This window comes from Glycomyces lechevalierae (assembly GCF_027622945.1).
GTDB classification, from domain to species: Bacteria; Actinomycetota; Actinomycetes; order Mycobacteriales; family Micromonosporaceae; genus Glycomyces; species Glycomyces rutgersensis.
Genome location: NZ_JAPZVQ010000016.1, coordinates 1 through 56715, shown reverse-complemented (window position 1 = coordinate 56715; position 56715 = coordinate 1). Strand labels below are relative to the sequence as shown.

At 69.7% G+C, this 56715-nt stretch carries 50 protein-coding genes and 2 tRNA genes; 27 read left to right on the top strand and 25 right to left on the bottom strand.

Annotation, left to right across the window (positions count from 1 at the left end; genetic code table 11):
* Positions 1 to 24: 24 nt before the first annotated feature.
* Positions 25 to 522 carry a CarD family transcriptional regulator gene (locus tag O2L01_RS20835; RefSeq protein ID WP_205325932.1) on the bottom strand — a complete coding sequence of 166 codons (498 nt, stop codon included), beginning with the start codon at positions 520 to 522 and terminating at the stop codon, positions 25 to 27.
* Between the two features lie 406 nt (positions 523 to 928).
* Here O2L01_RS20835 and O2L01_RS20830 point away from each other — a divergent pair, with 406 nt between their 5' ends.
* A complete protein-coding gene (locus tag O2L01_RS20830; protein ID WP_270123962.1) occupies positions 929 to 1642 on the top strand; it encodes a hypothetical protein in 714 nt (237 codons plus the stop codon).
* Positions 1643 to 1707: 65 nt separating this feature from the next.
* Here the strand turns inward: O2L01_RS20830 and O2L01_RS20825 are convergent, their stop codons facing one another.
* The gene (locus tag O2L01_RS20825; protein WP_270123961.1) at positions 1708 to 2400 is read right to left on the bottom strand and encodes an exonuclease domain-containing protein; all 693 of its coding nucleotides are present in this window, start codon (positions 2398 to 2400) and stop codon (positions 1708 to 1710) included.
* 106 nt (positions 2401 to 2506) lie between these two features.
* Here O2L01_RS20825 and O2L01_RS20820 point away from each other — a divergent pair, with 106 nt between their 5' ends.
* Both O2L01_RS20820 and recD2 read left to right on the top strand, forming a co-directional pair.
* On the top strand, positions 2507 to 4057 hold the full coding sequence (locus O2L01_RS20820; protein WP_270123960.1) for an alanine/glycine:cation symporter family protein: 1551 nt from the start codon (positions 2507 to 2509) through the stop codon (positions 4055 to 4057).
* 25 nt (positions 4058 to 4082) lie between these two features.
* The gene (recD2, locus tag O2L01_RS20815) at positions 4083 to 6299 is read left to right on the top strand and encodes an SF1B family DNA helicase RecD2 (protein ID WP_270123959.1); all 2217 of its coding nucleotides are present in this window, start codon (positions 4083 to 4085) and stop codon (positions 6297 to 6299) included.
* Between the two features lie 1327 nt (positions 6300 to 7626).
* Here the strand turns inward: recD2 and O2L01_RS20810 are convergent.
* The gene (locus O2L01_RS20810) at positions 7627 to 7812 is read right to left on the bottom strand and encodes a hypothetical protein (protein WP_270123958.1); all 186 of its coding nucleotides are present in this window, start codon (positions 7810 to 7812) and stop codon (positions 7627 to 7629) included.
* A 4-nt stretch (positions 7813 to 7816) separates the two neighbouring features.
* Positions 7817 to 8308 (bottom strand): YajQ family cyclic di-GMP-binding protein, encoded by a 492-nt coding sequence (locus O2L01_RS20805; RefSeq protein ID WP_270123957.1) that lies wholly within the window; start codon positions 8306 to 8308, stop codon positions 7817 to 7819.
* Between the two features lie 197 nt (positions 8309 to 8505).
* On the opposite strand from O2L01_RS20805, the gene O2L01_RS20800 reads away from it, so the two are divergent.
* A tRNA-Tyr gene (locus O2L01_RS20800) sits at positions 8506 to 8590 on the top strand.
* A gap of 35 nt (positions 8591 to 8625) precedes the next feature.
* Here the strand turns inward: O2L01_RS20800 and O2L01_RS20795 are convergent.
* Positions 8626 to 9825, bottom strand: coding sequence for a sensor histidine kinase (locus O2L01_RS20795; protein ID WP_270123956.1), 1200 nt, complete (start codon positions 9823 to 9825; stop codon positions 8626 to 8628).
* Between the two features lie 223 nt (positions 9826 to 10048).
* Between O2L01_RS20795 and O2L01_RS20790 the strand changes: the two genes are divergently transcribed.
* From O2L01_RS20790 to O2L01_RS20780, 3 genes are all read left to right on the top strand, one after another.
* On the top strand, positions 10049 to 11086 hold the full coding sequence (locus O2L01_RS20790) for an ABC transporter ATP-binding protein (RefSeq protein WP_270123955.1): 1038 nt from the start codon (positions 10049 to 10051) through the stop codon (positions 11084 to 11086).
* Positions 11083 to 13050 (top strand): FtsX-like permease family protein, encoded by a 1968-nt coding sequence (locus O2L01_RS20785; RefSeq protein WP_270123954.1) that lies wholly within the window; start codon positions 11083 to 11085, stop codon positions 13048 to 13050. The genes O2L01_RS20790 and O2L01_RS20785 overlap by 4 nt, the downstream gene beginning before the upstream one ends.
* A 175-nt stretch (positions 13051 to 13225) precedes the next feature.
* A complete protein-coding gene (locus O2L01_RS20780) occupies positions 13226 to 14086 on the top strand; it encodes a siderophore-interacting protein (RefSeq protein ID WP_270123953.1) in 861 nt (286 codons plus the stop codon).
* Between the two features lie 54 nt (positions 14087 to 14140).
* On the opposite strand, the gene O2L01_RS20775 is transcribed toward O2L01_RS20780, so the two are convergent.
* The 4 genes from O2L01_RS20775 to O2L01_RS20760 all read right to left on the bottom strand — a co-directional run bounded on the left by O2L01_RS20775 (position 14141) and on the right by O2L01_RS20760 (position 18881).
* Entirely contained in the window at positions 14141 to 15256 is a 1116-nt protein-coding gene (locus tag O2L01_RS20775) for an LCP family protein (protein ID WP_270123952.1), read from the bottom strand.
* A gap of 141 nt (positions 15257 to 15397) precedes the next feature.
* Positions 15398 to 16516 (bottom strand): LCP family protein, encoded by a 1119-nt coding sequence (locus O2L01_RS20770; protein WP_270123951.1) that lies wholly within the window; start codon positions 16514 to 16516, stop codon positions 15398 to 15400.
* Between the two features lie 92 nt (positions 16517 to 16608).
* Positions 16609 to 17760, bottom strand: a complete 1152-nt coding sequence (locus O2L01_RS20765) for an LCP family protein (RefSeq protein WP_270123950.1) — start codon at positions 17758 to 17760, stop codon at positions 16609 to 16611.
* 17 nt (positions 17761 to 17777) lie between these two features.
* Positions 17778 to 18881: a hypothetical protein gene (locus O2L01_RS20760; RefSeq protein WP_270123949.1), complete on the bottom strand. Its 1104-nt coding sequence runs from the start codon at positions 18879 to 18881 to the stop codon at positions 17778 to 17780.
* 232 nt (positions 18882 to 19113) lie between these two features.
* Here O2L01_RS20760 and O2L01_RS20755 point away from each other — a divergent pair, with 232 nt between their 5' ends.
* Positions 19114 to 20613, top strand: a complete 1500-nt coding sequence (locus tag O2L01_RS20755; RefSeq protein WP_270123948.1) for a GGDEF domain-containing protein — start codon at positions 19114 to 19116, stop codon at positions 20611 to 20613.
* A 16-nt stretch (positions 20614 to 20629) separates the two neighbouring features.
* On the opposite strand, the gene O2L01_RS20750 is transcribed toward O2L01_RS20755, so the two are convergent.
* Both O2L01_RS20750 and O2L01_RS20745 read right to left on the bottom strand, forming a co-directional pair.
* On the bottom strand, positions 20630 to 21544 hold the full coding sequence (locus O2L01_RS20750) for an endo alpha-1,4 polygalactosaminidase (RefSeq protein ID WP_270123947.1): 915 nt from the start codon (positions 21542 to 21544) through the stop codon (positions 20630 to 20632).
* Positions 21545 to 21817: 273 nt separating this feature from the next.
* Complete coding sequence (locus O2L01_RS20745) at positions 21818 to 22642, bottom strand: P1 family peptidase (RefSeq protein ID WP_270123946.1); 825 nt, start codon at positions 22640 to 22642, stop codon at positions 21818 to 21820.
* A gap of 324 nt (positions 22643 to 22966) precedes the next feature.
* Between O2L01_RS20745 and O2L01_RS20740 the strand changes: the two genes are divergently transcribed.
* Positions 22967 to 23185 (top strand): hypothetical protein, encoded by a 219-nt coding sequence (locus O2L01_RS20740; RefSeq protein ID WP_270123945.1) that lies wholly within the window; start codon positions 22967 to 22969, stop codon positions 23183 to 23185.
* A gap of 229 nt (positions 23186 to 23414) precedes the next feature.
* On the opposite strand, the gene O2L01_RS20735 is transcribed toward O2L01_RS20740, so the two are convergent.
* Both O2L01_RS20735 and O2L01_RS20730 read right to left on the bottom strand, forming a co-directional pair.
* A complete protein-coding gene (locus O2L01_RS20735) occupies positions 23415 to 24998 on the bottom strand; it encodes an LPXTG cell wall anchor domain-containing protein (RefSeq protein ID WP_270123944.1) in 1584 nt (527 codons plus the stop codon).
* A gap of 204 nt (positions 24999 to 25202) precedes the next feature.
* Entirely contained in the window at positions 25203 to 26477 is a 1275-nt protein-coding gene (locus tag O2L01_RS20730; RefSeq protein WP_270123943.1) for a serine hydroxymethyltransferase, read from the bottom strand.
* 277 nt (positions 26478 to 26754) lie between these two features.
* Between O2L01_RS20730 and O2L01_RS20725 the strand changes: the two genes are divergently transcribed.
* On the top strand, positions 26755 to 27966 hold the full coding sequence (locus O2L01_RS20725) for a hypothetical protein (protein WP_270123942.1): 1212 nt from the start codon (positions 26755 to 26757) through the stop codon (positions 27964 to 27966).
* A gap of 47 nt (positions 27967 to 28013) precedes the next feature.
* Here O2L01_RS20725 and O2L01_RS20720 read toward each other — a convergent pair whose 3' ends face one another.
* Positions 28014 to 29510 carry a glutamate--cysteine ligase gene (locus O2L01_RS20720; protein WP_270123941.1) on the bottom strand — a complete coding sequence of 499 codons (1497 nt, stop codon included), beginning with the start codon at positions 29508 to 29510 and terminating at the stop codon, positions 28014 to 28016.
* Positions 29511 to 29771: 261 nt separating this feature from the next.
* On the opposite strand from O2L01_RS20720, the gene O2L01_RS20715 reads away from it, so the two are divergent.
* Complete coding sequence (locus O2L01_RS20715) at positions 29772 to 30473, top strand: CDP-alcohol phosphatidyltransferase family protein (protein WP_270123940.1); 702 nt, start codon at positions 29772 to 29774, stop codon at positions 30471 to 30473.
* Here the strand turns inward: O2L01_RS20715 and O2L01_RS20710 are convergent.
* Complete coding sequence (locus O2L01_RS20710; RefSeq protein ID WP_270123939.1) at positions 30470 to 31654, bottom strand: glycosyltransferase family 4 protein; 1185 nt, start codon at positions 31652 to 31654, stop codon at positions 30470 to 30472. The two genes, O2L01_RS20715 and O2L01_RS20710, sit on opposite strands and share 4 nt — an antisense overlap.
* Positions 31655 to 31977: 323 nt before the next feature.
* Here O2L01_RS20710 and O2L01_RS20705 point away from each other — a divergent pair, with 323 nt between their 5' ends.
* The 4 genes from O2L01_RS20705 (at position 31978) to O2L01_RS20690 (ending at position 36778) form a co-directional block, all read left to right on the top strand.
* Entirely contained in the window at positions 31978 to 33471 is a 1494-nt protein-coding gene (locus tag O2L01_RS20705; protein ID WP_270123938.1) for a sugar transferase, read from the top strand.
* Positions 33472 to 33554: 83 nt separating this feature from the next.
* Positions 33555 to 34496: a UDP-glucuronic acid decarboxylase family protein gene (locus tag O2L01_RS20700; RefSeq protein WP_270123937.1), complete on the top strand. Its 942-nt coding sequence runs from the start codon at positions 33555 to 33557 to the stop codon at positions 34494 to 34496.
* Between the two features lie 96 nt (positions 34497 to 34592).
* On the top strand, positions 34593 to 35732 hold the full coding sequence (locus O2L01_RS20695) for an LCP family protein (protein WP_270123936.1): 1140 nt from the start codon (positions 34593 to 34595) through the stop codon (positions 35730 to 35732).
* Between the two features lie 224 nt (positions 35733 to 35956).
* Positions 35957 to 36778, top strand: a complete 822-nt coding sequence (locus O2L01_RS20690; protein ID WP_270123935.1) for an SAM-dependent methyltransferase — start codon at positions 35957 to 35959, stop codon at positions 36776 to 36778.
* A gap of 134 nt (positions 36779 to 36912) precedes the next feature.
* On the opposite strand, the gene O2L01_RS20685 is transcribed toward O2L01_RS20690, so the two are convergent.
* Positions 36913 to 37797, bottom strand: coding sequence for a helix-turn-helix domain-containing protein (locus tag O2L01_RS20685; protein ID WP_270123934.1), 885 nt, complete (start codon positions 37795 to 37797; stop codon positions 36913 to 36915).
* 116 nt (positions 37798 to 37913) lie between these two features.
* On the bottom strand, positions 37914 to 38159 hold the full coding sequence (locus O2L01_RS20680; protein ID WP_270123933.1) for a DUF397 domain-containing protein: 246 nt from the start codon (positions 38157 to 38159) through the stop codon (positions 37914 to 37916).
* A gap of 483 nt (positions 38160 to 38642) precedes the next feature.
* Between O2L01_RS20680 and O2L01_RS20675 the strand changes: the two genes are divergently transcribed.
* On the top strand, positions 38643 to 38954 hold the full coding sequence (locus O2L01_RS20675) for a hypothetical protein (protein WP_205325899.1): 312 nt from the start codon (positions 38643 to 38645) through the stop codon (positions 38952 to 38954).
* A gap of 184 nt (positions 38955 to 39138) precedes the next feature.
* Here O2L01_RS20675 and O2L01_RS20670 read toward each other — a convergent pair whose 3' ends face one another.
* From O2L01_RS20670 to O2L01_RS20660, 3 genes are all read right to left on the bottom strand, one after another.
* Positions 39139 to 39537: a hypothetical protein gene (locus O2L01_RS20670; protein WP_270123932.1), complete on the bottom strand. Its 399-nt coding sequence runs from the start codon at positions 39535 to 39537 to the stop codon at positions 39139 to 39141.
* A 134-nt stretch (positions 39538 to 39671) separates the two neighbouring features.
* Positions 39672 to 40370: a glycoside hydrolase family 11 protein gene (locus tag O2L01_RS20665; RefSeq protein WP_270123931.1), complete on the bottom strand. Its 699-nt coding sequence runs from the start codon at positions 40368 to 40370 to the stop codon at positions 39672 to 39674.
* 313 nt (positions 40371 to 40683) lie between these two features.
* Complete coding sequence (locus O2L01_RS20660) at positions 40684 to 41955, bottom strand: ROK family transcriptional regulator (protein ID WP_270123930.1); 1272 nt, start codon at positions 41953 to 41955, stop codon at positions 40684 to 40686.
* A gap of 165 nt (positions 41956 to 42120) precedes the next feature.
* Here O2L01_RS20660 and O2L01_RS20655 point away from each other — a divergent pair, with 165 nt between their 5' ends.
* Positions 42121 to 43626 carry a cellulase family glycosylhydrolase gene (locus tag O2L01_RS20655; RefSeq protein WP_270123929.1) on the top strand — a complete coding sequence of 502 codons (1506 nt, stop codon included), beginning with the start codon at positions 42121 to 42123 and terminating at the stop codon, positions 43624 to 43626.
* A 102-nt stretch (positions 43627 to 43728) separates the two neighbouring features.
* Here the strand turns inward: O2L01_RS20655 and O2L01_RS20650 are convergent.
* Positions 43729 to 43801 (bottom strand) — tRNA-Arg (locus tag O2L01_RS20650).
* Positions 43802 to 43874: 73 nt separating this feature from the next.
* Between O2L01_RS20650 and O2L01_RS20645 the strand changes: the two genes are divergently transcribed.
* The 7 genes from O2L01_RS20645 to O2L01_RS20615 all read left to right on the top strand — a co-directional run bounded on the left by O2L01_RS20645 (position 43875) and on the right by O2L01_RS20615 (position 50952).
* Complete coding sequence (locus O2L01_RS20645) at positions 43875 to 44504, top strand: hypothetical protein (protein WP_270123928.1); 630 nt, start codon at positions 43875 to 43877, stop codon at positions 44502 to 44504.
* Between the two features lie 52 nt (positions 44505 to 44556).
* Complete coding sequence (folB, locus tag O2L01_RS20640) at positions 44557 to 44922, top strand: dihydroneopterin aldolase (RefSeq protein WP_270123927.1); 366 nt, start codon at positions 44557 to 44559, stop codon at positions 44920 to 44922.
* The gene (folK, locus tag O2L01_RS20635) at positions 44919 to 45449 is read left to right on the top strand and encodes a 2-amino-4-hydroxy-6-hydroxymethyldihydropteridine diphosphokinase (RefSeq protein ID WP_270123926.1); all 531 of its coding nucleotides are present in this window, start codon (positions 44919 to 44921) and stop codon (positions 45447 to 45449) included. Before folB ends, folK begins: the two co-directional genes overlap by 4 nt.
* Positions 45450 to 45468: 19 nt before the next feature.
* Positions 45469 to 46026: a DUF3180 domain-containing protein gene (locus tag O2L01_RS20630; protein ID WP_270123925.1), complete on the top strand. Its 558-nt coding sequence runs from the start codon at positions 45469 to 45471 to the stop codon at positions 46024 to 46026.
* Positions 46027 to 46148: 122 nt separating this feature from the next.
* Positions 46149 to 47417, top strand: coding sequence for an ABC transporter permease (locus O2L01_RS20625; RefSeq protein WP_270123924.1), 1269 nt, complete (start codon positions 46149 to 46151; stop codon positions 47415 to 47417).
* Positions 47418 to 47438: 21 nt separating this feature from the next.
* On the top strand, positions 47439 to 48725 hold the full coding sequence (locus tag O2L01_RS20620; RefSeq protein ID WP_270123923.1) for a hypothetical protein: 1287 nt from the start codon (positions 47439 to 47441) through the stop codon (positions 48723 to 48725).
* A 361-nt stretch (positions 48726 to 49086) separates the two neighbouring features.
* Positions 49087 to 50952 carry an HNH endonuclease signature motif containing protein gene (locus O2L01_RS20615; protein WP_270123922.1) on the top strand — a complete coding sequence of 622 codons (1866 nt, stop codon included), beginning with the start codon at positions 49087 to 49089 and terminating at the stop codon, positions 50950 to 50952.
* Between the two features lie 139 nt (positions 50953 to 51091).
* On the opposite strand, the gene O2L01_RS20610 is transcribed toward O2L01_RS20615, so the two are convergent.
* The gene (locus O2L01_RS20610) at positions 51092 to 51667 is read right to left on the bottom strand and encodes a hypothetical protein (RefSeq protein WP_270123921.1); all 576 of its coding nucleotides are present in this window, start codon (positions 51665 to 51667) and stop codon (positions 51092 to 51094) included.
* A 327-nt stretch (positions 51668 to 51994) separates the two neighbouring features.
* Positions 51995 to 52645: a LysE family translocator gene (locus O2L01_RS20605; RefSeq protein ID WP_270123920.1), complete on the bottom strand. Its 651-nt coding sequence runs from the start codon at positions 52643 to 52645 to the stop codon at positions 51995 to 51997.
* A gap of 204 nt (positions 52646 to 52849) precedes the next feature.
* On the opposite strand from O2L01_RS20605, the gene O2L01_RS20600 reads away from it, so the two are divergent.
* A complete protein-coding gene (locus O2L01_RS20600; protein ID WP_270123919.1) occupies positions 52850 to 53248 on the top strand; it encodes a hypothetical protein in 399 nt (132 codons plus the stop codon).
* A 68-nt stretch (positions 53249 to 53316) separates the two neighbouring features.
* On the top strand, positions 53317 to 53646 hold the full coding sequence (locus tag O2L01_RS20595; protein WP_270123918.1) for a nucleoside triphosphate pyrophosphohydrolase family protein: 330 nt from the start codon (positions 53317 to 53319) through the stop codon (positions 53644 to 53646).
* On the opposite strand, the gene O2L01_RS20590 is transcribed toward O2L01_RS20595, so the two are convergent.
* Both O2L01_RS20590 and O2L01_RS20585 read right to left on the bottom strand, forming a co-directional pair.
* On the bottom strand, positions 53643 to 54533 hold the full coding sequence (locus tag O2L01_RS20590) for a phosphotransferase family protein (protein WP_270123917.1): 891 nt from the start codon (positions 54531 to 54533) through the stop codon (positions 53643 to 53645). The genes O2L01_RS20595 and O2L01_RS20590 overlap by 4 nt on opposite strands.
* A 49-nt stretch (positions 54534 to 54582) precedes the next feature.
* Complete coding sequence (locus O2L01_RS20585; RefSeq protein ID WP_270123916.1) at positions 54583 to 55368, bottom strand: DeoR/GlpR family DNA-binding transcription regulator; 786 nt, start codon at positions 55366 to 55368, stop codon at positions 54583 to 54585.
* 167 nt (positions 55369 to 55535) lie between these two features.
* Between O2L01_RS20585 and nagA the strand changes: the two genes are divergently transcribed.
* On the top strand, positions 55536 to 56715 hold a 1180-nt coding region (gene nagA, locus O2L01_RS20580), incomplete at its 3' end, for an N-acetylglucosamine-6-phosphate deacetylase (protein WP_270123915.1).

Below are 56715 nucleotides of genomic sequence, written 5' to 3'. Positions count from 1 at the left end.
ACGCGGTTCTGGACGGGGGACCGGCTACTTGACCGGGGCCTCCGAGAGCAGGACCTTGTCGAGGATGTTGTCCGCCTCGTCCTTCACGCAGTCCTCGGCGAGGGCGATCTCGCCGGTGAGGATCTCGCGGGCCTTGGAGAGCATGCGCTTCTCCCCGGCGGAGAGGCCGCGTTCGCGGTCGCGCCGCCACAGGTCGCGGACGACCTCTGCTATTTTCAGCGGGGAACCGGAGGCGAGCTTCTCGACATTGGCCTTGTAACGCCGCGACCAGTTGGTGGGCTCCTCGGTGTGGGGAGCGCGCAGGACTTCGAAGACCTCCTCGAGGCCTTCGGCGCCGACGACTTCCCGGACGCCGACGAGCTCGACGTTCTTGGCTGGAACCTTGACCGTGAGGTCACCCTGTTCGACGCGCAGCACGAGGTATTCCTGTTCGATACCGCCGATGGTGCGAGTCTCTACAGCTTCAACGAGTGCGGCCCCGTGGTGGGGGTAGACAACGGTCTCGCCGACACTAAAACCCATAGGATCGAAACCCCTTTCGCTGTGTCCAGCTTAACACGGGATCGGGGGTTTCCCCGACAGCGGATCGCCGCGAATTCCCTGGTCAATTGGTATGTGACTGATTACTCTACGGCACCTTGGGCTTCCGGGCGGCGAGCAGAGGAGACAAATGAGGCCTGCGTCCCTCTTTCGTGTCCGGCCCCTCCTGAGTGGTGCCCGCCCGCGCGACGGTGGTCGCACGGGTGCCGCCGCTACCTGCCTCGATGCTCACTAGTAGGGCCTTTTCTGTTGAGCCGCAACGAGTTCGCCCGTTGTTCGCCCTGGGGTGAGATCCAGGGCTCGCCTCGCGCCCGGCCCAGAGAAACGAGGAGTGCTCGTCGTCTACGCTGTCGTCAGCATTCCTGTCGGAACTCAGGGAGGACCAGCAGTGGTCAGGGGAATCAGCACGGCGATCACGGTGCGTCGCGCGGCCGCTATCGCGATCGCGGGGGCCGCTGCGACCGCTCTGTCCGCGTGCGGCGCCAGCCTCGGTTCGCAGACCGAGGTCAAGCAGAGCGCCATCGCCGGAGTGAACATCGACGAGGGTGACATCTCGCTGCGCGACCTCCAGGTCGAATTCCAGTCCGCCGACGGCTACGCCGCCGGTGACGACGCCGCCCTGCGGCTCTGGATCGGCAACGAGGGCAGCGAGGAGATCAGCCTCGAGAGCATCGAGACCGACGCCGGGACGATCACGTTCGTCGACCCCGTCGCCGAGGCCGAAGAGGCCATGGAGGACGCCCGCGAGACCGCGGACGAGACCCCCGCGGGCGACGCGACCACCGGCGAGTCCACCGAGGAGCCCAGCGCCGACGACGCCACCGGCGAGCCGGCCGAGGCCGACGAGCTCACCGGCGAGGAGGAGTACGCGCCCATCGTCATCGCGTCGGCCGAGTACGCCCGCCTCGACCAGGGCGTCACCTCCGGCACCTACTTCCTGATCGAGAACCTCCAGGAAGAGCTGGTCTCCGGCGACACGATCGACGTGGTCTTCCACTTCTCGGACGGCACCGAGATCCCGGCGAGCCTCCCGGTCGGCCAGGCCCTCGAGCCCGACGAGCGCGAGTACTACGAGCCCGAGGAAGCGGCCGAAGGCCACTAGCCCTCAGCACGGACGTTCGAGCGAGGCCCCGATCCGAATGGATCGGGGCCTCGCTTCGTCTTCGGCTACCGCTGGAGCGGCCAGCGTCGCTCCACGGCCTCCTCGCGGCCCTTGCGGCGGAAGTACGCCTCCAGGCTCGCCGCGTCCTCGGCGTGCCACAGCACCTGCGCCGCATGGAGGTCCAGCGGCGTGAGGTCCCCGACCTCCGGGTACATCGCGCCGATCGCGCGCGCCAGGCCCACGGTCGCGATCGCGTCCCCCGCCGCCGAGTGCGCTTCCGAATGCGGCACACCGTAATGCGCGGCCGTCACGCCCAAGGTCCGCTTGCCGCGGCGGTACCGGTCCACGCGCTTGTCGAGCACCGACGGGTCCACGATCGCCATCCGCGTCCAGTCCGGCTGCTCGATGCCGTGCCGCTCCAGCTCGAACGCCAGGAGCGTGCAGTCGAACCCGGCCCGGAACGCCACCACCGGCACGCCGGCCTCCACGGCGCCGCGCAGCGCCTCGGCGACCTCGGCGAGGGCCGCGGCCGGGGCGAGCCCCTCGGCCTGCACCTGCGCGTCCGTGATCCCGTGGACCCGCGTGGCGCCCGGGGGGATCGGCACGCCGGGGTCGATCAGCCACGTGCGCGCCGTCTCGACACCGGGCTGCGGGCCGCTGACCAACGCCGCCTGGACGATCCGGTCGCGGTCCACCGCGACGCCCGTCGTCTCGGTGTCGAAGCCCAGGAGGGGCCCTTCAAACCATCGTTCGCTCATGGCCACACCGTACCGGGAGGGTCCGACATTCCCCTATATGCTCTGCGGGCGCGGGATCACCCCGACTTAAGGCGCATACCTCCCTTGAAAGGAGCATGTGGACTTCATGGACTTCCTCGACCCGATAACGGATGCCATCCAGTCCTGGGCGGACGGCCTGAACGAGGAGTACGGGGCCGCCGTCGCGTCCGTCGGCGCGGTGGTCTGGGGACCCCTGCTGGTCTTCACCCTCTTCGGCGTGGGCCTGATCTTCACGATCCAGCTCAAGGGCATCCAGTTCCGGCGCCTCGGCTACGCCCTCTGGCTGGCCCTGTTCAAGCGCAACGAGAACAACGGCTCCGAGGGCGACCTGAGCCACTACCAGGCGCTGTCGGTCGCGCTCGCGGCCACTGTGGGCGTCGGCAACATCGGCGGCGTGGGCGCGGCGATCGCCATCGGCGGACCGGGCGCGCTGTTCTGGATGTGGGTGACCGGCTTCCTCGGCATGGCCACCAAGTACTCCGAAGCGCTCCTGGGCGTCAAGTTCCGGACGACGAACAAGAACGGCGACCAGTCCGGCGGCCCGCAGCGGTACCTCTCGGACGGCATCCCCGGCCCGATCGGGAAGCTCCTCGCGTTCCTGTTCGCCCTGTTCGGCGTCATCGCGAGCTTCGGCATCGGCAACGCGGTCCAGTCCGGGAACGTCACGAGCGCGATCGACGCGCAGCTGCCCGCGGGCTCCTGGTGGACCCCGCAGCTGACGGGCTTGGTCATCCTCGTGCTCGTGGGCGTGACGATCCTCGGCGGCATCAAGTGGATCGGGCAGGTCTCGGCCGCGCTGGTGCCGTTCATGATCGTGTTCTACGTGCTCGGCGCGCTCGCGGTGCTGGCGTTCAACTGGGACGTGCTCGGCCAGGCGCTTGTGACGATCTTCCAGCAGGCGTTCACCGGCGGCGCGGCCGTCGGCGGGTTCACCGGGTCGGCGATCATGCTGACGATCCAGATCGGCTTCGCGCGCGGCGTCTTCTCGAACGAGTCCGGCCTCGGCACGGGCGGTTTCGCGGCCGCGGCGGCGAAGACGGACCAGCCGGTCCGGCAGGCCATGGTGTCGATGACGCAGACGTTCATCGACACGATCATCGTGGTCACCATGACGGGCCTGGTCATCGTCGTCACCGGCGTGCTCGGCACTGTGGACGAGAACGGCGAACTCGTCACCTCCTCGGCGCTGACGCGACTCGCGTTCGAAGAGGGCCTCGGCGGCGCGGGCACGACGGGCGGCGCGATCGGCGGCTTCATCGTCGCGGTCGGCCTGGCCACGTTCGCGTTCTCGACGATCATCGGCTGGTCCTACTACGGCGAGAAGTGCCTCGAGCGGTACACGGGCCGGGCGCTGATCATGCCCTACCGGATCGTGTACGTAATGGTCTCCTACCTCGGCGCGGTCACCAGCCTCGACCTGCTGTGGGGGCTCTCGGACATCGCGAACGGGCTCATGGCCCTCCCGAACCTCATCGGCCTGATGATGCTGACGCCGCTGGTGTACCGCGAGACCCAGGCGTTCTTCGCACGGCCCGACTGGAGGCTCCTGCCCACGGACGCGGTCGAGGGCGCCACGGACGAGCCGCCGGTGGCCACGCACAAGCTCGTACTGGCCGCCGAACCCGACAAGGAGTGACACACCTGCCGTCTACCGTTGTGCCATGGCGGAACCCCGAACCGGCGGCACTGGGCTAGAGGCGGTGCTCGAGCGCGTCACCTACGCCAACGAGGAGACCGGGTACACCATCGCCCGCGCCAGCCCGGCGCGCGGCGGCGGCGACCTCGTCACGATCGTCGGCCCGCTCCTGGGTGCGCAGGTCGGCGAGTCGCTCTCGCTGACGGGCCGCTGGTCGAGCCACCCGAAATACGGCCGCCAGTTCGAGGTGTGGTCCTACCGGACCGTGCTCCCGGCGACGGTGCAGGGGATCGAGCGGTATCTCGGGTCCGGCCTCATCAAAGGGGTCGGGCCCAAGACCGCCGAGAAGATCGTGGCGCACTTCGGCGTCGCGACCCTCGACGTCATCGACGCGGACGCCGGGCGCCTCATCGAAGTCCCCGGCCTCGGCCCCAAGCGCACCAAGGCGATCGCGGCCGCCTGGGACGAACAGCGGGCGATCAAGGAGGTCATGGTCTTCCTCCAGTCCGTGGAGGTCTCCACCTCCCTCGCGGTGCGCGTCTACAAGCAGTACGGGGACGCCGCGATCGGCGTGGTCAAGAACGAGCCGTACCGCCTCGCGAACGAGGTGTGGGGCATCGGGTTCAAGACCGCCGACTCGATCGCCCGCGCGGTCGGCATCCCCCACGACGCCCCCGAGCGCGTCAAAGCGGCCCTCCAGTACACGCTCTCGCAGGCGTCCGACGCCGGCCACTGCTTCCTGCCCGCCCCGAACCTCGTGGCCGACACCGTGGCACTCCTGGGCCTCGAACCGGGGCCCGTCGCCAAGGCCCTCGACGAACTGGCGGCCGAAGGCGAGCACGTGATCGCCGACGAGGTGCCCGCCAAGGACTCCACGGTCCCCGCCCGCTACCTCGCCCCGTTCTTCCACGCCGAACGCGGCCTCGCCGCCGGGCTCACCGCGCTCCTGCGCACCAGCGAGGACCGGCTCCCGGCGTTCGCGGACGTCGACTGGGACAAGGCCTTCGCGTGGCTGGCCCGGCGCACCGAAGCCGAACTCGCGCCCGAGCAGGCCGAGGCCGTGCGCCTCGCGCTCACCGAGAAGGTGGCGGTCCTGACCGGCGGTCCGGGCTGCGGGAAGAGCTTCACGGTGTCTTCGATCGTGGCGCTGGCGAAGGCCAAGGGCGCCAAGGTGATGCTCGCGGCCCCCACGGGCCGCGCCGCGAAACGCCTCGCCGAGCTCACCGGCTTCGAGGCCCGCACGCTGCACCGGATGCTCGAGCTGCGGCCCGGCGGCGACGCCGCGTACGACCGCGAGAACCCGCTTGATGTGGACCTCCTCGTCGTCGACGAGTCCTCGATGCTGGACACGATCCTGGCGAACAAGCTCGTGAAGGCCATTCCGCCGGGCGCGCACCTGCTGCTGGTGGGCGACGTCGACCAGCTGCCGAGCGTCGGCGCCGGCGAGGTCCTCCGCGATCTCCTCGCCGCGCCGGCGATCCCGCGCGTGCGCCTCACCCGGATCTTCCGCCAGGCCGCCGAGTCGGGCGTGGTCGCCAACGCGCACAAGGTGAACCAGGGGCAGATGCCCGAGCTGGACGGCTACCCGGACTTCTTCTGGTTCGCGTGCGACGACAACGAGCAGGTCGCCGACCGGGTCGTCGAGATCGTCGCCCACCGCATCCCCAAGCGGTTCGGGATCCACCCCGTGCGGGACGTCCAGGTCCTCGCCCCGATGCACCGGGGCGGCCCCGGCGCCGGGAACCTCAATGCGCGACTCCAGGAGGCGCTGACGCCCGCGAAAGAGGGCCTGCCCGAGCGCCGCCACGGCGGCCGCGTCTTCCGCTTGGGCGACAAGGTGATCCAGATCCGCAACAACTACACGAAGGGCAAGGCGGGGGTCTTCAACGGCACTGTGGGGCTTGTGCAGGCCATCGACGCGGTCGCGCAGACCATGACCGTGCGGACGGATGAGGACGAGGACGTGGAGTACGAGTTCGCCGAACTGGACGAGCTCGTGCACGCCTATGCGATCACCGTGCACCGCTCGCAGGGTTCGGAGTACCCCGCCGTCGTCATCCCGGTGACCACGAGCGCCTGGACCATGTTGCAGCGCAACCTGATCTATACCGCGATCACCCGCGCGAAGCGCCTCGTGGTCCTGGTCGGCTCGAAGCAGGCCCTGGCGGTCGCCGTGCGGACCAAGGGCACAGGGAAGCGGCATACGGGGCTGACGCATCGCCTGGGCGGCAGCAGCAGCTAGGTCGGATTGCGGCTTGGAGGTGGCTGTGGGTTGGGGTTAACCCTGGCAGCGACGGAGGGGTGGGATCGGGGTCCTATTTCGAGTGGCGGGCGTGGTGGTGATCGGGGTTCGGGCGGGCGGCGATGGTGGGGTGTGGTGGGGGTGGGTTGTTTCCTTGGGGTGCAGTGGGGTTGGGGCGAATGTGAGGGTCTTGTACCCCTGTGGGTGATGACAGCCGGGTGCTGTGCGAGGGATGATTGATGTACGCACAGGGATACGGAAAACGTACAGGTGGCGACTAGGTGCAAGCAGACTACGCCAAGCCTCTGGCCGAAACCCAAACCGGATGATTTTCCCGAGCCTCGTCAGCTCAGTCTCTTCGTGCTATCGGGTTCCACAGCGGACCACGGCCCCTGCGAAAGGGGGGCGTGCTGGGTGGGAGATCGTTGGTCGGGATCACCTCGGCCGCGGCAGTGCTCTGAACGAGGCACACACTGGTAAGACCGCCAGCATGATCGGTGATGCCGGCCGGGCAATAGAGGACCTGGTCTCCCCATCGCTGCCATGCGAGGCAAACAATCCTTCCCGCGCTCGCATCAGCTTGGTGCGCGCGGGAAGCAGCACCACACCCTCTGGGCGTCACAGTGCGCTTGGGAGGCACGGGCCTCCTGGATGGGTCATCGCACGGCAGGGACGGGAGTGTGCCCAGGAGCTGATGCGGTAACCCGGGAGAACCGGATCGGTTGCCGCAGCGGCAGACACGGGACGGCAGTGTGCCCGGGCTGGTGCGAGGTAAGGCCGGGAAGCGGAAAGGCTTCCCGGGTAAGACGCCAGATGCAAGACCGCGAGCGAAGCTGAGGAAGGAGGCGGCAGGACATGACGACACTCGACCATGCGCGGTACAGGCCGCACCTGCGTGCGGTGCTCTGGTGTTGCCCGCTCGATCTCGGCACCGAGCTGCGGGTTCGGCCCGACTGCGCCGTGGGCCGTCTCGGGCTGGCCGTTGATGAGCGGTGGATCCAGGGCCCGCCCCGCACCGGCGACCGGCCGGCCACGGCGTCAGCGCCCGGGATCAGCTCCCGCCGCTCCGTCGCTGAGGGGTTGAAGTCGGCCCCGACGCTGGCCTGGCCGCGGCAGTCGGGCCTCAGGTCGGCTCCCGCCGATTCCGTCGCTGATCGGTTGAAGCCGTTCCCAACAGGGACCCGGGTTCGGTTATCGGGCCTCGGGCCGCTATCCCGCTCCTCCGTCGTTGATTGGGAGAACGGTGACCGGACACCAAGGATCGCGGCCGAAGAGCGGCGCGGGATCGGTGACGCCAGGGTCGAGGCCCAGTCAGGCGCTTCTGGCGCTAATCCTCTTCCGCGGTGACGGGCCGGATCGGCTTCTCGCCTTTTGCGGTCGGGTAGATCACCCAGTGCTCGGACTTCTCGTCCTTCTTGTAGCTGCGCTGCGTGATCGTCACCATGAGCGCGACGAGGCCCCCGCCCACCACGAAGAGGGCGAGGACCATGACGTTGATCAGGGAGACGTCCACGGCACTAGCGGTAGTTCGTGAACTGGAGGGCGACCTCGAGGTCCTTGCCCTTGAGGAGGGCGATGACCTCTTGCAGATCATCGCGCTTCTTGCCGGTCACGCGGAGCTTGTCGCCCTGGACCTGGGGCTTGACGCCCTTGGGGCCCTCTTCGCGGATGATCTTGCCGATCTTCTTCGCGTCCTCGGTCGAGATGCCCTGCTTGAAGGTCACGTCGATCTTGGTCTCCTTGCCCGACTGGCGCGGCTCGCCCGCGTCCAGGGCCTTCAGGGAGATCCCGCGCTTGATCAGCTTCTCCTTGAGCACCTCGAGGGCCGCCTTCACGCGGTCCTCGGTCTCGGCCGTCAGGAGGGCCGCCTCGTCGCCGGAGCGCTCGACGCTCGCGCCGGTGCCCCGGAAGTCGAACCGGGTCGCCAGCTCGCGCTGGGCCTGGTTGATCGCGTTGTCGAGTTCGGCCAGGTCGATCTCGGAGACGATGTCGAACGAGGCGTCAGCCATGGCAGTCCGGTCCTTCCTTGCGGTTTCAAGGCTCAGCGGGGGTGGCGCGAGGGGCGCGACCGCCAAGCTTAGTCCTGTCCCACCGGCCCGGGCGGGCGCATTGCGGCCCGGCCGCAGTGAACGCCGTCTCAACTGGGGATAACCCGCTTGCGCGACCCGTTGGAGGGGAGGTTATTCTTGCTCTCGCTACAAGCCACGGCAGGTTACCCAAGTGGCCAAAGGGAGCTGACTGTAAATCAGCCGTCATCGACTTCGCAGGTTCGAATCCTGCACCTGCCACCAAGAGGCCCCGACCGCCAGGTCGGGGCCTTTCCCGTTCACCGCGCCTCGGGCGCCGCGCGCGGCAGCCAGGCCGCCGTCTCCCAGCCGCCTTCGGGCCTCGTCTGGGCCCTGAGCTGGCCTCCGACCGCTTCGATGCGTTCGCCGAGGCCCAGGAGGCCCATGCCGGCGCCGGACTCCGCGAGCCTGCCGCGCGCGGCCCGGCCGTCGTCGCGGACCGAGACTTCGAGGCCGTTGCCGCTCGCGGCCGCCACGACCACGCGGACCCGGGTCGCGCCGCGGGCGTGCTTGCGCACGTTCGTCAGGGCCTCGCGCACGATCCGGTGCGCCGTCGCGGCGATCTCGGGTGCGACCGAGCTCCCGGCGAGTTCGGGGGAGATGAAGCAGGTCGCGTCCGTGCCCTCGCGGTTGAACCGCTCCACGAGGTCCTCGATCTGGGCGAGGTCCCCGAGCGGGTTGGTGCCCGCGCCGCCGTCGTCGTTGCGGAGCATCTTCACCATGCGCCGCATGGACGTCAAGGCGGCGAGCCCGGCCTCCTCGATGTCGGCGAACGCCTGCTTCGGGTCCGTGTTCGTCACCTGCGCGGCCTGCGCGAGGACCACCATGCCGGTGACGTGGTGCGCCACGAAGTCGTGCATCTCGCGGGCGAGCTCGAGCCGCTCGGCCTGGCGGACCTCCTCCTGCGTCTCGCGCCGCAGCCGGTCGAGGCTGCGCAGGTAGGCGCCGAAGCCGATCATGGTCATCATCGCCATGAAGATCATGACGGAGCCGCCGATCGCGGCGGACGCGAAATCCTGGGCGAACACGCGGAACCCGATGAGCATCACCGCCGCGCCGTTCGCGAACGCGACCCAGCGGCCGGGCGAGGCGTCCCAGTGCCGCACCGAGAAGAGCATGAGCAGGCCCAGCGCGAGCAGTTCGGCGGTGCCGACACCGCGCACGCCCTGTTCGTAGAGCATGTCGAACCCGGTCGTCACGAGGGACGCGATCGACGCGGCCGCGATCCAGCGCTTGCGCCCGGGCCGGTAGAAGACGTACACGCCGATCACGAACAGCGAGACCGCGAGCTGCACCCACGAGACCCAGGAGACGATCGGCGGCCGCTCGCCGGGCGTGCTCGACAGCACCTCGGAGGCGAGGGTCAGCAGCAGGGTCCCGATGATCGCGATCTTGAGCAGCAGCATCAGCGTCCGGTTGACCCGGTTGGGCAGCGCGCGCGACGCGGGCGTGGTCGTCATGCCACGACCGTAACCGGGAATCCGGGCCCCTCGGTCGAACGGCCGACCCGGGCCGCCCGAAACCGGCCGCCGAGCCGAAGTGGCAGAGGCGGGCTGCGGGACAAGCTGTTCTCATGAATGAATTCCTGGAGATCAGCATGGTCGTGAGCCTGGTGCTCACCCTCGCGTTCCTCATCGCGGGCACCGCCCTCCCGTTCCTCCCGCAGGAGAGGAAGGTCCGCCGATGAGGCCCCCGATGCTCACCGCCCGCGCCCTCGCCAAGCGCTTCGGCACCGCCCCCGCCCTGGACGGCGTGGACTTCAAGGTCGGCCCCGGCGAGTCCGTGGCCGTGACCGGGCCCAGCGGTTCCGGCAAGTCGACGCTGCTGCACTGCCTGGCCGGGATCATGCGCCCCGACTCGGGGGAGGTGCGCCTGTTCGACGAGCGCATCGACACGCTCTCCGAGCGCCAGCGCAGCCACTTGCGGCGCACCAGGTTCGCGTTCCTGTTCCAGTTCGGGCAGTTGCTGCCGGAGCTGCCGGCGGACGAGAACGTGGCGCTGCCGTTGATGCTGGGCGGGATGGCGCGCAAGACCGCGCTCGAACCGGCGCGGGCCGAGTTGCGGCGTCTCGGCTTGGAGGGCAAGGAGGACCGACGTCCCGGCGAGCTGTCCGGCGGCGAGGCCCAGCGGGTCGCGCTCGCTCGGGCACTCGTGGTCCGCCCGGCGGTGGTGTTCGCGGACGAGCCGACGGGGGCGCTCGACCGTGCGACGGGCGACCAGGTCATGGGGGTCCTGCTGGACACCGTGCGGGAGCTCGACGCGGCGCTCGTGGTGGTCACGCACGATCCGCGGATCGCCGCGCGCTGCACCCGGACGATCGAGATCCGGGACGGGCGGTTGAGCGGCACGCCGCGGACCGGGGACGGTTCGGAGCGGTTCGACGGGTTCGGGGACGAGCCGGTCGCCGCCGGGCTGCGGGCCGGTTCGGCCCCGCAGGGCGCGAGCGCGCTCCCGGTGCGGGACGCGGGTTCGGCTGCGGCGCAAGGGGCTCCGGTGGCGTTCGCGGCGGGTTCGGTCGCGGCCGGGACGGGTGGGGCCGCCGCATCGAACGCGGGCGCGCCGCCGGTCGGGGACGCGGGGTCGGTCGCGCCGACCGCGCGCATGGCGGGTCGGGACTTCCAGTCGGGATCGGTCGGCCGCGGGGGCGACGCGTTCGCCGCCGGCGCTGCGCGGACCGGGCCCGACTTCGGTCCCGAACCGGTCGTGGAGGTGTGGCGATGACCGAGCTGGCCTGGCGGCTCACCCGCCTCGGGGGCCGCAGCGCCCTGCTGAGCACCGGTTTGACGGCGCTCGCGGTCGCGGTGGCGACGCTGCTGCTGCAGTTCGCGGTGGCCGGGAACTTCGCGTTCGCCGAGCGCGCCGACCGCACCGACTGGCGCGATCCGGCCGAGGCGGGCGCGTCCGCGGAGGCGGTGATCGCGACGGCCGCCGACCATTTCGGCGGCGACTCGGTCAACCGCGTGGACCTCGCGGCCCTGGGCGACGACGCGCCGGTGCCGCCCGGCATGGACGCCTTCCCGCAGCCCGGCGAGGTCTGGCTGTCCCCGGCCGCCGCCGATCTGCTCGAAGGCGTCCCGGCATCGGACTTCCTCGCCCGCTACGGGGACGTGCACGTCGCCGGTGAGCTCGGCCCGGAAGCGCTGGCGCACCCGAACGAGCTTGTTGCGGTCGTGGGCCGCGACGCCGCCGATCCGGTGATGACGGCGGAGCGGACGAGCGCGGACGGCGTGTCCCCCAGAGGGATCGACTCGTTCGCGGTGGGGAACGCGGACGCGGTCTACGGCTTCTACATGATCCTCATGGTCCTGGCCGCGATCCTGATGGCCGTGCCCGCCGCGGTCTTCGGGGCGGCGGCCGCGCGGCTCACTGTCGCCCGCCGGGACGAACGCCTCGCCACGCTGCGGCTCATCGGCGCGACGCCGGGCCAGGTCATGCGCCTGACGCTGATCGAGACGACGCTGGCGGCCGTGGCGGGCGCCGTCGTCGGGACCGTCGCGTGGATGGCGGTGACGCCGCTGGTCGCGCTCATCCCGATCGACGGCGGCCGCTGGTACGTGAGCGACCTGTGGGCGGGCGCGCCGTGGATGCTCGCGGTGGCGGTCGCGGTGCCGGTCCTGGTGGCCGTCTCGGCGCTCGTGGGCCTGCGGAGCGTCGTGATCTCCCCGCTGGGGGTGGCGCGGCGGGTGAAGACGAAGGGGCTCAAGGCGATCCGTCTGGTCGTGTTCGCGGTGCTGGCGGTGGCGTTCATGGTCGGCTCGAACATGGTGGGCGGCGACATGATCGCGGTGGCGATCCTCATCGGCCTGTTCGCGGGGACGCTCGCGGCGGTGAACCTGGTGGGGCCGTGGATAGTCCAGAAGCTCGGGCGGCTCCTGGCGCGGACCGCGCGGGGCCCGGAGCGGCTGCTGGCGGCCCGGCGGCTCGCGGACGACCCGAAGGCCGCGTGGCGCGCGGTCGCCGGGGTGGCGATCGCGGGGTTCGTGGCCGGTTCGGTGGCGATGTTCCCGATGCTGCAGACGGACACGAGCGCGCAGGGCACCGAGTCGATCGCGGCGTCGGTCCCCGCGGACGAGGCCGACGCGCTCGCGGCGGACCTCGGCGAGCGGCTCGGCGACAGCGCGGAGGTCGCGGTCGTGGACTCGAGCGGCTACCTGACGGCCGGGGACGGCCGGGCGGTGATCGAGGCGACGACGACGGGCGCGGAGCTCGAGGCGGTGCGCAGCACGATGACGGCGGCCCTCCCGGGGGACCCGCCGGAGCGGGAGGTCGATTCGAGCATCATGTCGAACCGGCTCGTCGGCTCCGTCCGCACCGGCGTCACCGTGGTGCTCGCGGTCGTGTTCGCGACGGCGGCGGTCTCGGCGGCGATCAGCGCGATCGGCTCCGTGCTCGACCGGCGGCAGGCCTACCGGCTGCTACATCTCGCGGGCACCGAGCAGCGGGTCCTCGACCGGGCCCGCCGCCAGGAGACGCTGCTGCCGCTCGCGATCATCGGCGGCGCGTCGATCGCGACGGGGATGGTCCTCACGGCGCCGGTGATCGGCGCGATGGGGTTCGACGCGAGCGGCGCGCTGATCCTGGGCGCCACGGTGGCCGCGGGGGTGGCGGCCGTGATCGCCGCCGGGGCCCTGTCGCGGCCGCTGCTGCGCTCGGTGATGCGGGACGTGAGCCCGCGCCCGGATTAGCCCGAAAAGCGCCGGGGCCGTCACGCTGGGGGTGTGGCGGCCCCGGTCCGTGTCCGATCCCACTGGCGGCGCCGAGTTTCCGGGTGTGATAGTTAGGGAAACCTAAGCTGCCCGAGGTCGCAGGACGCCCCGCGGCGTCCGTGCGCGTCGCGGGCCGGAGACGGGAGGAGTCGACATGGCTGAAGGCCGAGGACGCCGGGCCCCCAGGGTCACCACCGCCGAGGTGCTGCGCACCGAGCGGGTCACCCCGCACATGATCCGCGTCGTGCTCGGCGGCGAAGGCCTCGCCGACTTCGACTGCGGGGAGTGCACCGACCACTACCTGAAGCTCCAGTTCCCCGCTCCGGGCGTCGAGTACCCCGAGCCCTTCGACCTGGCCCGCATCCGCGAGGAGTTTCCGCGCGAGCAGTGGCCGGTCACCCGCACGTACACGGTCCGCAAGTGGGACAAGGCCGCCCGTGAGATCTCGATCGACTTCGTCTACCACGGCGACGAGGGCGTCGCCGGACCTTGGGCCGCGAACGTGCAGCCCGGCGAGCTCGTGCGCTTCGCCGGCCCCGGCGGCGCCTACGCGCCCGCCCACGACGCCGACTGGCACCTCCTGGCGGGCGACGAGAGCGCCCTCCCGGCGATCTCGGCCGCCGTCGAGCGCCTCGCTCCCGGCGCGCGGGCCCACGTCTTCCTCGAAGTCGAAGGGCCCGAGGAGGAGCAGCAGTTCAAGTCCGCCGCGGACCTCACCGTGAGCTGGATCCACCGCGGCGGCGCCCGCATCGGCGAACGCCTCGTGGCGGCCGTGCGCGGCTTCGACTTCCCCGCCGGCGACGTGCACGCCTTCGTGCACGGCGAGGCCGGTTTCGTCCGCGACCTGCGCCGCCTCCTGCGCTTCGAGCACGAGGTCCCGAAGGAGCGCCTGTCGATCTCCGGCTACTGGCGCGTCGGCCACGACGAGGACGGCTGGCAGTCGAGCAAGACGGAGTGGCGCAAGGTCGACGAAGAGGACGAGGCCAAGGCGCAGGCCGGGCTCGCCCCAAGCTGAGAGACGCCAGCGAAAGGGGCCGTGCACCAGCGCGGCCCCTGTTCTCGTTCCCGTCTAACCGGTCGTCTCGCCCTCGGCCGGCGTCTCGGTCGACGTGGCAGTCGTACTGCCCGGGGTCTTGACCCACTGCGGGTACTGGGTCTTCCACTGGTCGAGCGTGTCGTTCTGGAGCGCGTCCCACAGCGCGTCGGCCGCCTCCTGCTCGGCCCCCTCGTGCGTGAGCACGATGTCGACCGGCACCCCGCCCAGCGTGGTCGCGTCCGGCGTCGACGGCACCTGCACGCTCGTGATGCCCTCGGGGTCGATGTCGCGCAGGTTCACCGCCAGGTCGGTGATGCTCCACTCCTCGGGCTTGTCGATCGTCAGGGAGTCGCCGAAGCCGTCGAGGATCTCGGTCAGCTTGCCCGGGTCGGTGAGGAAGCCCTTCGCCTTGAACTCCTTGAGGAGCGACTTGATGGCCTGCTGCTGCATGGCCTGGCGCCCGTAGTCGCCGCCGCGGCCCTCTTCCCAGTCCGAGTCGTAGTTCCACCCGTACCGCTGGCGGATCAGGTCGAGCGACTCGTCCTTGTCGTACATCGCGCAGCCCTCGGGGAAGACCCGCTTGTCGCCGTGGATCGACGTGATCTCGTGCCACGGGCACAGCTCGATCTCGCCGACCATGTCGACGAGCCCGAGGAAGCCCTCGAAGTCCACGGTCGCGCCCATGTGGAACTCGACGCCCGTCAGGTCGAAGATCGTCTGCACCACGTTGGGGCGGGTCACCTCCCAGTCGTCGCTGATCGACGCCGAGTGGTTGATCTTGTTCTCGCACGGGTTGTTGTCGTACCCGGGCCCGCAGTCGGGGATCTCGACCCACAGGTCGCGGGGGAGGGACACCATCGTCGTCTCGGTCAGGTCCTTGTTGATGTGCACCAGGATCATCGTGTCCGAGCGGGTCGAGTCGCCCTGCTTGTCCACGCCGAGGACCAGGATGTTCAGGGGCCCTTCGATCTTCTCGGCGTCGACCTCCGCCTGCGCGTCGCCGAGGATCTCCTCCTCGGGCACCGCGTCCTCCGCGGCCATCGACCCGTACTGGGCCACGCCCGCGGTCGCGCCGGCGACGACCATCGTCAGACCGCCCGCGTACATCATCACATGCGCCCACCAGGGGGCACCGCTCTTGCCGGCCATACGTCTCCAGGGGTTTCAGAAGGGGCCTGCCACTCCTGTAAACGCGCGGCGCACGGGTGAAGGTTGCGGTTCGGCCACGAGCAGTGCATACGGCGACGGAGCCGGGACCGCCCGTAGGGGGCCCGGCTCCGTCGCGCGCGGTCAGTCCGTGGTCGAGTTCGAGGTGCCCTCAGCGGTGCCGTCGGACGTCGAGTCGGTCGCGCCCTTGCCGGTCTGCTTGACCCACTGCGGGTACTGGGCGGTCCACTCGTCCATGGTGTCGTTCTGGAGCGCGTCCCACAGGGCGTCCGCCGCGATCTGCTGCTCGCCCTCGGCGATCACCTCGGAGGAGCCGACCTCGGTCTCCTGCGACGTGGCCGGGACGCGGATCGAGGTGATGTCCTCGGGGTTGATGTCGCGCAGGTTCATCGCCAGGTCGACCGCCGTCAGCCCCTGCGGCATGTCCAGGGTGAGCTTGCCCTCGAGCCCTTCGAGCACGTCGGTGAGCTTCCCGGGGTCCTTGTGGTAGCCGTCGGCCTTCAGCTCGGTGATGAGCGCCTTGATCGCCTGCTGCTGCATCGCCTGGCGCCCGTAGTCGCCCCACAGGTTGTTCTCGTAGTCCTCGGGGTCGTCCCAGGGGTAGCGCTGGCGGATGAGGTCCAGCGACTCTTCCTTGTTGTAGTAGTTGCAGCCCTCGGGGAAGACCCGCTTGTCGCCGTGGATCGACTGGATCTCGTGCCAGGGGCAGAGCTCGATCTCGCCGACCAGGTCGACGAGGTCCATGAAGCCGTTGAAGTCGACCGTGGCGCCCATGTGGAACTGGACGCCGGTGAGGTTGTAGATCGTGCTGATGACGTTCGGGCGCGTCACGCCCTCCCAGTCGTCGCTGATCGACGCGGCGTGGTTGAGCTTCTGCATGCAGGTGTTGTTGCCCCAGTCGGGGCCGCAGTCGGGGATCTCGACGTACAGGTCGCGCGGCAGCGACACCATCGAGACGTCGGTCAGGTCCTTGTTGACGTGCACCATGATCATCGTGTCGGAGCGGGTCGAGCCGCCCTGCTTGTCGACGCCGAGGACCAGGATGTTCAGGGGCCCTTCGATGTTCTCGACGTCCATCTCGGCCTGTGCGTCGCCCAGGAACTCCTCCTGCTGCAGCGCGTTGTTCGCGGTGTTCAGGCCGATCTGCATCACCGCCGCCGAGCCTCCAGCGGCGACCATCGTCAGACCGCCCGCGTACAGCATCATGTGCGCCCACCAGGGGGCGCCGCTCTTGCCAGCCATGCTCCTCCAAGCGTCGAATCAGCATTATTCACCATGCATAACGCTTTGATAAACGCGAGGGGTTCTGTTCCGGTCCGGGCGGCCGCGCGGCTTCAGTCCGAGGTCGGCTCGTCGCTCGCGGTCGCCTCGCCGGCGCCCTGGCCGCCGTCGGTCGGCGCGGCGGCGCAGTCCGGCTTCGAATCGCCGCTGAGCCATTTGTCGTTCGCGCAGGCCCACTCGTTGATGGTGTCGTTCGCGATCGCGTCCCACAGGGCCTCCGACGCGGTCTCCTCGTCGGTGCCCTCGTGGATCATCACGTACGAGGTGCCGTTCATCTCACCGTCGGAGGAGGGCGTGCCGATCGAGATGATCTCGTTCGGGTCCACGTCGCGCATCTGCGTGATCATGTCGATGAGGCTGTAGCCGCCCACGTCGAGGGTGAGCGCGTCGCCGAAGCTGTTGAGCAGGTCCACGGCCTTCGTCGGGTCGGAGGCGTAGCCCATCTCCTTGGCCCGCTCCAGGATCTTCTTGATCGCCTGCTGCTGCATCTTCTGGCGACCGAAGTCGCCCCACGTGCCGTTCTCGTAGTCCTCGGGGTCGTCCCATCCGTAGCGCTGGCGCACCAGGTCGAGGGCGTCCTCCTTGTTGTACTCCGCGCAGCCCTCGGGGTAGGTCTTCTTGTCCCCGTGGATGGACGTGATCTCGTGCCAGGGGCACAGCTCGATCGTGCCGAGCTCGTCGACCATGTCGAGGAAGCCCTCGAAGTTCGCGATCGCACCGCCGTTGAACTGGATCCCGGTCAGGTTCGTGATCGTCTCGGCCGTGTTCTGGAACGACTCGCCCCAGTCCTCGGAGTACGCGAACGCCTCCGTCAGCTTCGTCTCCGACGCCGGCACGCCCGAGGGGATCTCGACGTACAGGTCGCGCGGCAGCGAGATCATGCTGACCTGCGTGAGGTCCTCGTTGACGTGCACGATGATGTCGGCGTCCGTGCGGGCCTCGCCGCCGGCGCCCACCCGCTCGTCGGTGCCGAGCACCAGGAAGTTCAGGGGGCCGGTGATCGGCTCGCCCTCCTCGACCTCGACGCGCTGGTCGTCGAGCAGGTTCTCCTGGTTGACCGAGTCCTCGAGGACGTTGACGCTCACCTGCGCCGCGATCGCGCCGCCGCCGGAGATCACCATGACCGTGGAGCCGGTGATCACCATTGCCTTCGCCCACCAAGGCGACGTGGCCTTGGCGACGGCGTGCTTCATCGGGCTGCCCATTGCCTCTCCCGGAACAGTCAGTGGGGTGTCGCGGCGCCGGCGGGGGAGGTCGGCACGCGCTGAGCAATACACGCGCAGCTCAACTGGCGCGTTGCAATGGAGGAACCATAGAGCATGAACATCGCGTACATGCTTCCTCTACCGCCCGGTCGCCCTGGAGCGGCGGACGAAAGGGATAAAAGACTGAAATACAGTATGGCGCTCGCCACAGCCAACGTGAGGGCCGTCGCAAAAAGCAGTTTCGCGCCGCTGACCGGCCGCTCGCCCACCACCCGGCCGCTCTCGCCGTGCACCGCCACCATCCGCCGCCGCCCCCGGTGCGCGTACGACACCAGCCACACCGGCAGCAGCACCAGCCGGTACCCCAGCTCCGTGTACGCCGTCTCGATGCTCGGCACGTGCTGCTCGTCCCCGCCCACGCGCGCCCGCACATGCCGCTCGATCTTGGCCGCCATCCGGGCCTTCGCCAGCTCCAGACCCACCTCCGGCTCCAGGTCATAGCGCTGCGTCCAGCACCCGTCCAGCATCTCCGGCGTGAACGGCACCGCGTCGTCCAGCGACCAGTCCCGCAGCAGGTCCGCCAGCGCCGCCCCCTCCAGCCGCACCGTCGCCGCCACCGGCACCCGCTTGAAGGTCCGGTCCACCACGCCCGCCGCGGACGACCACCGGATCCCGCGCACGCGGCCCCCGCCGCCCTGCGCCCACTGGTAGTCCCCGCGCGCCGCCTGGTACCGCGAGTGCGTGCGCGCCCGCCACACCCAGAACGGCAGGTACGCGCCCCGGAACGACTCCGACTCGTCGATCCTGCGGAACGCCCGCGACGTGAACCAGCGCCGCCGCGCCCAGTCCCGCAGGAGCCGGCGGGCCGTGGCCCGTTCGATCCTGAACGGCACGGCCGCGTCCGGTGCGACCAGGGCCTCCGGGGTGTCGTCGGCATACCGCAGCGTCGCCTTGGGGGGCAGCGCGGTCCAGTCGGGGTCGACGAGCCGCCGGGTCGCGGGGCGGCCGTGGAGCTCCGTCCCGCACGCGTCGCAGGCGAGGACGGTGGCGCCGGGGGTCGCGGGCAGCGGCCGGCCGCAGGCGGTGCACGGCCGCACACTGTGAGGACTTCGAGGGAGCAAAGCCCACCATCCTTCCATTTCGGGCACTGCCCACACTTTATGCGGCGCGGGCCGTGGACGGAGGAAAACGGTTCGGGCGCTTGCCCATCCGAGGACGCAAGGCGAATGCGGCCACGACGTGCCCCACTGGATATATCGCCGCCGCGGTGGCAGGATAGAGCGCGTGACGCCACGGAGGGGGATCACGTCTGCGCGTGATTATGCTGATCAGTATCGGCGTCTGCGTGCCCTCATGCGGTCGGGGCAGGTCGCGGAGGCCGTCGCGGAGGCCACGTGGATCGTCTACAACTCCGACACCGTGCATCAGCGCGCGCAGGCGTGGCTGTTCATCCTGCAGGGCCAGATCAGCCAGCGCGCCACGGACAAGATCCCGGGCACCATCGACCAGGCGGGCGCGGCGGTCTCCCGCTGCCAGGACGCGCGGCTCACCGGGAAGTACCACGCGCTCGCGGCCTGGTACTACCACCACTACATCAAGGCCCTCGGTCTCACGGCGGAGCAGCTGGTGCTCTCGCGCCGCGCGCTGCAGGCGATGACGGAGGAGAGCCAGGCCGCCGTTGACGCCTGGTACGACCTGGCGGTGATCCTCTCGAACTGCGGCTACCAGCAGCAGGCGTCGCAGGCGCTCGACGAGTGCCACACGCTCGCGGAGGGCACGGGCGTCGGGCGTTCCTCTGTGGAGGGCGTGGAGGTGCGGGTGCGGGACGCGCTGCTGCGTTACTACACGGGTGACGCGCGGGCGTGCAACTACTTGCTGCTCAAGGAACTCCGGCGCGTGAAGCCGAGTCTGCACGAGTTGGACGCGCGCGAGATCGAGTGGATCCATTACGCGCTGGCGCGGGTGAGCCTGCTCGGGGTGGGCGAGAACTGGACGGTGGAGCACCTGCTGCCGGAGGAGACGTCGTCGGTGGAGGCGATGGACCTGCGGACGCTGGCGATGGCGTCGCGGCTGATCGCGCAGGCGCGGGGCCTGGAGGCGTTGGAAGTGCTGGAGGCGCGGGAAATAGGAGACGAGACGCTGGGCGTGATGGAGCCGCAGCATCTGCGTTCCCTTGCGCTGGTGGCGAAGGGCGATCACGCGGCGTCGATCCTCGCGGCGCATGCGACGACGTACGCGTTGTACAAGCAGATCAACGAGTTCCACACGATCTACCTGGATTCGGCCGGGGCCCTGGTGGACCGGGACCAGTTGCGGCGCGCCGTGGCGGGCTGGGCGGACCGGGCGAACACCGACGACCTGACGGGCCTGCCGAACCGGCGCCGCCTCGACGAGTTCCTGTCGGATGTGGACGGCGACGGGATGATCGCGGTGCTCGACCTGGACGGGTTCAAGGCCGTCAACGACACGCACGGGCACCAGGCGGGCGACGCGATCCTGCAGCGGGTCGCGGCGCTCCTGTCGAGCGTGGTGCGGACCGGGGACCTGTTGGCGCGCACCGGGGGCGACGAGTTCATCCTGGTGCTGCCGGGTGCGACGGAGTACGACGCGGACGCGGTCTCGCAGCGCATCCGGGTGGCGGTCTCGAGTGAGAACTGGGAGTACTCGGTGCCGGGCACGCCGGTCGACGTCTCGATCGGCTGGGCGCGGCTGGCGGCGGGCGGGAACCCGTCGCAGACGCTGTGGGCGGCGGATCAGGCGATGTACCAGATGAAGCGCTCGCGCAAGAACTTCTGGGAGGGGAACGGTTTACTGCCGCCCCGTCGCAGTCCCGGTCAGGGGCCGGGCTCGTAGTGCGGTCGAGACCGGCTCAGGGGCAGGGCTCGTAGATCGCGTCGAGGTCGACTCCGGCGACGGCTCCCGCGAATCCCTCCTCGGCGTAGTGCTCGCAGGCGGCGGCGGTGTTGGCCGGTTCGGAGGCGTAGTCGACGGCGAGGACGAGTTTCCCGGCGTCGCGGATCGCGCGGGTGTTGTCGAGGTTCTCGGCGCACCAGTCCTCGGTGCAGGGCTCGTCGGCGTTGAGGAAGAACAGCTCCTCGATGCCGATCCCGTCGATCGCGTCGAGGTAGCCGGGGTATTCGCGGAGCTCGGGGGAGTTCTGGACGAGGATCTGGAGGTCGTCCCCGGCGTACTCTTGCGCGCGGATCACGAGGTCGACCATCTTCTGCGCCAGTGATTCCCGGGTCTCCCCGGGGACGAGCGCGAGGTCGATCTCCTCGTAGGCGTTGGGCACGTCGAGGTAGACGCCGTCGAACCCGGCGGCGGCGGCCTGGTCGAGGCGGGGCTGCATGACGAGGTCCCACCATTCCTGGTCCCAGTACTGGACGAAGTACTCGTCGGGCCAGTCGCCCCACTGGTTGAGGATCATGTCGGTGGCGGCGACGGCGTCGTATTCGGGCCGGTAGGTCTCGATGGAGCCCATGGTGAAGTAGGCGTAGACGCTCTTGCCGGAGTTCTCGAGGGAGGTGATCTCGTCGGCGCTGAAGTAGCCTTCGCCGCCGTCGCGCGCGAGGTCGATCACGGCCGCCTCGTGGGGGGCCGCGACGAGCGCGTCGAGTTTGCCGTCGGCGTACCCGGAGAGCTGGTAGATCCAGTTCGCGGGCTGGTCGGCGGGAGCGGCGGTCGCGGTCTCGCCCGAATCCGCGTCGGTGTCCGACCCGGCCTCCTGCACGCACCCGGCGAGCAGCAGGGGCAGCACGAGCAGCACGGCGCGAAATCGTCTCATGTGCTGCAGCTTAAGCGACTCGAACCCGGCCCCGCCCGCCCGACACTGTCGGACCGGCCGCGTACCTTCGAAACCGGGGGCGCCTGCGAATGTCCGATTTGCGAAGACACGCCAAGACCCTCCGCTCACGTTTCCCGGCGCCGAGTCCTCGTCGGTGGCCCCGCGTAGATTTGAAATGGGGGGTCCCGGTCTCGGCGAAGCTTGCGAGCCGTCAATGTGCAGAGCGTCCGATTTGCGGAGACGCTCCCGGACGCTCCGTTCACTTTCCGTCGTTCAGAGGCCTTCGCCGATCGCTTCCGCGACCGCCTCGACCGCGAGGGCCCGCACCACGTCGACCGACGCTTCGAGCGTCCCCGTGGAGGCCGACACGAAGGCGTCGCCGTCCATCCGCGTGTGCACCGGGCTGATCGCCTTCGCCAGGCCGTCGTGCGCCCCTTGCGCGACCAGCGCGCATTCGACCTTGTCCAGCCGCGCGTTCGTGACCACGACCCCGATCGTCGTGTTCCGCCCGAACGAGCCCGCCGCGAATCCCTCGGGCCGCAGCAGCTCCCGGTCGAGCGGCCCCGGTTCGCCGAACGCGTTCACCGCCGCGAGCGCGCACACCGCCACGGGACCCGCCCACACCGTCGCCGTCCGCAGGCCCGACGGCAGGGTCACGCCCCGCCACTGGCCCACCGTGGCGCCCCGGCCCGCGCCGATCGGCCCGTCCAGGGCCGGCTCGAACGGCGCCATCGCCGCGTCGCACGCCTCATATCCCTGGGCCGCACCGGGAACCGTCCCGGACCCGTCGAGGTCGAACAGCCCGAGGGTGGGCACGATCGGCACCTTCCCGCCCGGGGTCGAGACGCCGCGGTCGTGCTCGGCGAGCCACCGCATCACCCCGTCCGCCGCGGCGAGCCCGAACGCGGAGCCGCCGGTCAGGAGTACCGCGTCGATGCCGGTGTTCGCGCGCAGGGGGTCGAGCAGCTCGAACTCGCGGCTGGCCGGGGCCCCGCCCCGCACCTCGCCCGAAGCGGTCGTGGCCTCATCGAACAGCAGCACCGTGCAACCGGTGTGCTCGCCGGTCCAGTGGCCGACGCGAACTCCCAAGTCCCGCATCCGGACAGCGTACCGTCACACCGCCGCGAACGGCCCCTCGAATTCGATAACCGAACGGTAACTAAGCTCATTGTGGACAGTGTTGCGGGACACCTGTGACCCACGCGAAATCCCTGGATTTACCGGACGCGCGCGCCTTAGCATTAATGACGAAGCCGAGGGAAGCAGGAGCGGGACGGTGAACCCGCAACCGCTCTCAAGCCCCGGCCCGGAGGCGGTCCATCGCGATCGCACCGGATTCCCGCCGTCGACAATGGCGTCATCGACGAGCGGTTCCCCAAGAAAGATCCACAATCCGGCTCACCCTGCCGGGAAGGAATCATCATGTACGAGTTCGTAGGTGCATACCTCGCAGTCGACGCCGCCAACACCGTTGCCACCTCGGCCCTGCCGAACGCCCCGGTCGTTGACGACGGGCGTGCCGACAAGCCTTACGCTTTCGGCGTCACCCGCCCGGAGAAGGTCCGCCTCTCGACCGCCGGCGTCCTGCGCCGCGCGGCCGACCGTGTCGAGGGCCGTGTCCTCGCCGGCCTGGCCCGCTAGGACCGAGGCGAGCGCGCCCACAAGGCGCCGGCCAAGACTGCAAAACTCAACAACCCACTAGAACGCGACGCGCTGCGGCCAGCTCCCAAGGGCCCGGCGCGTTTCGCTCTCCCGGAGGCGGGCCCGACTCGGTGAGGCGGCGCCCGCCTCCGGCGTCCCCGGCACGGGAAAGGCCCCGGCTTCGCAGCCGGGGCCCGTGTGGGTTTCCTTGTGGTTCAAGCAGTCGGGGCTACTCCCCGGCGGCCGCCTTGCGGCGCCGCGAGGTGACGACCATGAGCACCACGCCGGCCACGAGGACCAGCGCCGCGACTCCGATCACCAGGCCGAGCGAGGCACCGGTCTTCGGGAGGTTCCCCGAGCCGGTGCCGTTCACGGTGATGTCGGCCTTGTTGTTCTTCGTGTCGGCGTCCGCGACACCGGGGTAGCCGTCGTTGTCCATCGCGGCGACTTCCAACGTGCCCTTGCCGTTCGCGTTCGCGTCGGTGATCTTCACGGTGAACTTGAAGTCGAACGATTCGTCGGCGCCGAGGCTGTCGAAGATGCACACGTAGTCCGCGTTCTTCAGGTCCGACTGCGGGAACGAGTTCACGACCTGCGCCTCGTCGGGCTCGAAGCAGTACACCGTGTCGTCGTCGCTGTCCAACCGCGCCAGCTCGACGCCCTTCGGCAGGTCGAGGATGAGACCGTACGAGCCGGGCCCGTCGAAGAACAGGGGCGCGTCCGCCGGGCCGAGGTTCTTCACCGGCACGGAGACGGTCACCTGGGTGCCCTTGGCGCCCTTGATGTTCGAGTCCGCGACGGAAAGGTCGAACGGGTTCGCGGTGGTCGTGATGCTGATGTCGCCGTTCCACCGGTCCACGAACTCGGACTCGGGCTCATCGACGACGCGGAAGCCGAACAGGTCGTCCGAGTCCTCGTCCCAGAACACGCCGCCGTACAGGTCCTCGAGCTCGTCGGCGTTGACGGTCCGCACCCAGTAGGAGCAGCTGCACACGTCGACCGGGCCGGGCGCCTGGCCGCTCACCTGGTAGGTGATCGGGTCGGCGAAGCCGAACACGGTGCCCGGCGCGTCCTCGAAGTCGGTGATGACGCAGGTGACGTACTCCTGGTCGTCCTGGATGCAGTTGTCGTAGTCGGCGGTCAGGGCGACCTGCCCGCTCGGGATGTAGTCGGAGGCGGACGCGCTGACCACGACCGCCGCCGCGTCCTCCGCGAGCGGCACCTCCTGGAGCAGGTCGGCGGTGACGCCCACGGCGTCGCCGGGCTTCACGTCCGTGTACTCGAGGTAGCTGTGGAGGTACGGCCAGTCCTCGTCGTTCTCGCCGGGATCGTCGTCGCCTTCGACCTCGACGGTCCCGTGGATCGGGTCGTAGGCCACGTCGTCGACGCTCACGAGCAGCGTCCAGTCGTACTCGTCGGTGGCCATCTCGATGCCGGCCGAGTAGTCGAACGCGAAGTCGATCGACCCGTCGGCGTCCTCGGCGGTGCAGTTGACCCACTGCGGCGGGACGGCCTCCATGAGGCAGGCGCCGTCGTCGGTCTCGCCTCCGGCGAGCAGCCATCCGTTGCCGTAGACGCTGAGCTGGGCGAACACCTCGTGCTCGCCGGGTTCGAAATCGTCGCCGAACTCGAGGTGGATCGAACCGGTGGCGGGGTCCGCCCCGGCGTAGACGGGCTCGTCGAACACGACGTCCACAGTCGGCAGGGCGGGTTGGGCGGCGGCCGGGAGTGCGAAGACGCCGACGCCGAGGGCCGCCGTGCCGAGCACGGCGAGCGCACGCCTTCCGGCGCGCAGGGGGTGCGAGAGTCGCATGGTGATGTCCTTTGAGGAGTGACCGTGGCGCTGTGGTCAGGGGCGTCGCCGGTCGGGCGGGTGTTGATATTGACAAGACGCACCTGCCCGATCACTGGTTGCAATCGTTTCTGAGAAATTTCCGGAAGTGCTTGGGAGCACAGCGAACAGGGCGCCCGACCGTGACGGTCGAGCGCCCTGAGGCAGAAGTGTCGTAAGTAGACCCTAGGCCTTCCAACCCGGGATCGGGAAGGCCTTCGTGTGCTCCCGGATCTCACCGGCGATCACGTCGAGCTCGTTGTCCTTGCCGTCCTTGGCGGCGGCCACGGCCCGGTCGATCCAGCCCGCGATCAGGTCCATGTCGCCCTCGGTCATCCCGCGGGTCGTCACCGAGGCGGTGCCGATGCGCAGGCCCGACGGGTCGAACGGCTTGCGCTGGTCGAACGGCACCGAGTTGAAGTTCAGCTCGATGCCGGCCGCGTCCAGGGCCTTCGCCGCGGGCTTGCCCGGGATGTCCTTGCTGGTCAGGTCCACCAGGATCAGGTGGTTGTCCGTGCCGCCCGAGACCAGGTCGAAGCCGCGCGCGGTCAGGCCGGCCGCCAGCGCCTTCGCGTTCTTCACGATCTGCGCCGCGTACTCCTTGAAGGAGTCCTTCGCGGCCTCCTTCAGCGCCACCGCGATCGCCGCCGTGGTGTGGTTGTGCGGGCCGCCCTGGAGGCCCGGGAAGACCGCCTTGTCGATGGCCTTCGCGTGCTCCTCCTTGGTGAGGATCATCGCGCCGCGCGGGCCGCGCAGGGTCTTGTGCGTGGTCGTGGTGACGACGTCCGCGAGCCCGACCGGGGTCGGGTGCGCCCCGCCGGCCACGAGGCCCGCGATGTGCGCGATGTCCGCCATGAGCACGGCGCCGACCTCGTCCGCGATGGCCTTGAAGCCCGCGAAGTCGACGGTGCGGGGGATCGCCGTGCCGCCGCAGATGATCATCTTCGGGCGCTCGCGGCGCGCGATCTCGGCGACCTCGTCGAGGTCGATGCGGCCGGTGTCGCGGCGGACCCCGTACTGCGCGGCGTCGAACCACTTGCCCGTGGCCGAGACCTTCGCCCCGTGGGTCAGGTGCCCGCCCGCGGGCAGGCCCATGCCGAGGACCTTGTCGCCCGGGTTGAGGAACGCCATGTAGACGGCCAGGTTCGCGGGCGAGCCGGAGTACGGCTGGACGTTCGCGTGGTCGGCCCCGAACAGGGACTTCGCCCGGTCGATCGCCAGCTGCTCGACGACGTCGATGAACTGCTGGCCCTCGTAGTAGCGCTTCCCGGCGTACCCCTCGGAGTACTTGTTGGTCAGGATCGACCCCGTCGCCTCCATGACCGCCTGGGACACGTAGTTCTCGGACGCGATGAGTCGGATCTTCTCGGACTCGCGGCGACCCTCGTCCTCGATGGCCTTCTCGATCTCGGGGTCGACGGCCGCGAGCGACGCGGTGAGTGCCTCGTAGGCGTCGGACATGACAATGCTCCTCGCTGATCGGCATGATCTCGCACGGCGACCGGGCAGGTGGCCTTGATGCCCCGAGCATAGCCGGGCCTGCTGAGCTGGGCACCCCGCGTTTCCTCACCTGTGAGACGGCCCGGCCGCGCCCGCGCCGCGCGCGGCCCCCGACCGGCCGGCGCACCGGGCGCCCGCGCCGCCGCCGCCGCGGAACGCCCGCTCGCGGGCCACCCCGCCCACCTCACTCGATCGGCCGTCCGAGACTCCATTGCGTACACGCAGTACGGTGCGACGTATGTCACCTAGATACGCCGCGAAGACCGTCGGCGCCGGGTTCGCGGTCGCGGCGCTGGCCGCGCTCGCGCAGCTCGGGCTGGCCTACGGCTTCGGACTCCTCTCCTGGGCTGACGCCGCCCCCGGCGCCGCCGACCCCGTGCTCGACTACCGCTCGAACGCCAACCTCGCGTGGGTGGCCTGGTTCTCGGCCGCCTCGTGCGTGGTCGGCGGCCTCGCCTCCGGCGCGATCGGCTCCCGGGCCTCCGCGCGCCTCGGCCCCGCGATCCGCGTGACCGCCGTGTTCGCGAGCGCCGTCGGCGCCTTCGCGGTCGGCCCGCTCGTGTCGCTCTCGGCCGAGCAGGGCGCGGTGTTCCAGAGCTTCCCGATCGACCCGCTCATCGCGGCCGGGCTCGGTGCGGCCGTCGGGTTCGCGCTCGCGCTCATCGGCCTGAGCTCCCGTTCCGTCGCGGTCAACGTCGGGGCCTCGGTGTTCCTGGTGTGGCTGCTCGCGGTCCTCGCCGTGTTCGTGGAGATCGGCGACCGGGTCTCGCCCGTGAACGAGCTCGCGGTGTGGGGTTCGTGGGCCGGACCGGACTCGTTCCTCGGCACGCGCGGCTTCGCGATCTCCGTCCCGTTCGTGATCGGCTCGGCCCTCATCGGCGTGGTCGTCGCGATCCTGGCCCGCCGCGGCCCGATCTCCAGCTCCGGCTACCGCATCGCCGCGGCCTCGGGCATCGCCGGGCCGCTCATCGTCACCGTCGCGCACCTCTACGCCGGGCCCTCGCCCGTCGACAGCGCCGACTCGATGTCGGTCATCCTCGTCGGCCCGTACGCCGCGATCGCCGGGCTCCTCGGTTCGCTCATCGTCTGCGCGCTGCCCAAGTCGGGCGGCCAGATCGACGACGCCCCGCAGGCGGCGCCCCGCGAGGACCGCACCGGCGCCGCCGAGAACGGCCTCGTCGAGACCGCCCCCGGCTGGACCGTCCCCGAACCGGCCTCGGCCTACGACGACACCCGCGCCGGGGACACCAAGGATCTCCCCGCCAAGGACGTCCCGGCCAAGGACGACCCCGAACTCGACTGGGTCCAGGAGCTCAAGCCCGTCGAAGCCGGCACCGCCCTCACCGCCGAGCCCGAGGCCGAACCGGAGACGAAGAAGCCGGCCCGCCGCGCCAAGAAGACCGCGCGCACCCGCCGCAAGCTCAACGCAGAAGAAGAGTCTGCGTCCTAGGGCCCCAAGCGAAACGGCCGGGCCCGCAGGCCCGGCCGTTCACCGCCTCACACTTCCCAGTCGTGCACCGGCCTGCCGTCGGCGGACCGGGCCGCGTAGTCGAGCACCATGGCCCGCAGCGCGTCCCGCCGTTCCAGCCGCTGCCGGTGCTCGGCCACCTGGACCCGCGCGACCTGCCAGCTCGCGCCGTTCACGCCCCGGCGGCAGCGCGACTCGATGATCCCGAGGAACCGCCCGATGTCGCGGCTGACCACGCCCATCTCGGCCAGCCCCTCGGCCGCCGCCGGCAGCAGGTCCTCCAGCACGAGCTTCCGCGCCGGGACGAGGCCCCGGCCCGGCCACCACTGGTCGGCCTGGATGCCGTGCCGCGCCGCTGAGCGGAAGTTCGACGCCGCCTGGGCGAAGTCCATCCGCTCGCTCAACGGGACCGGCGCGTTCGCGAAGTGCACCACCAGGCCGTAGAACAGCGCCATGTTCGCGCAGATGTCCACGGCCGTCGGCCCCGCCGCGACCACCCGGTTCTCCACCCGCACGTGCGGGCGGCCCGAGGCGACGTCGTAGACCGGGCGGTTCCACCGGTACACCGTCCCGTTGTGGTACCGCAGCTCTCGAAGCGACGGGACCCCGCCGGCCGCGGTCACCGCGAGCGGGTCCTCCTCGTCGCACAGCGGTAAAAGCGGCGCGAAGTGCTTGTAGTTCTCATCGAACAGGTCGAGCACGCCGTCGATCCACCGCTCCCCGAACCAGGCCCGGGGCCGCGCGCCCGCTTCGCGCTGGTTCGCGCGGCGCGTGTCCGTGCCCTGCTCGAACAGGATCACCCGCGTCTCGGCCCAGAGCTGCCGCCCGAACAGGTACGGCGAGTTCGCGCCCATCGCCACCTGCACGCCCGCGATCGCCTGCGCCGCGTTCCAGTACCGCGCGAAGTCCTCAGGGGACACCTGCAGGTGGAACTGCACGGACGTGTTCGCCGCCTCCGGCGCGATCGACGAGGACGTGAAGTCCACCGACTCCGCCCCGCGGATGTCGATCCGCAGGTCCTCTCCGCGCTGGGACATGATCTCGTCGTTGAGGATCCGGTACCGCCGCGTCCGCGACAGCGCCTCGACGCTCATGTGGTCGGTGAACAGCGTCGGCATCGTCCCGATAGGACACACTTTCACTCCGGCCTTGTCGCCGGCCTCCCGCACCTCCGACAGCACCGCCGCCAGATCGCCCTCGTACCAGGAGATCCCGGCCCCGTCGAGGAGCCGCGGCGGCAGGTTCAACTCGATGTTGAACGCGCCCAGCTCATGCTGGGCGCCGTAGAGTGCGTCCTCCTCGCCCGAGGTGTGCAGGTGCTCGAGCACCGCGTCGTTCGCGAACGCCGGATCCCCTGTCGGCTCGACGAGGTCGAGTTCGAGTTCGAGACCCGTCATGGGCCGGTCCCGATCGAGCCGCCGGTCGGCCAGGAGCTGCGCGAGGGCCGTCCGTCCCGCCTGGAGTCTCGCCGTGTACGCGGGATGATCCCAGTGCCGCAAGGCAGGACCGGTCACCTCGTCCCCCATATTTTCCTCCCCAGGAATGAAAGGTCCATCAACCTTAAGACTTTCGGTCATGTGCTGGCTACCAAGGGAGAAGCACTTTCGTCCCAAATGGTGTGGATCGCGCTCATATTAGGGACCGGCGATGTGTCGTAGTGTCGGCATCTTGACACAACAGGGTTTCGGAAGTTCACTATCTGTATCAGAGCAGCTCACGGGCGGCGTTGCGCTCGACACGTTCCGCTGCCGGATCGGGACGTTCCGTGTGCGCTATAGGATGCCCGCGTGACCGCACAGCGCCCGTCCCCACGGCCATCCGACTTCCTCGCCGCCAACCGCGGCGGGGGACTCGCCACCCTCCTCGACCAGCGCGGCGCGGCCTACTTCGCTTACGCCGCATGGCGAACGGGACTCAAGCCCACGCACCTCTCCCTCGTGAACCTGGTCCTCGGCGTGGGCGTGAGCGCCGGCGTCATCGCCTACATCCCGGCCGCCCGGGACGGCGCGCCGTGGTGGCCCGTGGCCCTCGCCGCGCTCGTGCTCTGGCAGGTCGCCTACATGCTCGACTGCGCGGACGGCCAGCTCGCCCGCGTCACCGGCACCGGCTCCGAGGCGGGCGCGCGCGTGGACATCCTGTGCGACATCGCGATCCAGGCCTCGGTCGTCGCGGTGGTCGTGGCGGTCGCCGACGCCTACACCCCGGAGCTCCCGGCCTGGTGCGGCGCGGCCTTCGCCGCCCTGTGGATGACCAACCTCGTCACGGCCGTGATGGCCAAAGAGGACGACGGCGTCTCGATGGTCAAGAGCACCAGCATCGTCGTGCGCCTGGTCAAGCTCGTCCGCGACTACGGCGCGATCATCGTCGTGATCGCGCTCGCCTTGATCTGGCCCGGGCTCATGTGGGTCGTCCTGGTCGGCTTCGGCGCCGTGAACGCCCTCTTCCTCCTCGCGAGCATCGCGAGCAACGCCCGCGCGACCCTCCGCTAGGCCTTGATGAGTTCCTCGTAGATCTCGATCTGACGGCGCAACGTGACCTCGGGGGCGAACACCGTCTCGTAGCGGTGCCTCGCGTTGGCGGCGTACGACGGGTCCTTCGCCACCGCTTCGAGCCCGCGCGCGAGCGCATCGGCGGCCGGCTCGACCGCCACGCCCGCCGGGGCGTCGGTGTCGGCTCCGGCGATGAACGGGGCGCCGCCCATGCGCGTCGCCACGACCGCGCGCCCGGCCGCGAGCGCTTCGATGCCGGTGGTCGGCAGGATGTCCCGCCAGATCGAGGGCACCACGACCGCGGCCGAGGCCGCCAGTGCCTCGTCGCGTTCGGCGGGTTCGAGCTGGCCGAGGTACTCGATGTCGTCGCGTTCCGCGGCCGCCCGCTCCACGAGGGACCGCAGCGGCCCGTCGCCGGCGATCCGCAGCACCTGGCCCGGGAGGTCGGTCCGCTTCCAGGCGTCGAGCAGGAGCGCGACGCCCTTCTCCGGCACGAGCCGCGCCCCGAACAGGAAGCCCGAGCCGAGCGGGACCGCGCCCGACTGCGCCTCTTTGCCCGCAAGCGGGTCAGCGACGCCGTTCGGCTTCACCCGGATCTGCTCGTCGCGGATCCCGATGCTCCGCAGGTACGCGGCCATCGCGTCCGTGAGCGCGATGAAGCGGTCCACGCCGCGCCACGTGCCCTGGTGCACACCGAGGGCGACGGCCATCACGGCGCTCTGCGGGCGCGAGCCCCGGTAGCAGGCGTGCAGCACGCCCGGCCCGTTCCAGCGCTTGCCGTGGCAGTCGTGGCAGTCGTGGCCGTCCCTGAAGTAGAGCCCGTTCACGCAGTCGTGCCGGTAGTTGTGAATGGTCTGCACCACTTTGACCCCGTGCTTATGGGCGGTGCCGACCACCGAAGGGGACAGCAGCGGGTACGGGTTGTGCAGGTGCAGCAGGTCGGGCCGCTCGCGCTCGAGCAGGGCCGCGAGCTCGCGCTGCGTTCCGGCGGCGTGGATCGGCGACGCGGCGAGGGCCGCTTTCTTATGCGCGGGAAGCGAAGCGATCTCGTCCGATGAGCGCAGGAACGGCACGACCTCGACGCCGGCCTCGCGCAGCGCCCCGATCTCGAAGTCCACGATCGTGTTCTCGCCCGACGGCTGCGCCGAGGAGTACCTGTTGTGGGCGATGACGATCTTCACGGACGGCTGCCTTTCTTGTCTTTCTGAGTGCAGTAGAGGTGCTGCAGAGGCCCTGCCTCACGGTCGGGGGTGGCGCGGACGGCTTTCAGCTCGGCCGAACATACCGCAGCGGTCGAATAGGTGTAGGTTGTCGGGTACCGTGTCAGCGGGCCGCCCGGCCGAGAACGCGCAGTCGACGACGCAGCGCCGATCTCCACCCGCGGACACTCACCTCCACCGTAAGCTGACGACCGCAGGGATGTGCAGTGGCTACGAGCCTGGAACGCCCAGCAAAGGATCTCCCCGGAAGTGGGGGTGCTCCGTACGGACGGACGGGGACGCCGGTGGCCAGAACTCGCGAAACCGGTGACCCGCAGCTCGTCACCAACGGGGTCACCCGCTCCACCTGGCGCCGCCTCGTCCGCGCCTCGAACTGGCACCGCTACTACCAGTCCGCCCTCGTGGGCGCCGACCTGCTCGCCGTCCTGCTCGCCACCGTCATCACGGTGAACCTCACGGCGTCGCCCAGCGCCGGCTTCGACACGGACAACCAGCTCCACTTCTTCTACCTGACGGTGTGGCTGCTGCTGCCCCTCGCGTGGCTGCTCGCCCTCTGGGGCACCGGCTCCTACGACCGCCGCTACTTCGGCATGGGCAACGAGGAGTTCAAGCGGGTCATCCGCGCCTCCATGTTCATGCTGGCCCTCGTCTCCTTCGCCGCGCTCACCTTCAAAGCGGACGTCTCGCGTGTCGCCGTCGCGGTGATCCTGCTGGTCGCGGCCGTGCTCGTCTCGGCGTTCCGCTACGGCGCCCGCTACGGCCTGCACCGGATGCGCGCCTCCGGGCGCGGCGTGCAGCGCGTGCTGCTCATCGGCTCCTACCCCGAGGCGCTCGAGGTCTACCGGACGGTGCGCCGCGCCTCCGCGGCCGGCCTCGTCCCCGTGGGCATATACGTGACCGAGGGCGCGTCCTCGGTCCGCAATCTCGACACCCCGGTCCCGGTCTTCGCCGGGACCGACGTCGTCACCTGCGCCGAACAGCTCGAGGCGGACACGCTCGCCGTGTGCGGCTCGGCCTCGGCCGACGCCTCCGACCTGCGCCGCCTCGCGTGGCAGCTCGAGGGCACCGGCCGCGACCTGGTGGTGGCCCCGCAGCTCACGGACATCGCGGGCCCGCGCGTGCACATCCGCCCCGTCGAGGGCCTGCCGCTGCTCCACGTGGAGGAGCCGAAGATCTCCGGCATCGGCTGGCTGATCAAGAACGTCCTCGACATCTCCTCCTCGGTGCTCGGCCTCGTGCTGCTCTCGCCGCTGTTCCTCGGCGTCGCGATCGCGATCAAGGCGGACAGCCCCGGGCCGGTGTTCTTCCGCCAGAACCGGGTCGGGCGCGACGGCGAGACCTTCAGCTGCTGGAAGTTCCGCACCATGTACATCGACGCGGAGGAGCGCCAGGCCGCGCTCATGATGCACAACGAGACCGACGGCCTGCTGTTCAAGATGAAGGACGACCCGCGCATCACCAACGTCGGGAAGTGGCTGCGCCGCACCTCCATCGACGAGTTCCCGCAGCTCATCAACGTGGTCCGCGGTGAGATGAGTCTCGTCGGGCCCCGGCCGCTCCCGGCCGAGAACGGCGACTTCCTGGGCGACGTGCGCCGCCGCCTCCTCGTGCGCCCCGGCATCACCGGCCTCTGGCAGGTCTCGGGCCGCTCGGACCTGTCGTGGGACGACGCGGTCCGCCTCGACCTCTACTACGTCGACAACTGGTCGCTCACGACCGACCTTCAGATCCTGTTCCGCACGGTCGCTGTAGTGTTGCGCCGAAAGGGCGCGTACTGACCGGGCACAGCGGCGTGCGTTGAGGCGGTACACGGCTTGCGCCCAGGTGAACGCGAGACCAACCCTGATAATCTTGGATCTTGATGACTACTTACGGAACAGGCAGCCGCATCCTCGTCACGGGCGGCGCGGGACTGGTGGGCAGCCACCTGGTCGACGCGCTCCTGGCGAAGGGCTGCGACGTGACCGCCGTCGACAACTTCGTGACCGGGTCGCGCGAGAACCTGGCCGCCCACCCCCGCCTCACGGTGGTCGAGGCCGACGTCACCGAGGGCCTGCCCGTCGGGGACGAGCCCTTCGACGCCGTCCTGCACTTCGCGTGCCCGGCCAGCCCGGTCGACTTCGAGACGATCCCGCTGGAGATCCTGCGCGTCGACTCGATCGGCACGTTCCACGCGCTCGACCGCGCCCTCGCGGACGGGGCCCGCTTCCTCATGGCCTCGACCTCCGAGGTGTACGGCGACCCGCTCGTGCACCCGCAGCCGGAGTCCTACTGGGGCAACGTGAACCCGATCGGGATCCGCTCCTGCTACGACGAGGCGAAGCGCTTCAGCGAGGCCGCCGTCGCGGCCTACCACCGCCACAAGGGCCTCGACGCGGCGATCGTGCGGATCTTCAACACGTACGGCCCGCGCATGCGCCCCGACGACGGCCGTGTCATCCCGAACTTCATCTCGCAGGCCCTCGCGGGCGAGCCGCTGACCATCCACGGCGACGGCTCCCAGACCCGCTCGCTCTGCTACGTCGACGACCTGGTGCGCGGCCTGGTGATGCTCCTCGAGTCGGACGCGTACGGCCCGGTGAACCTCGGCACCGAGTTCGAGCTCACGGTCCGCGAGATGGCCGAGATCATCCTGCGCCTCACCGGCTCGTCCTCGACGATCGAGTACACCGACCGTCCCGCGGACGACCCCGAGCGCCGCCGCCCCGACCTCACCGCGGCCCGCGAGCTGCTCGGCTACGAGCCGCAGGTCCACTACGAGTCGGGTCTCAAGACGACCATCGATTACTTCGCAACGCGTTAGCGGGTGTCCGGATTCACCGACGCCTTCGAGATTTCTCAGGAACGACCGGGGCTTCCGTGCCCAAGGTCCCTGGCGGCCACCACGTAAGCTGGGGCCATGACGCAATATGGCTCCAATTACCGCGGCAGCGCCTCGGTGCCGCCCGGAGGCGGCAGCGGCGGCGGAGCCCGGGTCGCCCAGGCGGCGGCCGGCGGCCCGACCCGCCGGGGCCTCATCGGCTCCGGGATCGGCCTGGTGGCCTCGATCGCGGCGGCCGGCGGCGGTTTCGCCGTCTGGTCCACCGCGAACAGCACCAACGCCGACCTCGACCGCGCGTTCGACCTCGACGCCATCCCCGAGGAGGACCGCCCCGAGCGCCTCAACGAGGCGATGAACCTCCTCGTGATCGGCTCCGACCACCGTGAGGGCAACGACGAGTCCGACGCGCGCTCGGACACCACGATCCTCATGCACGTCAACGAGGACGGCAACGCCGCCTACGGCATCTCGATCCCGCGCGACCTCTACGTGTACATCCCCGAGGACCCCGACGCGACGGTCTCGGACACCACGGACAAGTTCAACGCGGCCTACGCGTGGGGCGGCGTGAACCTCACCGTGCGCACCGTCGAGAACCTCACGGGCGTGCGCATCGACCACATCATCGAGATCGACTTCAACGGCCTCATCGCGGTCGTCGACGCCCTCGGCGGCGTCACGATGGACGTCCAGGCCGCCGACGCCGACGGGTACGTCACCGACGAGCCCGGCATCGAGTCGATCCACGGCGACCACCGGTTCTTCCCGGCGGGCCCGAACAAGCTGTACGGCGAAGAGGCCCTGGACTACGTGCGCCAGCGCTACCAGTACAACGAGGGCGACTTCGCGCGCATGCGCCACCAGCAGGAGCTCATCAAGGCCATCATGGACTCCGCGCTGAGCGCGGGCGTGCTGACGGACGAGGACAAGCTCACCTCCTTCATCTCGTCCACTTCGGACGCGGTCAAGGTGGACACCGAGTTCAACGCCATCACCACCGCCATCAACCTGATGGACATGCGCAGCGACGACCTGGTCTTCATGACCACCCCGAACCTGGGCACCGGCGAGCAGGGCGGCCAGTCGGTCGTCATCTACGCGGACGACCCGCAGGAACCCGAGTCGAGCAACCCCGAGGCCGTGAGCCTCTGGGAGGCCGTGCGGGACGACAAGGTCGAAGAGTGGATCGCCGCCAACCCCGACGACGAAGAGAAGTAGCACAGCCGATCGAAGGGCCCGGGCGCTTGCGCTCGGGCCCTTCGGCGTTCGTCTGCGGGCGAGCGGCCGCAGTGGACTGTTGTCGCCTGAAGTGGTTGGTGCGCCTGGTGTTTCGATTGAAGCAAATGTGAGCACTGTGGCCCGATGGGGTGATCCCGAAATCCGTCTATGTGATCAAGGTCGTACGATATTTTCACCGTTCCTTCGACGAAGAGGCTGAACCGATGGCAGCGAACACAGAAGACAACATGCCCGAGTTCGACATCTCCAGGCCCACCATCGCGCGCGTCTACGACGCCCTGCTCGGAGGCAAGGACAACTTCGCACCCGACCGTGAGGGCGCCGCCGCGTACGTCAAGTACGTCCCCAACGCCGGCGACTGCGCCAAGGAGAACCGCCAGGCCCTCGTCAAGGGCGTGCGGTACATGGCGAACAAGGGGATCGACCAGTTCCTCGACATCGGCGCCGGGCTGCCCACCATGGAGAACACGCACCAGGTCGCCCAGTCCGTGAACCCCGACGCCAGGGTCGTCTACGTGGACAACGACCCGATCGTGCTCGCGCACGGCCGGGCCCTGCTGGCCACCAACGACAACACCACCGTCATCACCGCGGACCTCCGCGACCCCCGGGACATCCTCGACCACCCCGAGATCAAGGAGCTGCTCGACTTCTCGCGGCCGATCGGACTCATGGTCGTCGGCCTCCACATGCACTTCCACGACGAGGAGCAGCCCGACGAGTGGGTGCGAGTCCTCCTGGACGCCTGCCCCTCCGGGTCCTACCTGTTCATCACCGACTTCGTGGACACCGGCGAACCGCTCCAGAAGGGCATGGAGAAGGCCGGCCTCGAAAGCCTCGGCAACGGCTGGATCCGCACGCCGGAGCGGATCACCGAGCACTTCCTGGGCCTGCCCCTGGTGGAGCCGGGCCTGGACTTCCTGGCCCGCTGGTTCCCCGAGGAGCCGGACAAGGAGGTCCCGGCGGCCGAGGACCTGAAGCCGTACCAGCGGATCCTGATGGCCGGGATCGGCTACAAGGCATAAGCACAACGAACGCAGGGAAGGCGCGCGGTGGGGAAGTCGCGCGCCTTCGTCGTGTCCCGCAAGTGAAGTGCGCTCACCCGATCGAGTGAAATTGCATCATTGACGCGAAGGCGTCCAGAAGCCCGCGCCGGTTACTAGCTGTAGCGGTCGCGGAGGATCTCGCGCAGGAAGTCCTGGGTCTTGTGCGGCTGGGTGGCCTGGATGCACAGGTGCTCCATGGCGGCCTGGTAGGCGTCGATCTCGCTGTCGCGCTCGAGGTAGAGGCCGCCGGTGAGGTGTTCGAGGTAGATGACGTCGCTGAGTTCCTCGTAGGCGAACCGCAGCCACGTGAAGGGCGCGCCCGCGCCGGAGTGGGCGCCGGCGGAGAACGGCACGACCTGGACGCGCACGTTCGGCTTGTCGCAGAAGTCGATGAGAGTCTGGATCTGGCCGCGCATCACGCCTTTGCCGCCGAAGGGGCGGTGCAGGGCGGCCTCGTCGATGACGGCCCACAGCTCGGGCCGCTTCTCGGTACGGTCCAGGATCTCCTGGCGCTTCATGCGCACTTCGATCCGCTTGTCGATCTCGGTGAGCGGGGTGTGGCCGTAGCCGAGCATCATGACGGCGCGGGCGTACTCCTCGTTCTGCAGCAGCCCCGGGAAGACCTGCACCTCGTAGGTGCGGATCATCGCGGCGGCGCCTTCCATCTCGAGGTAGTTGCTGAACCAGTTCGGGAGGAAGTCGTTGTACCGCTTCCATTTACTGGGGCGGTTGGCCTCCCGGGCCATGTCGACGACGCGCTCGATCTCGTCCTCGTCCTGGACGCCGTACATGATCATGAGGTCGCGCACGTCGCGCAGCCGGAACGAGACGCGGCCGAGTTCGATGCGGCTGATCTTGGAGGCGTCGGCGCGGATCTCGTAGGCCGCCTCCTCGCGGGAGATGTCGGCGTCCGTGCGCAGCTGCCGCAGTTTGCCGCCGATCATGACGCGCAGTGTCGTGGTCCCGCTCGGCAGGTCCTCCGCACTCGCCTTCGCCACCGCTCACCTCCCTTCGTCGTCAGACTGTGGACGAAAAACTCACCCTGACAGGGTAGCCGCTCGGCCTGCCCCGCCAGGGTGAGTGTGGTGCTCAAGGGCTTTCGCCCTGAATGCCGCTAGGCGATCATGTCGTCGAACTCGCCGTCCTTGGCACCTTCGACGAGCGCCTTGATCTCCGCGACCGTGTAGATGAGGGCCGGGCCCTCAGGGAAGCGCGAGTTGCGCACCGCGATCTCCTCCCCACCAGGGAGCGCGGCCAGTTCGACGCAGTTGCCGCCGTTCGGGCCGCTGCGGACGCTCTTGCGCCAGCTCAGCGTCGAGGGGAGCTCCCCTGCCAGGATGCCGTTGCGGGCCTTGTCCATTCGAGATCCTTCCACCAGTGGTCGGCGTGTCCGACCGGATCTTTCGGAAATGACCGGCAGCCGGTTCGGAAGGAGCTTCCGGGCACGGCCCTACCAGAGCGGCCGTGCGGAGGAGTTTTCCGACATCCCCATCGCAGGTCGGATCAAGTGTTGCACATTACACAGCGTGAGTGCACGGGAGGATGCTTGAGCGGATGCACGTGCATCTGCCCGGTGTCGATGCATGTTAAGATTCATGTGAGAATGCACATAGACACGGGCGCAAAAAGTATGCGACCGTAGTCACGGACTCGAAAAGCCGTCAAACCGGCGCTCGCGTACGCGACGGCGCATCGTCGGCCAAGGGGTGCAAATCCCTCGGCCCGGCAATCGCCTTCGCCGCGCGGCGACCCGCATCGCACAACCGGAAACGCAGTGGTTTTGCAGAGCCTTGGCCGGGCCCGCTCCGGTGAGGCCATCGTCGCCGGAGAAGGGTTGGGTGCCATGGAACGTCTCGAGGCCCAGACGTTGCTGGGGGCGGCCGCGGCAGGCAAGCTGCGCAGCTCGATGTGCCAGCAGGTGATGGCCATCGAATACGACCGCAGCGGCCACGTGCTCTACCGCTGCGCCCGCTCGTGCGGGAAGCACACCGCGGATGCGGCCCAGGTCCAGGCAGGACTCCTGTGGCACTACCGCGGCCGGAGCCTCGGCGAGCACTACGGTCTCCCCGACGAGGAGATCGTCGACGACATGTTCGCGTCGCTCCAGCTCGCCTGGATCCGCGACGGGGACATCTACACCGCGCGCTTCCGGTAAGAACGCGGCGCGGACCTGAGACTTTGTTCTGTTTGGTGGGATAGAGCCTCGGGGAGGCCGGTGGGGGCCTCCCCGAGCTCTGCAACTCGAACTTGCTTTGCAACTCGAACTTTAAGTGCGCGAACAGTGCTGACACACTGAGAAACAGCGGGCGGGACCTCGGGCCCCGCCCGCTTCGGCGTTCTCAGGACTGGTGGCGCTGCAGCAGCTCCAGGAGCTTCGCCACGAGTGCCGCGAGGGCCGCGAACGGGCTCACCAGCCGCTCCATCGCCTTGACCTTGCTGTGGATCCGGTTGGGGGGCTTGGCTTCGGCGACCGACTCCTCCAGGTCGTCGATGGTGTCCGCGATGACTCCGTACTCGTCGCCCACGCGCTCGCGCTGCTCCCGCAGGGCCGCCCGCAGCTCGCCGACGAGCCGCAGCAGCTCGGCCTGGAGCTCCCGGTCGACCTCCGGCCCGCCGGCGAACACGTACCCGCGCGCCCCGTCCCCGATCGCCCCCACCGTCGCGGAGGCCCCCGTCCCCACCGCCCCGGTCTGCACGTTCCCCCGGAACACGTACCCGTGCCGCTCGTCCTCGTCCATAGTGCTCCCGCCATATATTGTCAAAGAAACAAATAATGGAGGACCAGCGTATCCGGGCCCGAGAAGCCTTGTCAAGACACGGAGAAGGGAGGCGCGGCCGCGCCTCCCTTCCCGACGCTCCTTCTCGGACCTGATCAGCTGACGGTGATGTTGGAGCTGCCGGTGGACTGGTAGCCCTCGGTCGCCATGATCATGTAGTAGCTGAAGGCGCCCAGGTTCATGCCGGCCCGGGACCAGGCGTCGAAGTGGGCGCCGGTGTCGATCGTGCCGGAGCTGCGGAGGTTCTGGCGGACGCTCCAGTACTGCGCGAAGGTCTTGGTGCCCTCCACGGACGGCGCGTTGTAGCGCATGGAGTGCCCGAGGGTGTAATTGCTGCCGTTGATGTACGCCGTGCCGCGGTTGGTGGCCCCGCTGCTGGGGTTGTACGGGCCGTGCGATTCGACGATGTAGTACTCCACCAGCGGGTTGGAGGTCCAGCCGTAGAGCGCCAGGTAGCCGTTGCTGCCGTGGACCACCCAGCCGTTGTAGTTGACGGTGCGGCGTCCGCCGTTGGCCCAGCCCTTCCCGCCGACCCAGTTGTTGGCGCCGTTCCACTGCGAGCTGTAGTTCCCGCCCGAGCCGAGGGTCATGGAGGCCCGGCCGGGGGAGTCGGTCCAGAACGAGTAGTAGAACCCGTTGTGGGTGCCCGTCGCGTTCTGCGTCAGGGTCTGCGCGTTCGCGACGCCGGGTACGGCGAGCGCCGAGGCGGCGCCGAGCGCGAGCGCCCCGCCGCCGAGCAGGAGTCCCCTGCGGCTGAACGGGGTCGGCTCCTTCGGGGTCTGTCCTTCAGTCATGCGTCCTCCAGATCGCATAGAAGTTCATCGATGCGAAAAGTATGCGGACTGCATCGAGGTGCGTCAATAAGTTTCGGGGAACTTTCGGAACTATCTCCGGAACTATCGGAATTCAGGCGCAATCGACCCGCACAGGAGTCCACGGAAGTGGCTGAGGATGAGCATGGTGCCCCCGGCGGGATCGAGCATCGCGACGCACGGTCGAGGAAACCGAGCGGAAGCGTCTCGACGCCAGGCGCGCTCTGGGGTATCGCCTCGTGGTGCGTTCACTTGACGGGTACCGGGGCTTGAGGCGTCTGCGCCCGTTGTCGGACTAATCGCCCGCGGCCGCGACCACCGGTCGGGCGTGGCTGCGGGCACCCTTCCGCTCCTCCGTCCGGGCCCGGCCATGGGTGAGCTCGCTTTGCAGCACGAGGGCCGCTGCGCCGATCGCTGCTGCGTCGGGGCCGTTGACCGACGGCATCACCCGCACCGGGTGCGCCCGCCAGGCGGCGGTGCGGCGGTCCACCTCCTCCTGGATCACGGTCCGGTAGACAGCGCCCGCTACCGCGAAGCTCGGACCGGCCAGGACGATCGCGTCCACATCGAAGAGGATGGTCATGGTGACGGCGGCGGCGCCGAGGTAACGGGCCGACCGCTCGATGAGGGCGCCGGCGGCCGGATCGCCGGCGTCGGCGGCGGCCGCGATCCGCGCGAACGCGGTGAGGAAGTCGGCGGTCGCGGGGTCGAGCCCCAGTCGCTTTGCCAGCGCGGGCGTGGCCGCGGCTTGCCGGACCAGCGCTGACGGGCCGGCGTAGTTCTCCAGGCAGCCGACGTTGCCGCACGAGCACTGGTCGCCGTTGACGTCGATCGACATATGGCCGAGCTCCACGCTGTTGGAGGAGCTGCCTCGGTATACCTCGCCGGCGACCACGATCCCGCCGCCGATCCCGCTGGCCATGTAGATGCAGCCGTAGGTGCTGCGTCGGTCGACCGCTCCCAGCCAGTACTCGCCGATCGCGGCGGCCGCGGCGTCGTTGTCGAGCAGCACGGGCAGGCCGAGGCGCTGCGCGAGTCGCTCCGCGACCGGGTATTCGAGCCATGGCTCGGAGGGCTGCGGGCTCAACAGCACCCCCGCGCGGCGGTCCTGCGGGCCGTAGCTGACCAGCCCGACCCCCAGCACCCGGTCGCGTTCGACGCCAGCCGTGGCCAGCAGGGCGTCCACCTGCGAGGCCATCATCGGCAGCGCCTGGTCCGGCGGCATCGAGGCCACACCCTGAAACGAAGTCCGGGCCACCGGCCGGCCGGCCAGGTCGACGATGACGATGACGCAGGTGTTGCGCTCCATCTGGACCCCGACGCTGTAGCGGGCCCGGGGGTCGAGCTGCACCAGCGTGCGCGGTTTGCCGCCGGTCGGCGCACCCCGGCCGGCCTCGACGACCAGGCCGTCGTCGATGAGCTCCCGCACGAGCTCGGAGATCGTGGCGCCGGTGAGGCCCGTCGCCGCCGCGAGCTCCACCCGGCTGATCGTGCGGGCCGCACGGATGGCGTCCAGGATGAGACCCCTGGTCCTCGACTTGCCTGTCCACGTCGGGCTGAGCGCCACGTGCGCCTCCTTCGCTGTATTTCGGCAGGCTGCCTTACTCGCCCATCTGCTGCACGATGATCCCAAAGCATAGATTCATATGAATGCTTGACTTTATTCGGGTGCCTAACTAAGGTGAAGTCGGAAGCGCTCCCATGTATCCCTCACGAGAATCAAGGAGCTAGGATGCGACATCGTCAGACACTATTGGTCGCCGGCGCCGTCGGCGCACTGGTACTGGGCGGCTTGGCAACGGCGAGCCTTCCCGCGTCGGCGGCCACCTCGGGCTGCACGGTCACCTACACCGTGCAGAGTGAGTGGCAGGGCGGGTTCAGGGCCGACCTGGACGTCACCAACCTCGGCGACCCGATGTCCGACTGGACATTGACGTTCGACTTCCCGGACGCCGACCAGAAAGTCACCCAAGGCTGGAGCGCCGCCTGGACCCAGTCCGGCGCCAGCGTCTCAGCGACCAGTCTGAGCTGGAACCGGTCACTGGCCACCGACGCCTCCACCTCGATCGGGTTCGTCGGCGCATGGAGCGACGCCAACCCGGAACCGGCGTCGTTCGCGCTCAACGGCACGCCCTGCACCGGCTCGACGACACCGACCGGGGGCCCGACCACCACCCCCAGCGAGGACCCGACCACCACCCCGCCGGAGAGCGGTCCGGCGCCGCAGCTCAGCGTCTCCGGCAACCAGATCGTCACCGAGGACGGCCGGCCGTACCGGCTGCTGGGCGTGGACCGGTCCTCCGCCGAGTTCGCGTGCGTGCAGGGCAAGGGCCTGTTCGACTCCGGCCCGGTCGACCAGGCCTCCGTCGACGCCATGAAGTCCTGGAACATCCACGCCGTGCGCCTCCCGCTCAACGAGGAGTGCTGGCTCGGCCTCAACGGCTCGCCCAGCGGCGCCGCCTACCAGCAAGGCATCAAGGATTACGTCGATCTGCTGGTCGCCAACGGCGTCAACGTCATCCTCGACCTGCACTGGACCTGGGGCGCCTACACCACGGGGCCGGACTGGCACTGCACCGATGTGCACGCCACGTGCCAGAAGCCGATGCCCGACGCACAGTACGCCCCGCAGTTCTGGACCAGCGTCGCCAACACCTTCAAGGGCAACGACGCCGTCGTCTTCGACCTGTTCAACGAGCCGTACCCGGATATGGCCAGCGAATGGGACAAGACGTTGGGCTGGCAGTGCCTGCGTGACGGCGGCACCTGCGCCGGCATCGGGTACGAGGTGGCCGGCATGCAGGACCTCGTCGACGCGGTCCGCGAGACCGGCGCCACGAACATCCTCATGGTCGGCGGGCTCGAGTGGACCAACGACATGCGGGAATGGCTGGCCTACAAGCCGAACGACCCGCTGAACAGCATCGCCGCCTCCTGGCATTCGTACAGCTTCAACCGGTGCGTGACCGAGTCCTGTTGGGACGGCGAGATCGCGCCGCTGATGCAGGAGGTGCCGGTCGTCCTCGGCGAGTTCGGCCAGGACAACTGCGGGTTCGACTACATGCAGGGGCTGGTCGACTGGGCCGACACGAACGGCCTGGGCTACCTGGCGTGGACCTGGAACCCGTGGGGCTGCACCAGCGGTGCCGTCCTCATCAAGGACTGGTCCGGCACGCCGGAGCCCGGTGTCGGCGAAGGCTACCGGTCCCACCTGCTCGACCAGAGCCCCTACCTGTGACCCGACGAGCCTGTGAGGCCGTGTTGACGCACTGACGAACGGCCCTTGACCGGGAAAAACCTGGTCAGGGGCCGTTCTGGCTGGTGATTGCGAATGAGGAAGTGCCCCCGGCAGGATTCGAACCTGCGACGCACGGTTTAGGAAACCGACGCTCTATCCCCTGAGCTACGGGGGCGCGAGAGCCGAGTCTAGCCGATCAGCGGCCGCCGCCCCCCTTGACCCGTGCGGGCGACCGGTACCTTGGAGCCGTGCCTCCCACCCCCTTCTGGCGCCCTGACAAACTCACGGTCATCGCCCGGTTCCTGCAGTTCAAACTGCGGCTCCCGGTCATCGTCGCCGTCTGCGCCTCCGTGCCCGCCGTCTTCCTCACGCTCTGGGCCGACGGCGAGATGGCCATGGCGGGCAAGGTGATCGGCTGGGCCGCCGGCATCGTCCTCTGGGCCGAATCGGTCATCCTCCTCCTCGCCGCCGAGCACAAGCGCGAATGGCTCTGGCGCCACAAGTGGATGCTCGTCGTGTGCCTGCTGACGCTCGTGAGCCTCGTCCTCGCCGCCGGCGGCGCCCAGGTGCTGCGGCTCGCCACCCTCGTCGGCTCGATCCGCGTCCTCCGCGCCAAGCGCATCTTCAACGCCGCCCAGGTCCTCGGCCGCCGCTTCGGCGTCACCGGCGGCTGGCGCTCCTGGCTCGTCATGGGCATCGGCGCGATCGCCGCCCTCTTCACCGCCCTCGTCCTCGTCGACCCCACCTCCCAGTACCTCGAACTCCTCACCTGGGTCGAAGGCAACCTCCGCCTCGTCCCGATCCTCGTCGCCGGCGCCATCCTCGCCGTCGCCACCTGGCTCGTCGTGCGCGTCAGGGAGGACGACGAGCCCGAGTAGCCGGAGTCCGTCCTTCCTCGGCGCGCCCGCCCGTTCGAGTAGGCTCGGGCGCGTGGATACCGACCTGATCACCTTGACCGGCCTGCGGGTGCACGGTCGCCACGGCGTGTTCGACCACGAACGGGAAGCCGGGCAGGACTTCGTCATCGACGTCGCCTTGCGCACCAACACGATCGAGGCCGCCGGCAGCGACGACCTCAAGCACACCGTCGACTACGGCGCCCTCGCCGACACCCTGGCCGACATCGTGGCGGGCGAACCCCTCAACCTCATCGAGACCCTCGCCGAACGCCTCGCCGACGCCTGCATCGCCCTCGACCGCGTCGACTCCGCAGTCGTCACCGTCCACAAGCCGCAAGCGCCGATCGCACACCACTTCGCCGACGTCTCCGTCACCATCGAAAGGCCGAAGCGATGACGCGTGTCGTATTCAGCATGGGCTCCAACCTCGGCGACCGCGAGGCCGCGCTCACCACCGCCATCGCCGCCGTCGCACCCGACGCCGTCTCCGAGGTCTACGAGACCCCGCCCTGGGGCGGCGACGACGAGCAGCCGACCTACTACAACATCGCCGTCATCGCCACCGACCCGAACCGCAGCGCCGAGGACTGGCTCGCCCTCGGCCAGCGCCTCGAGGCCGAGGCCGGGCGCGTGCGGGACCCCGAGCGCCCTTACGGTCCGCGCACGCTCGACGTCGACCTCATCGCCGTCACCGCCGACGACGGCACCCCGATCGAGTCCGACGAACCCCGTCTGACACTCCCGCACCCGCTGGCCCATCTGCGGGCGTTCGTGCTGGTCCCGTGGTTCGCCATCGACCGCGACGCGGAGATCCCCGGCCGCGGCCGCGTGAGGGAGCTGCTACGCGACGAATCCGTCGCGGCGGACGCGCGCGCACTCCGCAGGCTCCACCCGATATGGTCGGACCACGGCGAAGCTCACTAGCCGTGAAAGGGAGCACAGTATGAGCAGTGACGAGCACGGTCCCCGACCGAGCCTCAGGCCGACGGCGCCGTCCACCCTCGCGGTGGTCGCCCTGGCCGGGGCGGCACTGACCCTGCTGCTCGTCGCCCGCTTCTACCAGCAGGCCCCCAAGCTGGCCTGGTACAACTCCGCGGTCCTGTTCGCGCTCGCGATCCTGCTGGGATGGCTGGCCTGGACCACCCGAAAGACCCTGCGCCCCAACCGAAAGCAGGTGCAGGGGGCGAGCGCGGGCGGCGTGCCGTCCCGCCCGTCCGGCGGCGTGGAGGGTCCGGAGCACGCGCTCCAGATCGCCCGTTTCGCCGTGCTGGCCAAGGCCGCCGCGATCGGCGGCGCCGCCTTCTTCGGCGCCTACCTGGGATTCACCGTGTGGCTCGCGGTCCAGTCCGGGCGCCTGACCGCCGCCGCCGCCGACCTGCCCTCCGCGGTCCTCGGCACCGTCGCGTGCGCCGCGCTCACGGCGGCCGCGCTCTGGCTCGAGCACTCCTGCCGCATTCCCCCGCAGGACGACGACCAGGACGACGCGGCGACCCGTCCCTGACCGACCGACCCCGATTGCCGACCCATCATCCCCCATATCCCCAATATTTCGCGCGTTTAGAGGTGCGCCCCATGAAGTTTGACTCCCCCAGTGGAAGCAACGGTCGAGACGACTCGACGACGTTGATCAGAACTGATTCAGGGAGGGCGGCGCCGTCGGGCGACGACGACACCCCCTCCGACCGCATGGCCGTCCACCTGGTGTGGGAGATCGGCCTGCTGCTCCTCGCGGGCGGCGTCCTGTTCGCCCTCACCCAGACCGACGCCGGACCCTTCGCGGACGGTTCCTGGACGGGCCTCTTCGCGGCCCTGGCGCCCGTGATCATGCTGACGTCCGCGATGGCCGTCTCGCTGCGGATCGGCGCCGTCAACCTGGCCGTGGGCCCCATCGCCCTCTTCGCGGCCTGGATGTTCACGGACGCCTCGAGCTCCGGTTCGATCATGGCGCTCGGCGTCGGGCTCGGCGTGGCCGCGTTCGTCGGCATCGTCCTGGCGACCCTGACGGCCTGGCTCCGCGCCCCCGGCTGGGCCGCGAGCGGCGCGGTCGGCGGTGCGATCGGCCTGTGGGCCGGCGGCACCGGCGACCCTTCGCAGTTCATGCTCTCCGAGCTGCCGGGCACGGCGGTGCTCGCGGCGCTCGGCGCCGCGATCGGCGTCTCGCTGTTCTTCGGCCTGGTCGGCGCGTTCTCGGGCGTGCGCGCCCGCCTCGCGCCGATCCGCCGGACCCCGGCGGGGGAGCGGCACGGACGCGGCGGGCTCGTCTTCTTCGGCGTGCTGCTCTCCTCGACGCTCGCGGGCGCGGCCGGCGTGGTCGCGGCCTGGACCGCGGTGCCCGAAGGCGGCGCGGCCGCGCTGCCGGACCCGATCCTGCTGACGGTGCTCGCGCTCGGCGCGGCGCTCGTGGGCGGCACGAGCCTCATGGGCCGGCGCGGCGGCGTGTTCGGCACGGTGCTCGCGTCCACCCTCCTGCTGGGCCTGATGTGGCTCGCCGAGGGGCGCGGGTGGGGCTTCAACCCGAGCTGGATCGCCTTGGGCGCCATCGTGGCCGGGTTCCTCATCACCCGGCTCGTGGAGGTCATGAACACCGCCGACGAGAGCGAGACGGCCTCCACCCGCCGCGCTGGGAACCTCGCGGACCTGCGCGAGGACGACCCGCCGGCGGCCGAGCGCGACCGCACGGACGCGGCCGCCTTCGATGAGCGCGGTGAGTACGACGAGGACTTCGCGGGCCTCGGCACGGGCGACCCGTGGACGAACACGGGCGGCATCCGCACCACGGGGAGCATCCCCAAGCAGGGCGCGGCCGCCGACCCCTTCGGCGCTTCGGGCGTCTTCGACGACCTGCGCGACGCCCCCCGCGACGGCTACGGCTCGCCGCGCCACGGCCGCTGACCTCCCACAAAGGACAGACGCATGACGTACATCCCCCCAGAACGCGACGAATCCGCCCTCGACCAGACCCGCCAGCTCGAGTTCACGCCGCCGCCGACGGGCATGCCGACCACCGGCGACGGCGGACCCGTGGACCCCTTCGCGGGCCAGGTCCACCAGGTCACCGAGCCCGTCGAAGTGGCGGAACCCCGTGACCGGGTCGTCTTCCAGTTCGTCTGGGAGGCCATCCTGCTGCTGCTGACCTTGAACGCGCTGTTCCTGGTCTACCGCCGTGAGGACGAGCTCTTCGGCGAGGAGTTCGGCGGCCTCGTGGACGCCCTCAGCCGCCACGCCCTGTACCTGACGCCGATCCTGTTGGCGGCCTTGGCGATCGGCCTGTCGCTGCGGCTCGGCGCGGTGAACCTGGCGGTGCCGGCGATCGCCTTCGCGATCACGGTGGCCACGCCGTTCGAGACGAACGTGTGGATCTACATGGGCTACGTGGCCGGCGCGGCCGCCGTGGCGGGCCTGCTCTACGTGCTGCTCGTAGCGGCCTTCCGGGTCCCGGCCTGGTTCGCGGGCCTCGGGGTCGGCGCGGCGGTCCTGGCGGCCGTCCCGGTCACCGCCCACCTCGCATCGCCGGGGACGTACAGCCTGCCCGGCCCGCCGAATGGGCTCTACCTGCTCGGCGGCGCCGCGGTCCTCGCGATCGCGGGCGGCTTCATCGGCCTCGCCCCGGGGATGCGCGACGGCTTCAGCGCCGTGAAGCGCCTCGCCGACGGCGAGGGCGAGCGCTCGGCTTCGGCGGTGTTCCTGCTGCTCGGCGGCACGGTCCTGTCGATGCTGCTGGCGGCCGCGTCGGGCTATGTCACGTACATGTACGCGATCGGCCCGATCGAGGGCGCGAGCACGCTCAACTTCGGGCCGTACGGGTCGTACCCGACGGCGGTCGAGTTGCAGCTCTTGGCATTCGTGATCGCATTGATCGGGGGGACGAGCCTGTGGGGCCGCCGCGGCGGCGTCTTCGGCGCGGTCTTCGCGACGATCGCGGTCTGGGCCGGGTTCGTCCTGTGGGGGCAGATGGTCGCCGACGCGGGCGAGGACTCGTGGCAGGCGGCGTACTCGCAGGCGATCGACGCGGGCATCCTGCTCGTCGCGCTCTTCGTCTCCTTCGCGCTCGACCGCCTCGGCCGTCCGAAAGAGACGATCGAGTCGGACGACGGGATCTACACGCAGGAGATGCGCCCGTTCGAGCCGAATGGCGAGGCCCCGCAGGGCACCGGCCTCTTCGAGCCGACCCTCCCGGATGCGACTGCGCCGCAACGATAAGAGCAAGCCGAGAACGGCCGGGCACCCGTGAGGGGGCCCGGCCGTTCTTTGGATTGCGATGCGCTCGGCGCCGTCTCGGGCAGGCTTCAATCGGGCGGCGACGAGAGGTCGCATTCCCTTTGGGGTGGGCTGTGCGGCTGACAGGCAGCGTCGGGGATGCGGCCGGGGCGGCGCTCCTCTCTCGGTTTGCATTGCGCCTCAGGGAGGCTGGGGTGCAGGCGGGGCGAGGCATTGATAGTCCTCTATGGAATGTTCACTCTATCGGGTGATGACATCAGCACGATGGGATGTCATCATTGAAGTACGAACAAGGAAGCGAAAACAGCCAGATCATTCGAGAACAGGAGAGGAGGCGAGACCCATGGCCCACTGCAACACCCCGACTGCTCCGGCACTCCCCGCCACCCCGGCCCTCTCCCCCGCCTCGATCCTCCCTGCTTCTGCCGATCGCCGTTCCCAGGCAGCGGCGATCCGTTCGGCCCTCGATGAGGCCGCCTCGCTGATCAACACCCAGCACGCTTCGGTGCTCGCCTCGGTCATCGCGATGAAGGAACAAGGCCTGCACCGCTCGGAGTTCGGGTTCTCGGCCCTGCGGGATCTGCTGCTGTCCCAGTTCGACTTCACGTTCAACACGGCAGGATCCATCGCGGCCATCGCGAGACTGTCAGGGAAGTTCCGGATCCTGGCCAAGGCGGCAACGACGGGAACGGCACGGATCGACCAGGTCGCCTACGCCGTCCGCCAGCTCGACCAGACCCCCGCCATGCGACTCTTCGCCAGGACCCCCTTCAGAACCCCGGCCCCCTCCCCTTTCGACCCCCAGATCCTGTGCGCGACACCGGAAGCAATGGTGGCCGAGTATTGCGCTCATGCTTCCTTCAAAGACCTCAGGCGGCATCTGGATGAGCTGTGGGCCTCGATCGCCGAGGAGACCGAACTGTTCGACGAGTTGGGTGAGCAGTCCCTGCAGCGCCTCGAACTGACCGAGACCGGCAACGGCATGTGGCACTTGGAAGGCACCCTCTCAGAGGCGACCGGCAGGCTCTTGGACAAGTACCTGAAGACCGCCTGCCCGCCCCCGCGCCAGGAAGACACCGAGGCCGGCAGCGATGGGGAAGGTCTGTTGCCTGCGCAGGCGAACCGGAACGCCGAAGCCCTGCACCAGCTCCTGGCCGGGTACGGGTCCTCCCCGCAAGCCGCGACCCGCCATGGCCACACCGCCACCCTGGATCTGGTGGTGGACATCGAGACGTTGCAGGGCAAGGACACCGGCCGCCTCCCCCTCCTGGAAGGGCAGCCGATCAGCGTTGCCCGTGCCCGCCTGCTCGCTTGTGAAGCCGGGGTCATTCCCTCGGTCTTCAACTACGCCACTGGTGAAGCCGTCGAGCTGGGCAGGGCTATGCGCCTGCCGAACGCTTCGCTGCGTCGCAAGCTGGAGCTTGAGCAACCGGAAGGGTGTGCCTGGCAGGGTTGCGACCGCCCGGTCGCTTGGACTGAGGCGCACCACATCCAGCGCTGGGCCGACGGTGGTGTGACGGCCGCTGAGAACCTGATCCTGCTCTGCAGGTTCCACCACGGGCGGATCCACACCACTGGCTGGAGCGTGGAGAAGACCGGCCCCGGCCAGGCCATCATCACCCACCATGACGGTCATGAAGACCCAGGCGGCAACGACAGCCAAGGCTGCGGCTGCTCGGACTGGCGCACCGACCAGGACATGGATGCGGAACACCAAGGCTCGGGCTGGGATGTGTTTCCCACCGGGCTCTACCGTTCGGAATGGTCCGAGAGCATGAAGCCCGACCTGGATGGGATGGCTGAGGCCATCGACAGAGACCGGGCGATCCAAGCCATGCGGGCCGCCAAGGCGAGATGCCGAGAGAAGTTCAGGGCACCGAGCCCGCCCTCCCCGATACCGGTCTTAGGCTGCCCCAGCAGGCAGACTGCTGGGGGAAGCGCCGCAAAGCAACACCACGCAGCGCAGCCCGATCCCCGAGGGACCGGGCCCCTCAGCATGCCCAAGGCAGGAAACCAACCCCTGCCAACACCCTCCCATCGCTGCCGGGTTGAACCAGGACCCGATCGGGCAGGGCAGCCGCAGAACGACCGCGCCCCGCCACTGCCTCGTTGCCGCTGCCGGATTGAACTCGCACCCAAGCAAACCGGGCAGCCGCAGAACGACCGCGCCCCGCCGCTGCCTCGTTGTCGCTGCCAGGTTGAACCTTGAGACGATCGGACCGGGCAACCGGAGACCGGCCGGGATCGCATGAGGCCTCGTTGTCGCTGCCGGATTGAACCCGGGCCGGATCGCACCGGGTGCCGGAGAGGGGCAAGGACCTTAGTACTGGTTTGAAGTTCGGGGGAAATCAGGTTCTCTGACGGTTGTCACGTTCGTCGATTGACCAGCGGCGGAGAGGTTGGTGGGCTGCGAGCCGAGGGTCATGTTCGATTGCGGCCTGTGCGAACTCTCGGCGCAGGTCTCTGAGATGGTCGATGAGTTCGCTGCGCGTGCAGGTGGTCATTGGGTGTGCAGTGATGCCGAGTGGCAGGGGGACGTTGAGGTTGATTTGGCTCGCCTCGAGCCAGGGCACGCGGAAGAGCCGAACCTGGTCATCGTGGGAGGCTTCGAAGACGATGTATTCGCCGGTGGAAGCCATATAGAACTCGAGAAGGCCTGCTCGGTGTGCTTCCAGTGCCTCGAGCGCCGCTTTCGTGCTCTCGAAGAAGTCGACGATGTCGGCATCGGCCAGCGTCGGCTCGCGATCGGCGAAGCCGATGACCCGAGCGAGGGTGTATTGCGTCTCCAGGAGCTTCGCGGCGCAGTACAGCGTCGCGAACTCGTAGGGACCGTCGATCTCGATCGATTCGAGGAGCTCCCCGTACAGTTCATTGATCTCGGACTGGGGCTTCTGCTCGTGGGCAGTCCACTCGATCCTGAACATGTCTCCTCCCAGGGCTGTCGACACCAGATGCTCGCTGCCCAGGGCCATCGCGTCAAGCGCTATTGGCGCAGTGTAAGTCGCAGCCAGGTTGAACCCCGTCCCGATCGGGCCGGGCCGGGGGCCGGAGACTGGCAAGGGCCCCTTGAGACCTCGTGGTCGATGCCCGGTTGGACCTGGACTGGATCGGACCGGGTGGTCGGATACCGGCGAAGGCCGTTTGAGGCGGCCTTGATGTCGCTGCCCGAATGAACGTGGCGTGGCCCGCTCGCGCCTGATGCGGCCCACCCGCGCCTGATGCTGCGCTCCGCAGTTCAGGCAAGCCAATTGCTAAGGGAGCGCCGTGGCAGGGCGGGCCTTGCCCAGCGCCAGGTGCAGCGCCAGACCGGCCAGGACCGTGCCCATGAAGTACCGCTGCGTCTTGAGCCAGAGCGGTCGCTTGCCGAGGAACGCCGCGATGCCACTGGCACCGAAGACGAAGAGGCCGTTGAAGGTCACGCCGACCGCGATCTGCGTCAGGCCCAGCGCGAGGCTCTGGACCGCGACCGGTCCACCGGCCGGGTCGATGAACTGCGGGAGCAGCGACACGTACAGGATCGCGATCTTCGGGTTGAGCAGGCTCGTGACCAGACCCATCGTGAAGAGCCGCCGCGGCGAGTCCGCCGGCAGTTCCTTCGGCGCGAACGCCGACGTGCCGCCCGGCTTGAAGGCCTGCCAGGCCAGCCAGAGCAGATACGCCGCACCCGCGATCTTCAACGCCGTGTACAGCACCGGCACCAGCACGAAGATCGCGCTCAAGCCCGCCGTCGCCGCCACCAGATACACGAAGAACCCGGCCGCCACGCCGAGCAGAGAGACGTAACCAGCCCGCCGACCCTGCGCGATCGTCCGCGACACCAGGTAGATCATGTTCGGCCCCGGGGTGAGGACCATGCCGAGGGCGACGAGCCCGATTCCCGCGATCGCGGTCCATTCGACCATGGCCGCCTCCTCATCCAGTGCCTGCGAACCCTCCGATTACAGCCCGCCCGAGCCGTTCCGCGCCACCAGGTTCCCGCCCGGTGAGAGCAAGGCCCGGATGTCAGCGCGGGCGTCAGGCCGGTGTCAGGGCCGTGCAAGTCCGGCGCCCCATAGTTGCTTCATCAACGAGGAACACCTCACCGAGAACGAACACGGAGCACGAACATGAGCATCAGCCTCACCGCCCAGGACCACACCACCATCCGCACCGCCGCCTTCGGCGCCGTCACCCTCATGTCCTTCGCCGCCGTCCGCTCGGCCCACGAGGTCGCGACCGACGGGACCCTCGCCCTCGCCTCGGCCACCGGCGCCGTCGGGCACGTGCTGGCCGGCAAGAAGCGCGACTTCAAGCTGGAGGCGAAGTCCAGTGCGGCCCTTGCCGAGCAGGTGCTCCCGGCGCTCACCGCGTCCGTGAGGCTCCTTGAGGCGCAGGACCCGGCCGAGGCCGCGAACTTCCGCACCACGGTCACCGTCGCCGTCGAGGCCGCCGCCCGTGCGCACCAGGGCGAGAGCCCGGCCTTGGACGCGATGACCGGCAAGATCACCGCCGCCCTCAACGCGTAGACGCCGAGCGCCACCCGCGCCGCCGTGCCGCCAGGCACGGCGGCGAAACCCGTTCATAGGCTTGCCCGATGGACATGGACGAGTACCAGCGCGCGGCGCTCCGCACGGCCGCGCCCCACGACAAGCCGAACGTGCTCTTCGACCTCCTCCTCGGCCTCGTGGGCGAGACGGGCGAGATCGCCGAGAAGGCGAAGAAGATCATCCGCGACAAGGACAGCGACTTCTCCCAGTGGGACACCGACGATCTCAAGAAGGAACTCGGGGACGTGCTCTGGTACGTCGCCGTCCTCGCCGACCACTTCGAACTGCCTCTCGATGACGTCGCGCAGCACAACATCGCGAAGCTCGCCGACCGCCAGCGGCGGGGCGTGATCGGCGGCAGCGGCGACCACCGCTAACGCAGTGCCGCCCAAGGGCTCGGCGGATCGGCGTTGAAGAAGCGCATGATCTCGAGGAGGCGGCTGCCGGGCCGGGCGCTCCAGTGCGCGGCCTGCGCGTCGGGCGCGCTCGCGAGTTTCCCTACGGCCCAATGCAGGTGGTGCCACAGGATGCGGGCGGCCAGGGTTTCTGCGGCTCCGGTCTCGTCCGGCGCGTCGAGGTAGCCCTCGAGGACGGCCGGCACGGCCCGCAGCGGGAGCTTCGCGAACTCGGTCGCGGGATCGGCCCACGCCGCGTCGCCCCAGTCGAGGATCGCGTTGAGCCGCTTCGTCTCCGGATCCACGAGGAGGTTCTGCGGGCTGGCGTCGCCGTGGATGAGGCGCAGCGGTGCGCTTGGGCCGCAACGCGGATCGAGCCGGTCGAACCAGGCCGTGAGCCAGTCCGCGAGGTCGGTGCTCAGATGGCCCTGCTCGGCGAGCCTGGAGACGTCCGGGCGCGGGTCGCCCGGCTCGTCCACCGGCACGCCCGGCAGGTCGGTGATGTTCCGGTGCAGCGCGGCCAGTTCGGCGCCGAGCTCGCGGTAGGCCCCGGCCCAGCTCCCGTCAGTCGGACGCTCCGGCAGGCCGGGCGTGATCCCGTTGGCGCGCTTGACGACCATGTACGGCGTCTCGAGCAGGTCGTCGTCGTACTCGACCATCTCGGGAGTCCGCACCCCGGCGCGCACGGCGGCCGGGAGCACGAGCGCCTCCTTGCGGAGGTCGTCGGCGGTCTCGGGCCACGCGATCCTCAGGACGAGGTGGTCGCCGAGGAAGAAGACCCGGTTCGCGATGCCCTGGGCGGGCGAGACCGCGATCGCGGCGGGGTCGGTGCGGTGCCGCCGGGCGATCTCGGCGAGGGCTGCGAGCATCGGGCCAGGCTATGGGCGCGGCCCGGCGAAGGCAACGTCTTTATCCTCGTCAGACGACGATGACCCGGATGCCCGCCTCTTCGAAGCCGCGGAGCTGCTCGGGCGGGGCGTTGCCGTCCGTGACGAGCGTGTGGACGCGGTCGGTCGGGCAGATGCGGGCGAAGGCGTGGCCGCCGATCTTGGAGCCGTCCGCGATGACCACGACTTTGCGGGCGCGGGCGGCCATGAGGGCGTTGATGGCCGCTTCGCCCTCGTGGTGGCTGGTGGCGCCGAGTTTCATGTCGATGGCGTCGACGCCGAGGAACGCGATGTCGAGGGTGATCTCGCGGAGGATCGGCGCGGCGAGCGGGCCGATGAGCTCGTAGGACTGCGGGCGCACGACGCCGCCGACCACGACGACCTTGAGATGCGGGCGCACGATCAACTCGTTCGCGATGTTGAGCGCGTTCGTGACGATCGTCAGCCCGGTCGAGCCGGGCGTGGCGACGAGGTCGGTGCGGGTCGCGAGGGACCGGGCGACCTCGGTGATCGTGGTGCCGCCGTTGAGGGCGATGACCTGGCCGGGGCTGACGAGCCCGGCGGCGGCCGTGCCGATGCGGTGCTTCTCCTCGACGTGCCGGGCGGTCTTGTAGCGCAGCGGGAGGTCGTAGGAGATGCCGCCCGCGACGGCGCCGCCGCGGGTGCGCGTGATCATCTGCTGCTGCGAGAGCTGGTCGAAGTCGCGGCGGATGGTGGCCTGCGAGACGCCGAGCCGCTCGGCCGCCTCCTCCACGGTGATGCGTCCGGTCTCTGCGAGGATCTCCAGCAGGGTGTTCCACCGGGCATAGCGGTCCACGTCGCTCCTCGGGTCGGGATCGCGGCGGGCGGGCCGCGGTCTGCGCGATAGTGTTCGTTGTACGTCTTCCGGCGCTCGGGCGATGCTCAAGTCATGCTCGTGCGCTCACGATCATTGTGCCGCACCGGGGTGGGTCCATACACGCCGGATCGAATGGAAGGAGCGCCGTGGACGGTGTTCTGCTGCCGGCCGTGGGCCGAATCGTCACTCCCGACGGGATCGTCAACGGGACCCTGATCGTCGACGGCGACCGGTTCGAGGGGATCCTCGAGCGCGAGGGCGAGCCCACCGGCTGGGTCCTGCCGGGCTTCGTGGACGTCCACTGCCACGGCGGCGGCGGCTTCTCGCTGGCGAACGGCGACCCGGAGTCGGCCCGCGGGGCCGCGGCCTTCCACGCCTCGCGCGGCACGACGACCCTGGTGGCTTCCCTCGTCTCCTCCACCCACGGCTTCCTCCTCGACGCGACCCGGGCCCTGAAGCCCCTGGTCGCGGACGGCACGCTCGCCGGCGTCCACTACGAGGGGCCTTATATCTCCGCCGCGAAGTGCGGCGCGCACCGCGTGGAGGTGCTGCGCGACCCCGATCTCTCCGAGCTGACCGAGCTCATCGAGGCCGGCGGCGGGGCCGTGAAGATGGTGACGATCGCGCCCGAGCTGAACGGCGCGCTGGAGGCCATCGAGTTCCTGGACCAGCGCGGGGTCGTGCCCGCGATCGGGCACACGAACGCGAGCTACGAGCAGACCGCCGCCGGGATCGACGCGGGCGCGCAGGCCGCCACGCACCTGTTCAACGCGATGCGGGCGTTCAACCACCGTGAGCCGGGCCCGATCCCGGCCCTGCTCGACGACGAGCGGATCTTCTCCGAGATCGTCGCCGACCCCGTCCACCTGCACCCGGGCACCATGCGGTTCGCGTTCGACACGTCGCTGCCGGCGTGGACGCTCCTGGTCTCGGACGCCATGGACGCGGCGGGCCTGGACGACGGCCGGTACATGCTCGGCCGCCACGAGGTCGAGGTGCTCGACGGTGTGGCCACGGTGGCCGGGACCGACATCATCGCGGGCTCCACGATCACGCTGCTGGACGCGTTCCGCAACGCCGTCCGCCTCGCGGGCCAGTCCGTGGAGGCCGCCTCGCAGATGGCCTCGGCGACGCCCGCGGAGCTGTTGGGGCTGGGCGACGTCGGCGCGATCGAGACCGGGAAGTACGCGGACGCCGTGGTCCTCGACGACGACTTCAACCTCGTCTCGGCAGCCGCACCCGCAAACCGAGCTGGCACCGCCGCTCGCGCGACTTCGACCTCAAGCGCACGCTCCGCGCCAACCTCAAGCACTACCAGCCCGAGTC

Coding starts and splice junctions, on each gene's coding strand:
- O2L01_RS20835 (WP_205325932.1), bottom strand. CDS start 522: ATGGGTTTTAGTGTCGGCGAGACCGTTGTCTACCCCCACCACGGGGCC.
- O2L01_RS20825 (WP_270123961.1), bottom strand. CDS start 2,400: ATGAGCGAACGATGGTTTGAAGGGCCCCTCCTGGGCTTCGACACCGAG.
- O2L01_RS20820 (WP_270123960.1), top strand. CDS start 2,507: ATGGACTTCCTCGACCCGATAACGGATGCCATCCAGTCCTGGGCGGAC.
- recD2 (WP_270123959.1), top strand. CDS start 4,083: ATGGCGGAACCCCGAACCGGCGGCACTGGGCTAGAGGCGGTGCTCGAG.
- O2L01_RS20805 (WP_270123957.1), bottom strand. CDS start 8,308: ATGGCTGACGCCTCGTTCGACATCGTCTCCGAGATCGACCTGGCCGAA.
- O2L01_RS20795 (WP_270123956.1), bottom strand. CDS start 9,825: ATGACGACCACGCCCGCGTCGCGCGCGCTGCCCAACCGGGTCAACCGG.
- O2L01_RS20790 (WP_270123955.1), top strand. CDS start 10,049: ATGAGGCCCCCGATGCTCACCGCCCGCGCCCTCGCCAAGCGCTTCGGC.
- O2L01_RS20785 (WP_270123954.1), top strand. CDS start 11,083: ATGACCGAGCTGGCCTGGCGGCTCACCCGCCTCGGGGGCCGCAGCGCC.
- O2L01_RS20780 (WP_270123953.1), top strand. CDS start 13,226: ATGGCTGAAGGCCGAGGACGCCGGGCCCCCAGGGTCACCACCGCCGAG.
- O2L01_RS20775 (WP_270123952.1), bottom strand. CDS start 15,256: ATGGCCGGCAAGAGCGGTGCCCCCTGGTGGGCGCATGTGATGATGTAC.
- O2L01_RS20770 (WP_270123951.1), bottom strand. CDS start 16,516: ATGGCTGGCAAGAGCGGCGCCCCCTGGTGGGCGCACATGATGCTGTAC.
- O2L01_RS20765 (WP_270123950.1), bottom strand. CDS start 17,760: ATGGGCAGCCCGATGAAGCACGCCGTCGCCAAGGCCACGTCGCCTTGG.
- O2L01_RS20755 (WP_270123948.1), top strand. CDS start 19,114: ATGCGGTCGGGGCAGGTCGCGGAGGCCGTCGCGGAGGCCACGTGGATC.
- O2L01_RS20750 (WP_270123947.1), bottom strand. CDS start 21,544: ATGAGACGATTTCGCGCCGTGCTGCTCGTGCTGCCCCTGCTGCTCGCC.
- O2L01_RS20745 (WP_270123946.1), bottom strand. CDS start 22,642: ATGCGGGACTTGGGAGTTCGCGTCGGCCACTGGACCGGCGAGCACACC.
- O2L01_RS20740 (WP_270123945.1), top strand. CDS start 22,967: ATGTACGAGTTCGTAGGTGCATACCTCGCAGTCGACGCCGCCAACACC.
- O2L01_RS20735 (WP_270123944.1), bottom strand. CDS start 24,998: ATGCGACTCTCGCACCCCCTGCGCGCCGGAAGGCGTGCGCTCGCCGTG.
- O2L01_RS20730 (WP_270123943.1), bottom strand. CDS start 26,477: ATGTCCGACGCCTACGAGGCACTCACCGCGTCGCTCGCGGCCGTCGAC.
- O2L01_RS20725 (WP_270123942.1), top strand. CDS start 26,755: ATGTCACCTAGATACGCCGCGAAGACCGTCGGCGCCGGGTTCGCGGTC.
- O2L01_RS20720 (WP_270123941.1), bottom strand. CDS start 29,510: ATGGGGGACGAGGTGACCGGTCCTGCCTTGCGGCACTGGGATCATCCC.
- O2L01_RS20700 (WP_270123937.1), top strand. CDS start 33,555: ATGACTACTTACGGAACAGGCAGCCGCATCCTCGTCACGGGCGGCGCG.
- O2L01_RS20695 (WP_270123936.1), top strand. CDS start 34,593: ATGACGCAATATGGCTCCAATTACCGCGGCAGCGCCTCGGTGCCGCCC.
- O2L01_RS20690 (WP_270123935.1), top strand. CDS start 35,957: ATGGCAGCGAACACAGAAGACAACATGCCCGAGTTCGACATCTCCAGG.
- O2L01_RS20680 (WP_270123933.1), bottom strand. CDS start 38,159: ATGGACAAGGCCCGCAACGGCATCCTGGCAGGGGAGCTCCCCTCGACG.
- O2L01_RS20675 (WP_205325899.1), top strand. CDS start 38,643: ATGGAACGTCTCGAGGCCCAGACGTTGCTGGGGGCGGCCGCGGCAGGC.
- O2L01_RS20670 (WP_270123932.1), bottom strand. CDS start 39,537: ATGGACGAGGACGAGCGGCACGGGTACGTGTTCCGGGGGAACGTGCAG.
- O2L01_RS20665 (WP_270123931.1), bottom strand. CDS start 40,370: ATGACTGAAGGACAGACCCCGAAGGAGCCGACCCCGTTCAGCCGCAGG.
- O2L01_RS20655 (WP_270123929.1), top strand. CDS start 42,121: ATGCGACATCGTCAGACACTATTGGTCGCCGGCGCCGTCGGCGCACTG.
- folK (WP_270123926.1), top strand. CDS start 44,919: ATGACGCGTGTCGTATTCAGCATGGGCTCCAACCTCGGCGACCGCGAG.
- O2L01_RS20630 (WP_270123925.1), top strand. CDS start 45,469: ATGAGCAGTGACGAGCACGGTCCCCGACCGAGCCTCAGGCCGACGGCG.
- O2L01_RS20620 (WP_270123923.1), top strand. CDS start 47,439: ATGACGTACATCCCCCCAGAACGCGACGAATCCGCCCTCGACCAGACC.
- O2L01_RS20615 (WP_270123922.1), top strand. CDS start 49,087: ATGGCCCACTGCAACACCCCGACTGCTCCGGCACTCCCCGCCACCCCG.
- O2L01_RS20610 (WP_270123921.1), bottom strand. CDS start 51,667: ATGTTCAGGATCGAGTGGACTGCCCACGAGCAGAAGCCCCAGTCCGAG.
- O2L01_RS20605 (WP_270123920.1), bottom strand. CDS start 52,645: ATGGTCGAATGGACCGCGATCGCGGGAATCGGGCTCGTCGCCCTCGGC.
- O2L01_RS20600 (WP_270123919.1), top strand. CDS start 52,850: ATGAGCATCAGCCTCACCGCCCAGGACCACACCACCATCCGCACCGCC.
- O2L01_RS20595 (WP_270123918.1), top strand. CDS start 53,317: ATGGACATGGACGAGTACCAGCGCGCGGCGCTCCGCACGGCCGCGCCC.
- O2L01_RS20590 (WP_270123917.1), bottom strand. CDS start 54,533: ATGCTCGCAGCCCTCGCCGAGATCGCCCGGCGGCACCGCACCGACCCC.